The sequence below is a fragment of the Amycolatopsis sp. NBRC 101858 genome, from assembly GCF_030269325.1.
Classification (GTDB): domain Bacteria; phylum Actinomycetota; class Actinomycetes; order Mycobacteriales; family Pseudonocardiaceae; genus Amycolatopsis; species Amycolatopsis ponsaeliensis.
In genome coordinates, this window is record NZ_BSTD01000002.1 from 1,584,080 (window position 1) to 1,641,750 (window position 57,671).

Genomic DNA, 57,671 nt, shown 5'->3' on the forward strand with positions numbered 1-57,671 from the left:
GCGCGTCCCGAAGTCGATCTTCCCGCTGAGCACTCCGCGCTTGAGGTCGATGGTGTAACCGGTCAGGTAGAGGCACTTTCCACCCGCCCGCAGCAGCAGGCCGCCCACGTGCTCGATCGTCCCGTCGTTCGGGTTGCCGACGATCGTGAAGCCGAAGACGGTCTTGCCGCCGGGATGGCTGACCTTGGCGAAGACCGGCGAGACCTTGACCCCGAGCGACGTAAGCGCTTTCGCCGCGGCGGCGTCCAGCGTGAGGTCGGTCCGGCCCTTGCCGAAGTGGTACCAGCTGTGGTGCGAGACGGTGTGGGACGACGCCGTCACCGGCTGAGCCGCCTGGGCCGGTGCCGCGGCGACCCCGGCCATGGCGGCCGCGGCGACGATGGACACCCCGAGCATGCGAAGGCGCATGATGACTCCGTTCTCGTTGCTTCCTGGACACGAGGGATACGTGAGGAGCAACCCGAACGGATGCAGCCAGTGCCGGCCGAATTCCTCGGGCCCGCGGCCCGAGTGGTTCGCCCGGTCAGGTGCCGAGTTTTCCTTGCAGCATGCTGACGCCGTGCTCCTGCTGGCCGAGCTCCTGCACGGAGACGTCGACGACCGGATAGCTGCTCAAGGCGAGGTTCGGGGGCACCGAGACGTCGGCTTCGGTGCCCGCGGTCACCCCGAGGGGAATCATCGTCTCGGCGCCGTCGTACAGCCAGATTTCGTACAGCCCGGCCGGCGCGGGCATGCCGGTCAGCTGGACCTTGAGCCGCAGCGAGCCCGTGCCCGTGTCGACGATGCGGACGCGACCCGTCGCGCCGGCCGGAGCGGACGCTTGACGAGCCAGCTGGGCCTCCGCGACCACCCGCTCGCTCTCGCCACCGGAGTTGACGATGATCAAGGTGCCGGCCACGCCGACCGCCGCGGCAGCGGCCGCGACGAGCGCATAGCGTGCCCCTCGGGAAACCCGACGGCCGCTCGCCGCTTCGCCGTCTGGGCGCCGTAGCGGCAGAACGCGCCCGCCGTCTTCGTCCGACGGTGGGCGAGTCGCCTGACCGGTCTCGGCGGCGATCCGTTCCCAGACCGCTTCCCGCACCGGCGGAAGCGACGTTTCCGTGATCGCCTCACGGCCGAGCCCGGCGACGGCTCGCAACGACTCGATCTCTTCCCGGCAGTCGGCGCAGCGGTCGAGGTGGGCGGTGTCGGCCGGTTCGGGGCGTTGTTCGTCAAGGGCGAGCAGCACGAGCCGATCGGGATCCGGGTGCGACATCGTTCACCTCCTCCGGGGTGCGGTCGAGCTGGGAGCGCAGGTTCTGCATCCCGCGGCGGAGGTGGCTCTTCACCGTGCCCAGCGGCAGTCCGGTTTGCTCGGCTATCTGAGTGTGGGTCAGATCAGCGTAGAAGGCCAACTGGAGGACTTCTCGTTGCGGGTCGGGCAGCCGGGTCAGCCCGTCGACGACGACCAGCCGGTCGAGCACGCGCTCCGGCGATTCGGCCATGACCTCCTCCGCCGGTGCGGCGGCGGCGACCGCGTCGCTGTCCCGCTGCTGGCGGCCACGCGCCCGCAGCAGGTCGACGATGCGACGCCGCGCAATCCCCAGCAACCAGGCCAGCAGCCCCGCCTTCTCCGGGTCGTACGTGTGCCGGCCGCTCCACGCGGAGACGAAGGTCGCCTGCACGACGTCGTCGACATCGGCGGGATCGCGCAAGCTGGCCCTGGCCAGCCGCTGCACCGCGGGTCCGTGCCGATCGAACACCGCGCGCAGTGTCTCCGGCTCGCCGGCGGCGAACCGCCAGGCGAGATCGTCGGCTGTGCCGCTCGTCACGGCATCTTCGGACACGGACGACACCCTAACCGCACGCGACGGAGAGGCGACACCTTCGGCCATCAGCATCGTCGGTTCCTCGGTCGGTCGGCGCGGGCAGGCGGCAGGACTGCCGACGGAGGAGGTACGTCCACCCGGCGCGTCGCGGATGCGCGTCGGGCAAGGGCGCACGAAAGGAAGATTCACGCCGCTGCATCCGGCCGGGCGGTTCCGGACGAATCGACAAGCACCTGGAACGTCGGCCTCGAAGGAGCAGTTGATGAAATCCCCTCTGCGTTCACTCGCCCTGGTGGCTTCGGCCGGGCTTCTGGCCGCGCTGTCGGTCGCTCTCCCCGGGGTGGCGACGGCGGCGGACGAGTCGATGGTGTCGGTGGTGCACGGCATTCCCGGCCAGCCGGTCGACGTCTACGTCAACGGGAAGAAGACACTCGACAACTTCCAGCCGGCCGACGTCGCCGGACCGCTGAGCCTGGCCGCCGGCACGTATGACGTCGCGCTGACCAAACCGGGCGAGGCGGCGACCAGCGCGATCCTGGAGAACAAGAGCCTCGCGGTGCCGGGCGGCAAGAACCTCAGCCTGGTCGCGCACCTCGACGCCGGGGGCAAGCCCGCGCTGACCGCGTTCGGCAACGACACCGCGATGATCGCCGCGGGCCAGGCCCGGCTCGTGGTCCGGCACACGGCCGCCGCCCCCGCGGTGGACGTCCGGGCCGGGGGCAAGCCGGTGTTCCCCGGCCTGACCAACCCGAAGGAAGCCATGGCCGATCTGCCGGCGGGAACGGTGAGCGCCGACGTGACGCTCGCCGGGACCGGCACCGTGGTGCTCGGCCCGAAGGACCTGGACCTCGCGGCGGGGACCTCGACCATCGTCTACGCGATCGGGTCGGCCGACGCCAAGACGCTCGCGCTCACCGCGCAGACGATCAAGGATCTGGGTGGCGCGCCCTCGTCGATGCCCACCGGCACCGGCGGGCTGGCCGCCGACGACACCGGCGCCTGGTGGTCGGCGCTGTCCGTGACCGGTGTCGTGCTGGTGCTCCTCGGCGTCTTCCTGCTGTTCCGGCGGCGCGCGGAGAACCTGTCCCGGTGACCCGGGATCGACGCAGCGGTGCGGCCCGGCGGTTCGCCGGGACGCACCGCCCCGCGGCCGTCGCACTCATCACCGCGGGCGTCCTGGCGATCGCGGCCGGAACCCTGCCGGGCACCGGGACGGACCCGTCCGGCGCCCCGGCGCCGATCGTCACGCGGCTGGAGGAACCCGCGAAGCCCGCGGTGCCGGCACGATCGGCCACCGAGCGACCTGCCGTCCGGCCGGTGCGCCTGACCATCCCCCGGATCGGCGTCACGGCGAAGGTCGCCCCGGCCGGCGTCGACCGGACCGGCGCCTTTTCGGTCCCGCCGAGCGTCGACACCGTGGGCTGGTACCGGTTCGGGCCGGCGCTGGACAGCCCGGCCGGCTCGCTCGTCATCGGTGGTCACGTCGACAGCGCCGCCGCCGGGCCCGGCGCGTTCTTCCGGTTGCGTGAACTCGACCCGGGATCGGCGCTGGCACTCACCGGCGAGGACGGCGCGACCCGTTCCTACGTCGTGGTGGCCCGCGAGCAGATACCCAAGGACAAGATCGACCTGCAGCCGTACTTCGCCACCACCGGCAGCCCTCGCGTCACGCTGTTCACCTGCGGCGGATCCTTCGACCGCACGGCCAGGAGCTACCGGGACAACATCGTGGTCACAGCCGTACCCGCATGATGCCGACAGTCCGCGTGACTCAGCCGGCGCCGTTCCGCCAGTAGTCCACCGCACCCTGGAGCACCGTGCGGAAGAGGTGGAAGTTCACCGGCTTGTACACGTAACTGTCCGCGCCGAGGGCGTAGCAGCGCTCGATGTCGGCCGAGGTGGTCGATGACGTGAAAACGATGATCTTCAACGCCGCCAGGTCCGCATTCGCCCTCAGGTCGGCCAGGACCTGGTAACCGTCGCGGCCCGGGAGGTTCAGGTCCAGCAACAGCAGCGCGGGCCGGTCGCGGCCGGCGTCGGTGAGGCGGGCGATCGCCGCGTCGCCGTCCGGGGCGAACTCCAGCTCGAGCTCCGGGTGGGATCGGGTCAGGGCGCGCTGGATGGCTTCGCGGTCTTCGGCGCTGTCCTCGACCACCAGCACGAGCCGGCCGTGGGCGCTCACGCGGCCGCTCCGGTGTGCCGGATCGCCAGGACCGCGGCGTCGTCGCCGACCTGATAGCGGCCCCCGCCGGTGACGAGGGCTTCGAGCAGGTCCGGCAGCGGCAGGCCGGGCAACCGGGCCAGGGTCGGCGCGAGATCCGTTTCGAAGAACCGGCCGGCCTCGTCGCGGGCCTCGGTGAGCCCGTCGGTGTAGAGCACCAGCGTGTCGCCCGGCTCGAGCCGGGCGGTCCCCTCCCGCAACCGCAGGTCCGGCAGGACGCCGACCAGCCGCCCCGAACACGGCGGCTGCCGCACGGCACCGTCGCGCCGCAGCACCAGCGGCGGCGGATGGCCCGCCGTGAGCAGGGACAGCCGGACGCCCGCCGGCTCCGCGGGTTCGAAGGTCGCCGTCGCGAGCGTGAGGAACCGGCCCGGGTCGTTGCGCAGCAGCTTCGCGTTGAGGCCCAGCATGGCGTGCTCGGCCGAGCTGCCCTCCTCCAGCGCCGTCTCCAGGGTGTGCCGGGCCAAGCCGGTCAGCGCGGCCGCCTGCGCCCCACGGCCGCAGACGTCGCCGATCAGCGCGGTGACGCGGCCGTCGGGCCGCGGGACCAGGCCGTAGAAGTCACCGCCGACCTCCAGGCTGTGGTCGGCGACGGTGTAGGTCGCGGCGACGTCCAGGCCGGGCACCGTCGGCAGCACCGCGGGCAGCAGGTGCTGCTGCAGGGACAGCACGTCCCGGCGCCGCCGGTCGTAGAGCGTCGCGTTGTCGATCGCCAGCGCCGCGCGGCCGGCCAGGTTCTGCAGGAAGGACCGGTCCGGCCGGCGGTGCGAACCCTCGCGGTGGAAGAAGGTCAGCAGGCCGACGTCCCGGCCGTGCGCCCGCAGCACACTGATCGTCAGCAGCGGCAGCCGGATCTCCTCGGCCAGCCCCGAGGCCCGTGGCAGCTCGTCCCAGGCGACCGGGTCCGCGCCGCGCACGACCTCCTCGCCCGCCCAGCGGCCGGCCCGCACGGCGTCGGCCAGCGTCCGCTCGCGGTGGGCGTCGACGTGGGCGACCGCGATCGGCACCATCCTCCCGTCCCGGTGGACGTGGAGCACGGCGCCGTCGGCGAGGCCGGGAACGGCCATCCGCACCACCGCGCGCAGGGTGTCGTCGATGTCGAGCGACGCACCCATCTGCAGCGAGGCCTCGGCGAGGATCGCGTCCTGGGCCTGGCGGTCATCCAGTTCGCGCAGCTGACTGGCGTGGTGGTCGGTGGCCACGATCACGTCCAGCACCTGGTGCATGGCGGCGAGCACGGACCGGTCCACCGGCAACGCCGCGGACGTCCCCAGCCCGAGCACGCCCCGCTCCCCCTCGGCGATCGCGAAGTCGAGCACCAGGACCCCGCTCGCTCCGGCCGTGCGCAGCCGCTCGGCCAGTGCGGGAGCGGCCACCGCCACCTCGGCCAGCGGGACCTCGGTGACCGTGCGCTCCTCGCCCGCCGGCCGGGCGGCGACCCAGGTCAGCACCTCATCGCCCAGTCCGGCCGGCTGGGTGCGCAGCCCTTCGTGATCGGCCCAGCGGGTCACCGTCACGGTCCCGTCGGCCGCCAGCCGGGCCCCGAGCACGGCCCGGGCCCCGCGCAGGGTGAGCAGGCCCGAGTAGAGCTCGTCCGACAGCCCCTTGGTGTTCACCGCCTCGAACGCGGCCCGCCACAACGCGTGCAACCGTGCCGTCCACGAGTCATCCGGGGTGGTGGACACGGTGGCGGCTCCGATCGTTCGAGGTACCGCGGCTGCGGCGGTGCCCACTGTAGGGTTCGGCCTCGGTCGCGGACGCACGCCACGACCCGAACGAGGAGCGAAATGGGCGACACGGCGGCGTACGAACCGGCCGAACGCGAACGAGCGGCCGAAGCGGCCGCCGGGCCGGCGTTCGACTTCTCCGTGTGCGTGACCGAGCCGATCCACCGGCTCGGCGGCATCCAGTCCTACGGCGCCCTGCTGGCCGTGGCCGATGACGGGCGCGTCGAAGTCGCCAGCTCGACCACCACCCGGCTGCTCGGCCGGCCACCCGAGGACCTCATCGGCACGCCGATCACCGACCTGCTCGGCGCCGAGGGCCTCGCCGCGGTCCGGCAGACCCTCGAAGCCCCGACCGGCGACCGGGGCCTGCTCGCCCTGCGCATCCCCGAGGACGGCCCGGAGTTCGACGTCACCGTCTACCGCGCCGACGGCCGCCTCGTCCTGGAGCTGGAACCCGCGACCGCGCAGCGGCCGTTCCGGTTCTCGCAGTTCTACCCCTCCGTGCGAGCCGCGCTGACCCGGCTGCAGCACGGGCGCACCGTGGTGGACGTCTGCGCCGCCGCGGTGGCCGAGATCCGAGCGCTCACCGGCTACGACCGCGTCGTCGCCTACCGCTTCGAAGGCCGCTCCGGCCCCGGCGAGGTGATCGCCGAGGCGATCTCGGACGGCCTCGAGCCGTGGGTCGGGCTGTGGTTCCCGGCCACCGACATCCCGCCCCAGGCGCGCCGGCTCTACGAGCGCAACTGGATCCGCGTGATCAACGACGTCGACGACGACACTTCCGCTCTCCACCCGCACACCCTCCCCGGTGGCAGCGAGCCGCTGGACCTGTCCGACTCGACCCTGCGCACCGTGTCGTCGTTCCACCTGGAGTACCTGCGCAACATCGGCGTGGCGTCCTCGATGTCGGTGTCACTGCTGCAGGAAGGCGCCCTGTGGGGGTTGATCGCCTGCCACGGGCTCACGCCCCGCCGGCTCGACCCGGAAGTCCGCGCGGCGTGCGAATTCTTCGGCGTCACGCTCTCCCTGCAGCTGGCCGCGCTCCAGGAGGCCGAGACGGCCCAGGCCCGCCACAACGCGCGGACCGCGCTGTCCCGGCTCGTGGCGGCCCTCGAAACAGACCCCGCGCAGTCCTTGCCGGACCACGGCGAGCTGCTCGCCGAGCTGGTCCGCTCCGACGCCGTCGCCCTGCGCCTCGGCGGCCAGGACACCACCCCGTACGGCGACACCGACCCCGCGGCACTCGCGGCCCTGTGGCCGGTGTTGCCGGCGCTCGCCGCGGGCGAGGTCTGGGCGAGTGACTGCCTGAGCGAACACTCCCCCGCGCTCGCCCCGCACGCCGATGCCCTCAGCGGGGCGCTGGTGCTCGGCCTCGGCGGCGGCGACCTCATCACCTGGATCCGGCGGGAACGGCGCGCCGACCGGACCTGGGCTGCCGACCCGGCCCAGCCGGTTCAGCTGGGCCCGCACGGCGAACGGCTCACCCCGCGCGGCTCGTCCGCCGTCTACCGGGCCGTGGTGCGCGGGCACAGCCTGCCGTGGGCGGCTGCCGACGAAACCGTCGCGGCGGACCTCGGCCGAGCCGTGTCGACCATCGCCTTGCGGCAGGCGACCCACCTCGCCGGGCTGAACACCCAGCTGCGGCGGGCGAACCAGGATCTCGACACCTTCGCCCACGCCGCCGCTCACGAGATGAAGGAACCGTTGCGCGGCATCGCCTCCACCGTCGCCTTCATCGGCGAAGACGCCGGCGAAACCCTCGACGCGACCACCTTGCGCCGCCTGGAGACCGTGGAAGGTCTCGCCAACCGCATGGACGAGCTCGTCAACTCCCTGCTGCACTTCGCCCTGCTCGGCCAGTCGGACCTGCATCGCGAACCGGTCGACCTGCGTGCCGCGACCGGCCGCGCCCTCGACATCGCCGGCCCCCGGCTGGCCGAAAACGGCGTCCGGGCAACACTTCCCGCCGAGGGCGTCACCGTCTCGGCGGATCGGGCCCGCCTCGAGGAGATCCTCGTCAACCTGCTCGTGAACGCGGCGAAGTACGCGCGGTCCGAGGAGCCGCGCACCGTCGAGGTCGGTCTGCGCGCCGCCGGACCCGACCACGCGGCGGCGGTGTTCGTCCGCGACAACGGCATCGGCATCCCCGAGGTGCACCAGCAGGACGTTCTGAGGCTGTTCCGCCGGCTGCACGCCCGCGACGCGTACGGCGGCGGCCACGGCGCGGGACTCGCGATCGTGGACCGCATCATCCAGCGCCACGGCGGCCACCTCCGGATCGAATCCGAGCCGGGAGCGGGGACGACGGTGTGGTTCACCCTCGAACCCGACCCCCAGGGCTGAGCAGATCTCCGACCTGGCCGAAGCCCCGGCCCGTACGAACCACCTTTCCGATGGACGATCACCGCGAGCCCAGGTCTCGTCGGATACGCCATCTCTGTGGGGCGCGGATCTTGTTCTTGAAGCTCGGCTGCGCCCGCTCGAAGATCGTCTCGACGTCGCCGACACGGTCCTCACCCGGCCGGCCTCGCTCTCCGACCGCCTCTGATCAGAGCAACGCGCCGCCGGAAACTTCGATGCGTTCGGCCGTGATCCAGCGCATCTCTTCGGACGCCAGCGCCGCGATGGCATCGCCGATCTCCTCCGGGTGCCCCACCCGACCGAGCGCCGTCCGCTCGGCGAGGGTGCCGCGGAGGTCGGAGTTGTCGCGCATGGCACCGCCGTTGAAGTCCGTCGCGCTGGGGCCCGGCGCCACCGCGTTGACGCGGATACCCCGCGGTCCCAACTCGGCAGCCAGGCTCCGCGAAAGCGCCTCGACCGCGGCCTTCGACGCGGAATACACGGACGTGCCGGGGCTGACGTGGCGCGTCAACGACGTCGAGACGTTGATGACCCGGCCGCCGTCGGCGAGGTGGGGCGCGAGGGCCTGGATGAGGAAGAACGTGCCACGGAAGTTGGTCCCCACCAAGGCGTCGAACTCCTCCGGGGTGACGTCGGCCAAGGTGCCGAAGAGCCCGATGCCGGCGTTGTTGACCAGCACGTCGAGGGTGTCGGCGCCCCAACGGGCTCGTAACGCGTCGACGAGCCCGGTGGTGAACGCGGCGAACGAGGCGATGTCCCCGATGTCCAGCCGGACGGCGATGGCGTCGCCGCCGGCGTCCTGGATCTGCCGCACGGTCCCGGCCCCGGCCTCGGCGCCACCACGGCAGGCCACGACGACGTTCAGGCCGCGCTTCGCCAACGCGAGCGCGGTGCTGCACCCGAGGCCTCGGTTCGCGCCCGTCACGAGGGCGATTCGCTGTCCCATCAGCCGGTTCCTTCCACGAAGTCGATGCGGACGAGCGGGCTGCCGGCCAGCCACGCCGCCAGGGGTTCGACGGGCTGGGGGATACCCGCGGGATTCGACGGCTGGTCGAGGTCGGCGATGATCTCGGTGAACACCGCCTCACGCTCCCCCGCGTCCTGGACCGGGGTGCCGATCGCGGCGAGGTCCGCGTGGACGCCGTGCTTGAGGTGGAACGTGAACGCCGGGTTCTTGACGATGTTCGCGTACCAGCTGCGCTTTGCCGGCGCCGTGCTCAGGTAGACACGCCCGCCGGCCCGGTAAAACCACACCTCGATGCGGCGCGGCAGCCCGGTCCGCGCGCCGATCGTGGTGATGTCGACAGTCCGCTCGCGCGCCGAGGACGCCGGCGTGATCGCCAGCGCCCGTTCGATCTCGGGTTTCATGACCCTCCTGTAAGTAAGTGCTTATTTACTTATACACTGGAGGCACCTGCGAGCGCCATGGAGACGGAGACCACATGCCCCCGCGCGACGGCCGAGCGACCAAGGCCCGCATCCTCGAGGCCGCCGTCGCGGAGTTCGCCGAGCACGGACTGGCCGGGGGCCGCGTGGAGCGGATCGCGCGCGAAGCGGGCACGAACGTCCGGATGATCTACGCGTACTTCGGCAACAAGGACGGACTGTTCGACGCCGCCCTGACCAGCGCGATCCAGTCGATGGCCACCAAGGTTCCGCTCCGGCCGGACGACCTCGCCGGCTGGGCCGGCGCCCTGTTCGACTTCCACGGGCGCGAACCCGCGCCACTGCGAATCAACGTCTGGGCGCAACTGGAGCGACCCGAAGCTGCGTCCGAGCCGCTGGAGACCTACCTCGCGAAGACGACCGCGCTGACCGGCGCCACCGCCGCGGCCCCGCTCACCCCGGTGGACCTGCTCGTCTTCATCTACGCGATCACCCAGGCGTGGCAGCTGACCCCGGTCGGCCTGCTCGAAGCCGACGGCTCCGGCGCGCGCGATCCCCGGCGGATCGCAGCGCACCGGGAGGCCGTCGTGGCGGCGGTGACCCGGATCGTCAAGGCGTGATGGCCGCGTCGATGCAGGCCGGTGCAGTCCCACAGGACGTTCTTCGCGCCGCAGTTGCCCCCTCGCACCGAGTGCTCAGGACGTGGGAATCGCCGCTGGCGAGCACTTTCCCGCACGCAGGCCGAGCACGTCCGGGCGCCGGCTAGCGCTTCGTGAGCCGTCGGGTTTGCTCGCGCAGGACGTCCACCGTGCCGGCCACCCAGTCGGCGATCACGGCCTGCTCGGCCGGCGAGTAGCGGGCCGTCAGCTTCGCCATCGCCTCGTCGAGCCCGGCGAACACCTTCCCGAACGCGCCCGGCGCCGCCGTGATCACGAGCCGCCGCCGATCGGCCGGATCCGGCGCGCGGTGGGCCAGCCCGGCCCGTTCGAGCCGGTCGACCAGGCCGGTGACCGCGCCCGGCGTCAGGCCGATCTCCTTGGCCAGATCCGCCGACACCGACCCGGCACCCGCGATCACGGCCAAGGCGCGCTGATCCACCGCGGTCACGCCCAGGCGCGCCCCCACCGCCTCGTGGAACGCGACCACGGCGGTACTCAGCTCACGTCCGGCGTCTCGACCTTCCATGCCGTCACTCCGGCAACCTGGGACTCGTCCTGGGCCTGTCGTCGATCGCGTCGATCCAGCGGCTGATCGTCGTCACCCGGACCGAGCGGATCCCCCACGCGTCGCCCTCGCCTCCGAGGTCGCCGTCCTGGCCGCGCGGATCACCCTGATCGTCCTCATCTGGCGCATCGCCACGCGCGGGCAGACCCTCCGCTGGAGCGCCGGCCGCACCCTCGCGCGGAAGCACGGGCGCAGCCTGCTGTGGCAGGGCGCGTTCCTCTGCGCGGCCTACCTACCTGGCCATCCTGCTGTTCCTGAAGAACCCTACGGTCATCGCCCTCACGTTCCTCTGGTGGATCGGCGTGGTCCGGCAGGTCTTCCGCACGCGCCCCTCGGAGATGAGTGACGAGGGGCTTCTCCGGCAGGAGAGCCAAGGCGTCGGGTAACGCGTCGAAGCCGATCCGGTCGCTGAACACCGGCATCGGATCGACCGCGCCGAAGTAGATTCCCGCGCTGTGGCAGAGCCCGCCCGGCTCGGTCGTGTCCACCGCCCGCCGGTCCAGTTCTTCCACAGTGGACACGGCGTCGGCGCCGTAGCAGACCCGCTCCGCTCCGAGCGCACGAGCGAACGCGCAGGCGTACAAGCCGATACTGGTCCCGCCGACGACCAGCAGCGGAGCACCGGACGCGTGCCGCTGTCCGGAAAGGACACTCCGGTAGGCGTCGGTGAGGTTGTCCGAAGCGGACGCGATGGCGGCCGGGTCCACCCCGTCGGGCACCCGCACCGGGTTCGCCGATGCTCAGTCCGGGCGTCTCGGAACCGAGTGCGACCACTCTCCCGTTCGGTTCGACGACGAACGAAGGCTACAAGGGACTCAGCGGGCCAGCAGGTCCCGGATCGCCGCCGCGATCTCGTCGGGAGCCTCTTCGGCCATGAAGTGTCCTGCCCGGGTCAGCCGGTGATCGAGATCCGGCGCCCACGCCTTCCACACGCCGGCGGCGTCGTAGCCCAGCTGCGCGCCCCAGTCCTGCTGGACGACGGTCACCGGCATGGCCAGCTGCGACCCGGCGTCCAGGTCCGCCTGGTCGTGCGCGACGTCGATGCCCGCCGAAGCGCGGTAGTCCGCGACGATCGACGGCACCGCGGCGGCGCTCGCCCGCAGGTACTCGGCACGCACCTCCGCCGGGATCGCCGCCGGATCGCCGGCCCAGGCGTCGAGGAACGAGCCGAAGAACGCGTCCGCGCTGGCGGCGATCATCGTCTCCGGCAGGCCGGGCGGCTGGGCCATGAGGAAGAGGTGGTACCCGACCGCCGCCGGGACGCCGTGCAGGACGTTCCACATGTCGAGCGTCGGGACGACGTCGAGGATGCCCAGGTGCGTGATGGTCTCCGGGTGGTCCAGCCCCGCCCGAAAGGCGACCAGCGCGCCCCGGTCGTGCCCCGCGAGGGCGAAGCGCTCGTGACCGAGCTCCGCCGCGAGGTGCACCACGTCGGCGGCCATCGTGCGCTTGGCGTACACCTCCTCCGAGGTGGCCGCCGGCTTGCCGCTGGCGCCGTAACCCCGCAGGTCGGGACAGATCACGGTGTGCTCGCTCGCGAGCCGCTCGGCGACGTGCCGCCACATCAGGTGCGTCTGGGGGAAGCCGTGCAGCAGCACGACCGGGCTGCCGCTGCCGCCGACCGCGGCGGCCAGCTCCACACCGTCCGCGCCGGGCAGGCGGAGGTGGTCGAAACCGGGAATGGTGAGCGTCATCGAAGGCCGCCTTTCTCGTCGAGGATCTGACTCGGTCAGCCTGCGCGGCGGCGATCAGCAACCGATCAGCGCGGAGGGGCGCGCCCGCTCACCGGCACCGATGATGGGGGCATGCGAATCGACGTGCTCGGGACCGTGCGGGCGCTGCGCGACGACGGAAGCCCCCTCGAGCTGGGCGGCCCCCGCCATCGCGAGGTGCTGGCCCGGCTCGTCGCCGCCGAAGGCCGGCTGGTGACCACCGACACCCTCGTCGACGACCTGTGGGCCGACCCGCCGGCCCGCGCCGTGGGCGCGCTGCGCACCTTCGTCGCCGCGCTGCGCCGCGCCCTCGAGCCCGACCGGCCACCCCGCACGCCACCGCGCACGATCGTCACCGAAGGTCCCGGCTACGTCCTGCGCCTGCCGCGCGAGGACGTCGACGTCCACCGGTTCGAAGACGCCCTGACGCGCGCCCGGAACGACCCCGCCGCCGTGTCCGACCTCGGCGCGGCGCTGACGGCGTGGCGCGGACCGGCCTACGCCGACGTGCCCGGGTCCGCATGGGCGCTGCGCGAACGGAACCGGCTGGAAGAGCTGAGGCTGACGGGAGTGGAGCTGCGCGCCGGCATCCTCCTCGACGCCGGGGACGGGGCCGATCTCGTGGCCGAGCTCGGTGCCCACGTCGCCGAACACCCGTGGCGCGAACCGGCCTGGGGGCTGCTCGCCCGGGCCCTGCACCGCGCCGGGCGCCAGGCCGACGCGCTGGCCACCCTCCGCCGCGCCCGCACGATGCTCGTCGACCGGCTCGGGCTCGACCCGGGACCCGGCCTGCGGCAGGTGGAAACGGAGATCCTCACCGGCGCCACGCCCGCGTGGACCGGCGCAGGAGCACGGCTCGGCCCGCGCACCACCGTGGATCTGGCCCGCACCCTCGCGCTGGCCGGCGGTGACGCGCTCGTCCACTCTCGACGCGATCGCCTCGCCGCGATCCAGGCCGCGGAACGCACCGGGGACCTCCGGCTCACCGCCCGCGTCATCGGCGCCTACGACGTACCGGCCATCTGGAGCCGGGCCGACGACCCCGGGCAGTCGCGGGCCGTCGTGGCGGCCGCCGAGCGCACGCTGAGCGCGCTCGGCCCGGACGGACCCGCAGACCTGAGAGCCCGGCTCCTCGCGACGGTCGCCGTCGAGAGCCGCAGCGCCGGCCTGGCCGAAGCCGAGCTGAAGCACGCACGGCAGGCAGCGCGCGAGGCCGAGGCGCTGGCCCGTGACCTGGCTGATCCCGCCCTGCTGGCGTTCGCGCTCAACGGGGTGTTCCTGCAGTCCTTCCCGCGCCCCGGGCTCGCGGCCGCCCGGGACCGGATCGGCGCCGAGATCCTCGACCTGGCGACCCGGCACGACCTCCCGAACTTCGCCGTGTTGGCCCGGCTCATCCGGTTGCAGTCCGCTTCCGCCCTCGGCCACCTCGACACCGCGGCCGCACACGCGGCGGCCGCCGAACAACTCGCCGTCACCACCGAGGCACCGCTCGTCTCCGTCCTCACCGCCTGGTTCCGGGCTCGGGCAACGGCCGCCCGCAGCACCGAACCCGGCGGCCCGGCCGTCGCGACGGCCGCGGCCCAGTACCGCGCCGCCGAGGACGCCCTCCGGACAGCGGGTATGCCGGGCCTGCACCGTGGCCTGTTCCCCCTCGCCCTCCTGGGGCTTCGCCTGCTCCACGGCCGTTCCGCACCCACCGACCCACACCTCGACTGGGGTCCGTACCACCCCTGGGCGCAGCCGCACGTGCTACTCGCCGAAGCCCGGGTCGAGGAGGCACGCACCGCCCTCGCGAGAGCACCCGAACCGCCCCACGACCACATGCAGGAAGCAATGTGGTGCCTCACGGCCCACGCAGCAGTCCGCCTCGACGACCGCGAAACCGCCGCCCGCGCCGCGGCGGCCCTGCGCGACGCCGGCGAGGAAGAGGCCGGCGCCGGCAGCGGGATGCTGACCTTGGGCCCGGTGCGGCAATACCTGGCGTCGCTGAACCACAACACCGTCGGCACCTGAGAGCGGCAGGCGCGCCATCCTGGCACCGAACCCTGCATTGCCAGCGAGCTACGGGCCACGTTATGACCACCGCCGACGCTCACCCCCTGGCCGCCGCGCACGCCCTCGACGCGGCCACCAACCTGGAGCGGGCCGCCTTCACCCGGCTCCTCGCCGAATGCCCGGTCTGCGCCGGCGAAGTCGCCGAACTCCGGGCAACAGCGGCACGTCTCGCCCTGGCCAAGCCCGCGACCCCGATAACCCGCTCCCCGAGGTCCACGTCGTCCACGACCACACCTTGCCCTCGGTCACCGACGCCCCCTCAACACACGTCAGCAAGTCAGAGTCCGACCACGCACCGGTCGTCGCCACCTTCTCCGGATAGATGCCGACGGCAAGAGACACCCATACATGCAACTTACTTCGGCCTGCCCTCCGACACTCAGCAGCCCGTGCCGCATGGGGCCGAACACCACCCCCGCGCAACGGCACGATCTGTTTGCTCGAAATCGGCCCCGGCGCGGCCACGGGTGCGCCGAACCGTTCTCCCAATTCGCTCCAGACACGCTCGTCCGGCCATTGTGCGACGGTGCCAGTGAGCGGGCACTGCAGGCAAAAGCGGCTCATGTTCGGGCCGCGGGTGATCTCGCAGCGGAGGACGTCGGCGGGAATGGCGGTCCCGCAGACTACTAAGCGAAGCCAATCAAGATTTGTGCAGGATTCCCTGACCGACCCTGCCTTCCGTGTCCAGGAATTCGTAATAAACTTGCCCGTCCGGTTGCATCGAAAGGGTGACGGTGACGGTGTCCTCGCAGTGCGACCGGCCGGACTGGATGGATTCCGTCGACCGGATCACCTCGGCCCACGCCGTCTGCAACCGCCACACGCCACCGCAGTCCAGCGTGTCGTACCGCACCCGGGCGATCTGCTCCCCCGGTCGCCCTCCGGCGAGCTCGATCTCGACCGGATACTTCGTCGACGGCCCGCCTCGCTGGAAGACGATTCCGGTCCACGTCGCCAGGAAAGGATCCGGCACGGACTGACGCGATTCTCCCGCTTCGTAAGGCGTAGGGGTGATCCCGGAGCCATCCATCGGCGGGACAACACGTGTTCGCGGCCCGGCCGTCGCCGACGAAGTGGCGGTACCGGCGGCAACTTCCCCACCTTTGAAGAAATCGGCGATCGTCGCCACATTCGCCAGACCTGCGATCACCGTGCCCGCCGCGGCCACCAATCCGACGATCTTCTTGCGTGATGCACTTTGCTTTTCTGCCACGGGGCAGGTGTCGACGAGCGGCCGGGATCCGTTACTCGCCCGTGACGCCGTCCGACGTGCTCAGCCGCGGAAGAAGGGCTGCACCGAGAACGGCCCGACCCCACGAAATCCGGCAGGTCGTGGTGGTCGAACCGGCCGGCGTCCACGTGCCAGCGCACGAGACGGGTCCGGGCCCACAGGGCCGACGGGATCGCCATGCTCAGCTCGCAGTCTTCGGGCAGCGGGCTCCCCCTCGCGAAGGCGGACATGCCGGACCGGGACCGCCCGCACCGTGAGCCACTCCGGGCACCTGACACGCCCGACCTCCATCCGAAGACTTGGCGGCCGTAGCCGGGGCGCCGCCCGGAAGACCAGGCCATAAATGGGCGCGAACTCAGACGTCGGAACAAGGTATCGAGCTCGACCCAGGGCTCGTACGGACCTGCAGAGAACGAGCAGCTCCGCGGCACCGGCCCGGTCTATGCTCTGCCGGTGGCGATCGACTCCCCCGCACTGAAGGCCCGCCTGGCACGGCCCAGGGACTGGGTTCCACAGTGGTCCACGCCCGCCGCTCTGCGCGCGGTCCGCGCCACCCTCGTGGTGCCCGCGCTGTTCGCGTTCAGCATCAAGGTGCTCGGCGACCTGCAGGTGGCCACGTTCGCCGCGTTCGGCGGGTTCGCCACGCTGGTCCTGGCATCGTTCGGCGGCGACCGGGCGGACAAGCTGCGAGCCCACTTCGGGCTCGCCGTCACCGGCAGCGTCCTGCTGGTCGTCGGTACCGCCGCCAGTGCGTCGCTGCCGCTGGCGGCCGTGGTGACGCTGATCGTCACCTTCCTGGTGCTCTTCGGCGGCGTCGCGGGACCGAACGCGGCCTCCGGCGGCACCGCCGCCCTGCTCGCCTACGTTCTCCCGGCCGCCTCACCCGGCACGATGAGCATGGTGCCCGCCCGCCTCGGCGGCTGGTGGCTGGCGTCGGTGGTGGGCACGGCCGCCGTCCTGCTGCTGTCCCCACGGTCCCCCGCCACGGCCCTGCGCGACGCGACGGCCCGCGCCGCCGCCGCGATGGCCGACTACCTCGACGCGGCCCTGCGCGGCGACCCCGACGTGAGCACCGCGCGCGAGACGGCCATCGAAGCCAAACACCGCCTGATCGACGAGTTCACCGCGACGCCCTACCGCCCCACCGGCCTGGCCACCGCCGACCAAGCCCTCAACAGCCTGGTCGGGTTGCTCGAGTGGTGCGGTTCGGTCATCGCCGACGCCTTGCACGAGTACCCGGACCTCAGCGGGGCACCCGAGGTCGAGCGCAAACTACTGGCCGACGCCGCCGCCGGCCTGCGAACGGTCGACCGGTTGCTCTCCGGCGAACCGGCCACACCCGATCCGGCGGAACTCGAACGGAGCATCCAGCGGAGCGTGGAATGGCTCCGCGACCTGAGCTCCGACGATCCGCGCTACGCCGACGCGGTGCACCTGTCCTTCCACGCCCGCACCACGGCCTTCGCCGTCGGCACCGCGATCGTGGAGGCGCTCGCCGCGACTCCCGGCCGGGCACGCGTCATCCGGCCCGGCGGCCTCTCCTTGGCCTCACTGACCCGGGTCGCGTCCCCTCAGGCCAGCATCCGGTCCGTCTGGTTCGTCAACAGCCTCCGCGGTGCCGCGGCATTGACCGCGGCGGTGGTCGTCGCCGGGGTGAGCGGCGTCGAGCACGGGTTCTGGGTCGTGCTCGGGACGCTGTCGGTACTGCGCGGCAACGCGGCAGCGACCGGGTCGACCGCCGTGCGCGCCTTGGCAGGGACCGCACTGGGTGTCGTCATCGGCGCGCTGCTGTTGCTGGTCATCGGCACCAGCGCGCCCGCGCTGTGGATCGCCCTCCCGGTCGCGGTGCTGGTCGCCGCCTACGCACCGGGTGCCCTGCCCTTCACCGCCGGCCAGGCGGCCTTCACCTTGACGGTGTCGGTGCTGTTCAACCTGCTCGCCCCGGCCGGGTGGCAGATCGGGGTCGTGCGGATCGAAGACGTCGCGATCGGCTGCGCGGTGAGCCTCGTAGTGGGCGCGCTGTTCTGGCCCCGCGGCGCCGGAGCCGTGGTCGCCGACGACCTCGCCGACGCGTTCCGCACCGGTGGCGCGTACCTGGCCGCAGCCGCGAACTGGGCGCTGGGCCTGCGCCACGACCCGCCCGCTCCGGATGCGGCGACCGCAGCCGGCGCCCGGCTCGACGACGCGCTCCGCGGATTCCTCAGCGAACAGGGCACCAAGCACGTGCCCAAGCCCGACCTGTGGCGGCTGGTCATGGGGACGCTCCGGGCCCGGCTGACCGCGCACTCCCTGGCCGGCCTGCCCAACCCCCACGTCGACGCGGACCCGTTCCGGCGGATGCTCGGCGAACAGGCGGGCCAGCTCGCCGCCTGGTACGACCACCTGGCCTCCCGCCTGGACCGCACCGACCACGGCGACGTGCCCATGCTCGCCCCACCCGAGTTCGCCGACCCCCTCCAGACCCACGGCACCTCGGTCCGCGACCTCGCCTGCGCGCTTTGGGTTCACGAGCACATCAAGCACATCACGCCCCGGCTCGCCGAACTCGTCGAACCGGCCGGCGTGGTGGCGGCCCAACGCCACCGGCCCTGGTGGCGTTAGCCCACCGCGACCGGGATCAGTCTCGGGCAGCCTGTCCAGCGACGGCTGGGTATCCGACGATAGCGGCGTTCGCTGCTGCCAGGCCGAGTGAGAGGTTCGGTAACCCCGGCACGGAAACGCCCGGGTGATCTCGCCCCCGTTTCCGACCCGCCGGCTCGCCGAGTGAACCCTCAGCCGACCGCGCAGACCGTTCACCGTCGATTCGCCGACGTGCAGATCCAGGTCCGGCCGCCCATCGTCGATCTCCAAACGGCACGCGGACTCCGGGTTCGGACGACGGTCACGAACCGGCCGCACCGGATCCAAACCTGAAATCGACGAGAGCTACCCCACGCATCCGCCTCGTGACGTTTCCCGGCCGGCCGGGTCCATCAGGTGTCCAGGCAAGCGGGACCCGCCCGTACTGCCAAACCCGAAGGAGCCCTCATGACGAACCCGGCCACCACCACCAGCACCGCGAAGACCTCGGCCCGCTCGGACACCACGGTGATCGAGCGCGAAAGCGGCGCGTTGTCCTCCACGCACGGCACCACGACCATCTCCGACGTCGTCGTGCAGAAGGTCGCCGGGCTCGCCACCCGCGAGGTCGCCGGTGTGCACGCCCTCGGCGGCGGGGCGGCCCGCGCGTTCAACGCGCTGCGTGAGCGGATCCCCGGCGCGACCGCCTCCTCCGGCCAGGGCGTGGCCGTCGAGGTCGGCGAGCGCCAGGCCGCGATCGACCTGCAGATCCTCGTCGACTACGGCGTCTCCATCACCGACCTCGCCCGCGCGGTGCGGCGCAACGTCATCACCGCCGTCGAGACCATGACCGGGCTCGAGGTCGTCGAGGTCAACATCGGCGTCTCCGACGTCCACCTCCCCGGTGACGACGTGGCCGCCGACACCACCGAAACCGGCCGCGTCCTGTGACCGCCGGCGTCGAGCCCGACGCCGCCGCCCTCGCCACGCAGGTGACCGCGCTCCCGCAGGTCGCCGGCCTGCACAGCGGCCGTTTCGGGGAGATCGCCACGCTCCTGCCCGGCCGCCGCGTCCCCGGCGTCCGGATCCGGCCCACCGAGATCACCATCGGCGTCACCGGCCGCTACCCGGCCACCGCCGCCGAGATCGGCGCCGCGGTCCGCGGCGCCCTCGGACCGGCCGACCGGCCGGTGCACATCCACATCGGCGACGTCGCCGCACCCGCGACCACCGTCGTGGCCACCATCATCGAGGAGATCCCGTGAACCACACTCAAGCAGGCCTGCTGACCGGCCTCGTCCTGGGCCTCGCCGCCGCGTTCGGCGGCTTCGGGGCCTTCCTGCTCGTCCTCGTCCTCGGCGGGCTCGGCCTGCTCGCCGGCCGGTTCCTCGACGGCAAGCTGGACATCTCCGCGCTGTCCGGCCGCGATCGGGGCTGACCGCCATGAGCACCGCGACCCTCGCGCGCACCGCGTCGGCCGATCCCGGCGACCGCGGCGCCCTGACCATCACCGGCGACGCCGTCGAACGCATCGCCACGCACGCGGTCACCGAGATCACCGGCGTCGGCGGCTCCGCCTCCCGCGTCCTGGGCGTGGCCGTGGGTGCGGAGAACCTCGACCGCAGTGCGAAGGTCACCGCCGCGGTCACCGGCGACACCGCCGCCCTGACCGTGCGGCTGTCGATCGGCTACCCCCAGTCGGTCCGCGCGACCACCGAAGCGACCCGCGACCACCTCGTGACCCGCGTCGGGGAACTCACCGGTCTCACCGTCGAGCGAGTCGACATCACGGTGACCGCGCTGCACACCGAGACCACGACGGCTCGGAGGGTCCGGTGAAACGCCGGCCCCGCCGCAGCACGCCGGCCGTGCTCACCGCGCTGGTGCTGCTCGCCGCCTGCGTCCTCGCCGCGGTCGAGGCGATCCAGCTGATCCTCGGCCGGACACCGCTGATCGGCTACGAGCGGGTCGCCGGGTGGCTGCACAGCATGCGCTGGAACGACGTCGTCCCGGCCGTGGCCGGCGCCGCCGCCGCATTGGCCGGGCTGGTCCTGCTCGCGGCGGCGGTGCTGCCGGGCAAGCTCGTCGTCCTTCCCCTGCGGGGTGAGATCGACTCAGGCGCTTCCCGGCGCAGCTACCGCTCGACGTTGCGCGCCGCTGCGTCCGATGTGGACGGTGTCTCCGCGGCGGCACTGAAGGTCAAGCGGCGCAAAGTGATCGCCCGGATCCGCACAGCGCGAACGAATGTCGAGGGGCTGCCCGAGGCCGTGCGCTCGGCGCTCGAACAGCGGCTCGCCCAGATCGCCCCGGCCACCACGCCCGCGGTCAAGGTCCGGGTCAAGTCCACCAGGAGCACGTCATGAGCCTCAACCGTCCGGCCCGGCTGAATCGGGCGTTGCTGGCGTTGTTCGGCCTTGTCCTGCTGGCCGCCGGCGGGTTCGCCGTCACCGCGCACTTCGGGCAGCTGTCGCTGGTGGCCGCGGACTCCGCGCTCGCGCCCGGCACCGCTCCCCCGCCGGCGTGGGTCTGGTACGTCGTCGCCGCGGGCGCGATCATCCTCGGCCTGCTCCTGCTGCGCTGGCTGGCCGCGCAGCTGACCCGGAAACCGAAAACCCACACCTGGCGCTTCGAGACCGACCCCGGCAGCGGGCGCACCGAGCTGGCCGCCGGCGTCGCCGTCGCGCCGTTCCTCACCGAGGTCGAGACCTACCCGGGCGTCCACTCCGCACACGCGACCCTCGCCGGCACCCGCGACGACCCGGCGCTGGCCCTGGTACTCGCCGTCGAACAGGACGGCGACCCGACCGCCATCCGCGAGCGCCTCGAAACCCACGGCCTGCCGCGGCTGCGCCAAGCCCTGGACCTCGACACCGTGCCGGCAACCATCGAGTTCCGCTTCACCACCAAAGCCGGTGCTCGGGCTCGCTGACGACCGGCCGTCTTATAGTGACGGCCGATCCGAGGGCGCACCCCGAACGCGCTCGAGTACGCCGGGAGTGTGATGGCCGAGGACGAGGACACGGCGCTGACGGCCGGGCACCCGGCATTGACCGAGCCGGGCCGGCTGGCCGCGCTGGCCGAGACGGGGCTGGGCACTGAGCCCGACGACGCACTCGACGCGCTGGCCGACCACACCCGCCGGCGCGTCGGCGCCCCGGTGGCGTTGGTGTCCTTGGTCTCCGACCGGCACCAGGTCTTCCCCGGCCTGGCCGGACTCGGCCGGCCGTGGGCACAGACCCGCTGCACACCGATCTCGGCGTCGCTGTGCCGCCAGCAGGTCGTCACCGGCGCCCCGTCGATCATCGAAGACGCCGCCGCCGACCCGCGATCCCGCGACAACCCCTCGGTCGCCGACATCGGCATCGGCGCCTACGCCGGATTCCCGTTGACTGACGCCGAAGGCCGCGTCCTGGGCAGCCTGTGCGTCATCGACCACCAGCCCCGCCGATGGCGCGAGGACGAACTGACCGTTTTGGCCGACCTCGCGCACACCGGCTCGCTGGAACTGCGGCTGCGCATCGCCACGCGCGACGCCGAGCGGGAACGCTCACGCACCGATACTGCCGAGGCCATGCTGCGCGAGGCGTTCACCCGCTCCCAGCTGCTGCTGACCGCGTCGCAGGCGCTCGCCCACGCCGACGACATTTCGCAGCTGCGGGGGATCGTGACGGAGTTGGTCTCGGGCGACTTGAAACCCGCCTACGTCGGGCTCACCCTCACCGAGGGCACCGGCGGCCTGCACCGGATAGACGACCCGCGGCAAGCGCTCGGCCCCGAATCCGGCGATGCGCTTTCCCGTCTCGAAGACCCCACCCCGATCGCGCTCACCGCACGCGAAGAGAGCCTCCAGCTCTACGCCACCCCCGCGGCGATCGCCGCCTCGTTCCCCGAGGCCGCGCAACGCCAGTACACCGAGCTGGGCCTGCACGCCATCGCCTGCGCACCGCTGCCCGGCCCGGACGGCGTCGCCGGGGTCCTGCTGTTCGGGTGGGACACCCCGCACGAGGTCGACGTCCTCGAGCGAGCCGTGATCACCACGCTGGCCGGCTACGTCGGGCAGGCCCTCGAACGCGCCCGCTTCCTGGAGAACCGCGTGAGCGTCGCCCGTGAGCTGCAGGAGGCGATGCTCACCCAGCTGCCGCAGGTCACCGGGTTGCGGCTCGCGGCGCGGTACCTGCCCGCCGGCCAGTGGGAACAGGTCGGCGGCGACTGGTACGACGTCGTCGACCTCAGCTCGGTCTCCGGGACCATCGCCCTGGTCGTCGGCGACATCACCGGCCACGACATCCACGCCGCGACGCTGATGGGACAGATCCGCAGCATGGGCAGGCAAGCGAACTGGGAACGCCCGGACGGGCCACCTTCCGCGGTCCTCGCCGCGGTCGAGCAAGCCAGTGTCGCGACCGGGATCGGCGCGACGGGAACCGTGCTGCAAGCCGACCTCCGTCCCGATGCCGGCGACAACTGGTCGATGCGCTGGGCTTGCGCCGGGCACCTCCCGCCGATCCTGCGTCACCGCGACGGCACGACCACGGTCCTGACCGGCGGAGACCTGATGTTCGGCTACCCCGAGCTCCGCAAGCACCCGCTCGCCGACCACCGGGCGTCGCTGCGACCGGGTGACACCGTCGTGCTCTACACCGACGGCCTGGTCGAACGCCGCCACGTCGACCTGGACATCGGCATCCAGCGCCTGCGAGACACCATCGCCGCGCTGGACCCCGCCGATCCGGGCCGGTTCATCGCCGAGATCGTGCGCCGCACGCTGGGCGACGGGAACCCGCACGACGACGACGTCGTCGTGCTGGCGGCGCACGTGCCCGCCCCCGATCGGCGGTGACCCGGCGCGCGCAGTAGCGTCACGGGCATGTGGTGACACGCCCTTGCCGGGGAGATCGCCATCCCGCGCCTCTCGCGGACCGCGCACCGCCGGTCGCCACCTCCCCGGCCCGGAACGAGGTCCCCATGACCATCCCGGCGCCCCTCGGCATGATCGACCGGCAGGACGGCGCGGTCGTCCTGGCCTTCACCGGCGAACTCGACCTCGCGACCACACCCGACGCCCGCGCCATCGCGCTGCAGGCCCACGAGGAAGCTGCTGCCGCGACCCGCAAACTGCTCGTGATCGACCTGCGCACGGTCACGTTCCTCGCCTCGGTCGGCCTGGAGCTGCTGGCCGACCATCGCGCCCGGTCCACTCGCACCGGGGTCACGATCGCCCTCGTCGCCACCACCCGGACCGTCACCCGCGTACTCGACATCACCGGCGTGGATGCCCTGTTCACGATCTACGCCGACATCGAGACCGCCCTCGCCGACGCGAGGACGTCTTGAAGTCCAGGCTCAGGTGAGCGCGACGCGAACGACGGCTGGGGCCGTCGGTTGCGGGGAACCTGCGGCGGGCTCGGCCGTGATGCCGATGCGGTCGACGTCGGCCGGCAGCGGTGTGGTGATCGTACCGGAGCCGGCGTGCAGCAGCCCGGCGGACTGCGCGCCCCGCGGTCCGATCAGCCACACCTGGTAGGCGTGGCCGCCGTCGAGGGCGGGCAACGCCTGCGCGGTGACGGCCGCTTCGCCCCGCAGCCGCGAGAAGTTCACCACCGCGGAACCGCCGTCGGTTCCGCTCGCGCGGACCGAGAGCGCGTCCGGCGCGGGGGCCGCGACCTGCGTAACCGGTGTGGGGTTCGACTGGAGCGCGCCGATGCCGATCCCGCCGGCGAGCAGCGCTGCGGCAGCGGCCACACCGCTCACCGCAATGACCACTCGCTTGCGCCACGGCCGCCCCTGCGGCGCGCCGGTCCCGACGGCCGGCTGGAGTTGCCTCGTCGCGGCGATCCCGGTGAGGACCCGGCTGCGCAGTCGCGCGCTGGGCTCGACGGTCATCGCCAACCCGAGCCGCGCCGCCGTTTCCCGCAGTTCCACGACCTCGCGAGCGCACGTCGGGCACTCGGCCAGGTGCCGGCCGAAGGCGGCGCGTTCGACGTCGGTGACCGCGTCGAGGGCGTACGCACCGGTGAGGGTGTGGGCTTCGGCGGTGGTCATCGGGTCGCTCCCAACGCGTCCCGCAGGCGGATCATGCCGTCGCGCATGCGGGTTTTGACGGTGCCGATCGCGACGCCGAGCTTTTCGGCGACCTCGCGGCAGGTGAGTCCTTGGTAGTAGGCGAGCAGAACGGATTCCCGCTGCAGTTCGGTGAGCGTGCCCAGCGCCTGGCGGACCAGGTGGTGTTCCTCCGAGGACAGTGCGGCTTCTTGCACGTCGTCATAGGGGCGGCGCAGGTCGAGCAGGTCGACCCGGTCCTCGCGGTCGCGGGCCGACTGCTCGGAGCGCACCCGGTCGATCGCGCGGCGGTGCGCGATGGTCAGCGCCCAGGTCGTGACCTTGGCGCGGGCCGGGTCGAACTGGGCGGCCTTGCGCCAGATCTCGAGCAGGACCTCCTGCGTGACTTCTTCGGCCTGGGATCGGGAGCGCAAGACCTGCAGCACTGTGCCGAAGACCGCGCCGGCGAGCTGGTCGTAGAGCGCGGCGAAAGCCTGCTCGTCTCCGAGTGCGACCCGCCCGATGAGCTGCTCGGACGTCGGCGCCGTGGGCAAGGCATCGTCAGGTGGCGGTCGTAGGGCGGTTACGGTGGCATGCGCGGCGGCCATGGCGGATCCTTCCCGGCCGGAGCCGAGCCCGTGCTCGGCAGTGAGAAAAAGACTGCGTCGCGGGCGAGTGGTTGCCGGTAATTCGTTGGCCGAACCGCTGCGTATTGGTGTGAATATCTTGGTGACAGTCGTCACCCGTTCGCGTGGCGTCGGGTGTCGGTGTGCTCACAAACCCATACGGAGTCCGCGCAGCGCCGAATACGGACCATGGCCGCGACAAAACTGAGTGCCCCGCTCGACAACCCCGCTCCGCCACAACGGACCCGGTTGCGGTTTTTCGCGGCCGCGTTCACCGGGATCCTCGCCCTCGCCGCCGCGCTCGCCGCGGGTCACCTGGTCGCCGGGTTCATCAGCATCAACGCCTCCCCCTACCTCGCGGTGGGCAACGGCGCCATCGACCTCACCCCGATCGAGCTGAAGGACTTCGCCGTCCGCACGTTCGGCACCTACGACAAGCTGGTGCTGCTGGGCAGCATGGCCGTGGTCATGGTGGGGGTCGCCGCGCTCGCGGGTGTCCTTTCGCGACGGTCACCGGTGCCGGGCACCGCGCTCATCGCCGTGTTCGGGCTGGTCGGCGCGTTCGCCGTGTACCAGCGGCCGGACCTGACGGCTGTCGCGCTGCTGGCCCCGATCGCCAGCCTGCTCGTGGGCGTCGCGGTTTTCCTTCTCCTGCACCGGATCGCGCCGCGAGTGTGGCGTGACCCGGAATCGGACGAGAAGACCGGCACCTCGCGGCGACGGTTCCTGATCGGTGGCGCGGGCGTCGTCGTCGGGGCCGGCGCCGTCGGCCTGGGCGGGCAGCTGATCAGCTCGTCGCGCGACGCCACGGCGTCCCGCGAGGCGGTCGGCAAGCTGATCCCGGCGCGCACCGCGCCGATGATCCCGGCCGACGCCGACTTCTCGAAGCTCGGCACCCCGCCCTTCCTGACCCCGAACGACAAGTTCTACCGCGTGGACACGGCGTTGTCGGTGCCGCAAGTGCGGACCGAGGACTGGAGCCTGCGGCTGCACGGCATGGTCGACCGCGAAATCCGCTTCAGCTACAACGACATCCGCAACCGCCCGCTGGTCGAGCGCACCGTCACGATGACGTGCGTGTCCAACGAGGTCGGCGGCGACTACGTGTCGACGTCGAACTTCATCGGTGTCGACCTGGCCGACCTGCTCGCCGAAGCCGGTGTGAAACCCGGTGCCGAGCAGCTGTTCTGCACCAGCGTGGACGGCTGGACCTCCGGGACGCCGGTCGCGGCCGCGCAGGACCGCGCCCGCGGCGCGATGCTCGCGATCGGGATGAACGGCGAACCGCTGCCGCTGGAACACGGGTTCCCGGCGCGGCTGGTCACGCCCGGTCTCTTCGGGTACGTCTCGGCGACCAAGTGGGTCGTCGACATCGAGGTCACCACCTGGGCCGCGCGCCAGGCGTACTGGCTCAAGCGCGGGTGGAGCCGGGAGGCACCGATCAAGACGGAATCGCGGTTCGACTCGCACCGCGGCTTCGCCAGTGTCCCCAAGGGAAAGACGCGCGTCGCGGGCGTGGCCTGGGCCCAGCACACCGGGATCGAGAAGGTCGAAGTCCGCGTCGACCAGGGACCGTGGCAAACGACCACGCTCTCGCAGGAGGTCAACCTCAACACCTGGCGGATGTGGTGGACCGAGGTCGACCTGCCGGCCGGGGTACACCAGGTGTTCTGCCGCGCCACCGACAAGTCCGGCTACACCCAGACCGACATGCGCGCCGGCACCGTCCCGGATGGTGCGACCGGCTGGCACAACGTCACGTTCACCGCAGCCTGAGAATTTCTTCCCGGACGACCAATCCGGTTCTTCCCGGGCACCGAATACCCATCAACAGAGGCGGATACCGAAACCGGTCGTCTCAGCCGCGTAATCAATTGGAGTGATTTTTCGTGCGTAACCTTCGTATTGCCGGTATCGGCCTGACCGCGGCCGCCGCCCTCACCCTCACCGCGTGTGGCAGCAGCGACACCGGTTCGTCCGCCTCCAGCAGCGCGCCGGCCCCGTCTTCGTCGATGGCCGCGCCGTCCTCCAGCGCCGCCGCGGGCGATGGCATGACCACCAACGCCGACGTCTTCGGCCCGGCCTGTTCCCAGCTGCCGCAGGGCTCCGCGCCCGGCTCGCTCGACTCCATGGGACCGCAGCCGGTCGCCTCGGCCGCGTCGACGAACCCGCTGCTGACCAAACTGGTCGCCGCGGTCAAGGCCACCAACCTCGTCGACACCCTCAACAGCCAGCAGGCCATCACGGTGTTCGCCCCGGCCGACCCGGCCTTCGCCGCCCTCGGTGACGCGAAGTTCGCCGAGCTGGCGGGCAAGCCGGCCGAGCTGTCCCCGATCCTGCAGTACCACGTCGTCGGCAAGCGTTACGACGCCAAGGGTCTCGCTTCCGCGGGCACGCTGGAGTCGCTCAACACCGCCGGTGGCCCGCTGAAGATCGAGGGCACCGGTGACAACATGACCGTCAACGGCGCGAAGATCCTGTGCGGCAACATCCCCACCAAGAACGCCACCGTCTTCGTGATCGACAAGGTGCTGACCCCGGGCACCAACAAGTAAGACTGTTTCCGGCCGCCGCAGCTTCGTGGACCACGGAGCTGCGGCGGCCGTGTTCTGTCCGTCGTGGTCAGCCGGTGATCATGGTGGTTTCGACCTGGCGGCGGGTTGCAGGAGATTCGCCGCCGGGGGACGCCCTTAGCGGCGGCGTTCCGCCGGTCGTCGTCATGGTTGGTTCACTCCAGAGCCGTGACGGCGGCCGGCCCCTCAACCGGCCCGGCTGGCAAGCGGTGGCTGCGGGCGCCCGGTGACGACCTGGCCCGCGTAGGTGAGACCGGCGCCGAACCCCGGGGACGGATTCTGCCGGCAGTGCGGTACAACCCTGAACCGCCGGGACAACACGACCCGCGAGCGGCCCAGCAGATCCAGCAGGTCATCCACGCCCACGACGGTGTGGCAGGGCTCGGTCACGTCGCGTCCGGGTCGACCGGTGCCCGTTCCCCGGGCCTTGGCGGCGTGGCGGCCGGGGAGCCCGCCGCGATCTTCTCGCCGGCTGCCGCCGGCGGAGAGTCGTCGAGCAGGTAGCGCCCGAGCGCGGCTTTGGGGGCGAAGCTGCGCAACGACCGCAGATCCTCGAGCGGTTTACGCAGCTGAGTGAACTCCGGGCCGAGCTCGTTCTGCAGCCGTTCCTGGGCGCCCGCGGCGAAGGTGCGTGCCTTGCGCAGCGTCTGGGCGAGCCAGCGTGCGGACTCCGGAAGCCGTTCCGGGCCGACGATGAACAGGCCGGCGACCAGCAGGATCACCAGATGTTCCAGGCTGAGACCGAACACGTGCGTCCTCCTCGCAGCCGCCACCACGACGCCGCGGTGTCGACTGCCAGCGTAGAGGCGAGCCGGCCGTACTGGCGTGAACCAGAGGGCAAGGAACGGCCCCGTGCGGCTCCGCCAGAGCGCGCCACCTCACCGGCGGCCGGGCCCACTCCTAGGTACCTGGAATGGGGGGTTGCCTTGTTCCGTGGGGAGATCGGCGGTCCTGCTGTGTCGGACGAGCGGCGGGCACGGCCGCCTCGCCGGGCACGGCGAAGGTCCGGTCGAACTGCCAGAATGCCTGCGTCGGCGGCGCCGGGGCCGCCCGGACCCGGCCGGCCCGGCGCAGTGGCCGCGTCGCCGGATCGGGATTCGACCGCGGCGACGGCGCCTTCTGTTCCTTCGTCGGAACGCCCGCGTAGCGCAGCCGGGGCAGCAGCCGCTCCTGCTTCATGATCACGCTGTGCGGGGCGACGTACGCGTGTTCACCGATCTCGGCGCCGTACAACGGAACCGTGCCGTGCCCGAGCGTCGAGTGGGCGCCGACGTGGACGTGGTCGATCTTGAGCACGCGGTCCTCGAACGTGTGAGCCTGGAACATCGCGCTGACGGTCGCGCCGTCGCCGAAGTGCAGCATGTCGGGGTCGACGATCTGGGCGAACCCCTCGCCGAGCACGACGCGCTTGCCGATGGTCATGCCGGTGCGGCGCAGGTACAGCGGCAGCAGCAAGGTCCCCTCGAGCGCGGACAGGACGCCTCCCGCGACGAAACCCCAGGCGACGTAGAGGAAGTCCCAACGGCTGCACCAGCACGACCACAGCGGGTGCACGCCCGGGCGCACGCGGCCGAGCAGGCCCCATTTCAGCGCCAGGACGATCAGGCACGGCAGGATCGCCGAAGCGAGCGTCACGACGGCGGCGCCGGGAAAGACGAAGGCGACAAGCGGCAGAGTCCCTGCCACGTAGGCGATCCCGGCGAACCACGCCGTCATGACCGCCAGCGGGACGACCGGGAGCGCGAACCGCAGCCATTCCCAGAACACCCGGGTGACCACCCGGGCGAACGACGGGTCGTGGGTCAGCCTGCGGTCGGTTTCCACCACTTCGCGGCGCGGGAGCAGCATCGGCGGGTGCCCGAACCACGACGTGCCGGACGTCATGATGCGGTCGTCGGCGACGGTGCAGACACCGATGAGGATGTCCGGTGGCAGCCGCTGCCCACCCGGGACGACGGCGTGGTTGCCGAGGAACGTGTCGTGGCCGAGCCGGACCGGGGCCAAGGCGACCGTACCCTGCTGGATGCGGGGACCGCCGAGGTAGATGCCGTCGGCGAAGAAGGTGTCCGGGCCGATCTCGACCAGTTCCGGGACGACGTCGATGATCGTGCTGATCTCGCACCCGCGGCCCACCTTCATCCCGGCCCAGCGCAGCCACACCGGCCAGAACATCCCCCCGGAAAGCCAGTTCCCGGCCGTGGTGACCAAGCCGGTCTTGAGCGTCACCCGGATGTAGGCGAGGCTCCACCGGCTGATCACGCCCTCCTCGACGCGCCCGAGCAGCCGCGCGCCGAACGCTTCGAGCCAGACCGACACCAGCAGCGACAGGCAGCTCGCCCCGGCCAGGACGAGCAGGAACGGCAGGTGCGCCCACGGCCGCGTGAGCGCGTCGAGCAGTGCCGGGTACGTGACGTCGAAGGCGAGCACGAGCGCGATCAGCACGACCGAGAACGGCACCGCGAACAGCCAGGCGAACACCGCGCGGGCCGCGACGATCGCGAGGCCGTGCGCGAACGGCGAGAGCATGCTGCCGGACACGACCGGCACCGGGGCCCGGGGCGCCGGGCCGGCGTCGTGCGCCGGGACGCCGTCCCAGCGCCGGCCGTCCGGAACGGCGGTACCCGACGGCAGCGACGACAACGCGGCGAGCCAGGCTCCGCGGCCGAGCCGGGTGTTGGGCGACATGCCGGCGCGGACGTCCACCGTGGCGCCGCCGGCGACGGTGACCCGGCCGACCGTGAGGTGGCCTTCCGCCAGCTGCACCAGCCCGAGCGAGGCGTCCTGGCCGACGGTGGCGTCGTCGCCGATGTCGAGCAGGTCCCAGCCGCCCTGCACGACGTCGACGCCGCGGTGGATGTGCACGCGCTTGCCGATCCGGGCCCCGAGCGAGCGCAGCGCCATGTTCTGGAACTCGGTGCCGGCGATCGTTCCCCACGGCACGAACCGCAGCAGGTGCCGCACGATCCACAGCCGCAGGTGGAACCCGCTCCAGACCGGCATCCGCGTGGGTTCGAACTTCCCGATGAGCAGCCGTTTCACCCGAACCGCGAAGAACACGGCCACCGGCGTCCAGCCGAACCCGGCCACGAGCGCCGCGATCGGCAGCAGGACGATCAGCGAGACCAGCCCGATCCGCTCGGCCAGCCACGGCAGCACGACGAACACGGCGAAGTAACCGATCGGGGCGGCGATCGCCAGCTCGGCCAGCAGCCAGGCGGCCTGCGCGGCGGTGACGAGGACCGCGCTGCGGGCGGGGGCCACCAGCGCGTCGATCTCGTCGTGGGTCACCGGCGCGGCCAGCTTCGCGAGCCCCGCCACCGTGCGCGCGCTGTAGACGTCCCGCACGGCGATGGCCTCGGTGAGCGGGTTGACGCGCAGCTTCGAGATGAGCATCGCCGCCTGCAGCGAGCTGCCGCCGAGGTCGTCGAAGAAGTCGTCGTCGACGCCGACGTCCGGGGTGCCGAAGACGTCGCGCAGGGCGTCGGCGATGAACTGCTCGACCGGGTTCCCGGTGGTCCGCGCGGCCGCGTGGCGCCGGGCGGTGGCGAGCACCGGCAGGTCGTCGCGGCGGAGCTTGCCGCCGGCGCTGCGCGGCAGCGTGGCGGCTTCCCCGAAGACCGCGGGCACCATGTACGCGGGCAGGACCTTGCCGAGGTGTTCCCGGAGCGCGGCGGAGTCCGGGATGTGGCCGGGCCGGTCGGGGACCAGGTGCGCGGCGATGACCTGGCCCGCGCCCTCCCCCTGGACCCGGCACGCCGCTTCGCGCACGCCCGGGAGCCGCGCCAGCGACGCCTCGATGGCCTCCAGCTCGATCCGGTAGCCGCGCAGCTTGACCTGGGAGTCGATGCGGCCGTGGTAGAAGAGCGTGCCGTCCGGTTCGGCGTGCACGAGGTCGCCGGTGCGGTAGAGCCTGCCCAGGCGCGGGTGCCGCGGGAACTTCTCCGCCGTCAGCTCCGGCCGGTTGTGGTAGCCGAGCGCCAGGCCGTCGCCGCCCATGCACAGCTCGCCCTTTTCGCCCGGTTTGACCGGCCGCAGCTGCTCGTCGAGCACCCAGGCGCGCATGCCGGGGACCGGTTTGCCGATGGCGACCGGCTTCCCGGGCTCAACGTCCGCACGCAGGCAGGTCACGGTGCACTCGGTGGGCCCGTAGCCGTTGACCATCCGGCGCCCGGGCGCCCAGCGCTCGGCGACGTCGTCGGGCAGGGCTTCCCCGCCGACGTACAGCAGGCGCAGGTCGGGCAGCTCCCGGCGCGGGTCCGCGCACGCGGCCGCCCGCAGCAGGGTCGGCGGCGGGCACAGGACCGTGATCCGCTCGTCCCGCAGCCAGGGCACGAGGTCGGGACCGAGCCGGGCCGTCTCGTCGTCCATGACGACGACGGTGGCTCCGCACGCCCAGGCCATCCAGGACTCCTCGACCGAGGAGTCGTAGGCCGGCGAGGAGCCCTGGGCCACGCGGTCCCCCGGGCCGAGGCCGAATTCGGCGACGTCCGAGCGGATCAGGTTGACCACGCCCTGGTGTCCGACGAGCACGCCCTTCGGCTTGCCCGTGGTGCCCGAGGTGTAGATGACGTAGGCCAGCCCGGCCGGCGCCGCGGGCGCGATGACCGGCCGCGCGGCGGGCTCGGCGGTGCCGTCGACGAGCTGGACGGCGCCGGAGTAGCCGGCGCGGGTGGCCCGCTCGCGCCCGGCGTGGTCGGTGATGAGCAGCGCGGGTGCGGCGTCGCCGAGGATGTGGCCGAGCTGCTCGTCGGGGAACGACGGATCGAGGCAGACGTAGGCCGAACCGGCCCGCAGCACACCGAGCTGCGCGAGGTAGAGGTCTTCGGTGGAGCGCGACAGCAGGATCGCGACGATCCCCGGCCGCCGGACGGCCCGGTGCACCGCGCGCGCGACGCCCGCGGACCGGCGGTGCAGGTCGCCGTAGGTGACGGTCCGCCGCGGGCGCCCGCCCGAGGGCGGCACGTCCACGGCGATCGCGTCCGGACGGCGCCGGGCCGACTGCTCGAAGAAGTGGTGCAGCCGGGCGGGTGGCAGCTCCCCGGTTTGCCGGGGACTCCGGGTCGTGGGCGGGGCGCCCTGCGCCTGGCTCACCGTCACACCCCGACGGGTTCGGCGATCCGGCCGTCCAGCACGGCCAGCAGGTACGGCGACAGCAGCGCCCGCAGGTCTTCGCGTCGCGGGGCCGCCAGGTGCCGGAAGCCCTGGATCACGCCGTCGCAGCGGTCGCTGCCGCAGAGGCACGTGAACGGCTCGGCCATGTCGTACTCGGTGCTGGCGTAGTGGAAGGTGATCTGCGACCACGCGGGGATCGGCCGCAGGCTGAGCACCGACCGCTCGCGGATCACCGCCGTGGGCTCGCAGGCGTGGTTCATGAACCGCCAGTAGTAGCGGTCCAGCACCTCCTCCAGCGGGCTGCCCGCGGGCATGTCGACGTGGCTGTCCTCGTCCAGCTGGACGGTGTAGCGCGTCGGCGACGCGGTGAGCTCACCCTCGAGGGTGAACAGCAGCGTCCGTGCCGGCACGGCCTGATTGGTGACCAGCCGGTATTCGCCCTCGCTGCGAACTACGGCGGCGCGGCGCTGCTCGGTGACCTCGGTCATCCGTGACCTCCCGGGGAGTCGATCGTCTACCCGGAGCCACGCGCGCCAGGCTCCCCGAGTTCACGACCGCCACCGGCAGGTTCTCAGGATCCTCTCAACGACCACCTGCTAGCAGCCGGGCCTGGCGCAACTACCTCGTGACACCGCAACGCCAACTTTCCTCTGGGCCGGACACTTGCCCAAGCGGTTCTGGCGGGCGGCAAGGGGCCATCACCCGCTCACCGTCCTGGGCTCATGACTTCGGACCGCAGAAGCCTGTCGCCGCAGTACGGAAATCGGGCTGTCCGGTCAGCAGCCCCGGCCGCGCGAACTCTCCGGTGACGACTCGCGCAGCCGTCCCCGAGGAAGCCGCCTCGGACCGCCGAGCCGTCCGGATGACCGAACCACGCGCCCAACCACGGTGCTTGCCAGGAGCGCGGCCCCCACGAGTGATACGGCCCGCGCGGGGTGCGGGTCAACTCCGTCGGCCCCGGCTACGTCCGGTTCCCGGTTTCCCTGCGGGCGCCCTACCTCCACGGTCCGGTTTGCCACGCCGTGTGGTTCGAGGCTCGCGCGGGGCCGTCAGGAACGAAGGGCGCGCAGGCCGGTGCGGATTTCGCCGACCAGGATCTCGGGCTGCTCCAAGGCCGCGAAGTGACCGCCCTTGTCGGCCTCGCCGTAGTGGATCAAATTGCTGTAGGTGTCTTCGATCCAGCTTCGTGGCAGGCGGGGGATGTCCCTCGGGAAGACAGTCACCGCAACCGGAAGTGTCAGCTTCGGACCGGCGAAAGTGCGCGATCTGTTCTCCCAGTAGATGCGGGCGGACGACGCCGCGCTGTTGGTGAACCAGTAGAGGGATATCGCGTCGAGCATGTCGTCCGTGCCGAGGGCGTCTTCGGCGAGCCCGTGGTTGTCGGTCTTGGACTGGAACTTCTCGTAGATCCAGGCGGCCTGGCCGGCGGGAGAGTCCGCCAGTGCGAACCCGATCGTCTCCGGCTTCGTGCCCTGAAGGTGGTTCGACCCGCCGAGATCGCCGGTGTAGAGGGCGAGGCTCTCGACGGCGTGGCGCTGTTCGGGCGACAAGGTGTCGGGTATGCGTGCGGGAAAGGCGTAGTGGGTGTTCAGGTGAATTCCGAGAAGCCCCTCGGGTTGCAGGGCCCCGAGGGCAGTGGTGACGACGGCACCCCAATCGCCGCCTTGCGCGGCCCAGCGCGTGTAGCCGAGACGCTTCATCAGTTCCACCCACGCGTTCGCGATGCGCTCGACCGTCCACCCGGCCTCCGTGGGCTTCTGGGAGAACCCGAACCCGGGCAGTGACGGGACGACGACGTCGAACGCGTCGGCGGCGTCTCCGCCGAACGAAACCGGATCGGTCAGCGGGCCGATCAGCTTCAGGAACTCGACGATCGAGCCGGGCCATCCGTGCGTGAGGATCAGGGGCATCGCGTGGGGATGCGGGGACCTGACGTGGATGAAGTGGACGTCCAGCCCGTCGATCTCGGTCAGGAACTGGGGGAAGCGGTTGAGCTCGGACTCGAAGCGCCGCCAGTCGTAGCCGTCCTGCCAGTAGCCGACCAGGGATCTGGCGTTCTCCAGGCGGACCCCTTGTGACCAGTCGCCCACGGTTTCCGGGTCCGGCCATCGAGTTCCGGCCAGTCGCTGCTTCAGGTCGTCGATCTCCGAATCCGGGATCGAGACGGTGAACGGGCGGACGAGCGGCGTCGGAGCGGTCATCGGCTTCCTTTCGTTGCACACTGCTGTGCAACGTACTTCATTGCACACCAGTGTGCAATGATGGTGTCGTGCCTGCCGAGTCCTCCCGTGTGCGCTCGATGAACGAGACACGCGATCGCATCCTCGACGTCGCTCTCGACCTGCTGGGAGAGAACCCCGACGCCGGAATGGGTGACATCGCCGCCGCGGCCGGCGTCGTCCGCCGCACGGTCTACGGCCATTTCCCGTCGCGGCTCGACCTGGTCCGGACTCTGATGGAACGGGCCGTCATCGAGATGACGGGCGTGCTCACCGAAGTCGACGCCTCCGGCGGGGAAGCGGACGCGATGTGGGTCGAGTTCATCGCCCGCGTCTGGCCGGTGGCGCACCGGTACCGAGTGCTGCTGGCGCTGCGCCGTGGCGAGTACGGCGAGGCGATCCACGGCCTGCTCGGGCCGGTCGACGAGCTCCTCGCCGACCTCGTGAAACGGGGCCAGGACGGCGCCGTGTTCGCGCGGCACCTGCCGGCGGGCCTGCTGAGCCAGCTCGCCTACGGCGTCGTGTTCGCCATCGCCGACAGCGAGCTGCCGGACGGCCCCCGGGGTGCCCGAGCGGCGGCGGTCGCGAGCCTGCTGCTGCTGGGGGTTCCCGAGAAGCGCGCGATCACGCTCGCAGGCGGCCCGCAGCACTCGAGCGGCATCGCGGACTGACCTGCCCGGACAGGACATCGTCCCCGTTGCGACCGGACCTTTACCCCGAGTCGCACTCCGGCACGCTCGCGGCTTGACCGAAAACGAAGGCACGATCACGCCTGATCGGCCTGGTCGTTCTGAAGCGCTAAGCCGGCTAGCCGGAGCAAACACCCCTGCTTCCACGCCGTGGGTTTCCAAGATCCGTGCGGTGGGCACTTTCGATCCGCGCCGGGCTTCAGCAGCGAGGCCCTCCGGGAGGTCACTGTGCCGTCATCCGTGTTGACCGCTACTCACGATGAAGCGGCCGACGCGCCGCTGGTCGCGTTCGAACGCTTCGTGCGAATGCACCACGTCACCGTGTTCCGGCTGGCGTCGTGCCTGCTCGGCGATCCCGCAGGAGCCGAAGAGGTCACCGAAGAGGTGTTCGTCGGGCTCTGGCATGGGCAACGCAGGCCGCCCAGCACCGCAGATCTGTTCGTCCGCACGGTCGATCACTGCCTCGACAAGGCGGCGCCGACGGCTCTGTTCACCGCGCTGCGCCGGTTCGGCGGACCCGAACGAACCGGTTGGCTGCTGGCAGACGTCCTGCACTTCCCCGCTGCGCGGACGGCGGAGCTGCTCGAACGGTCCGAGACCGAATTCACGCCCCGGCTCGAGGCGACCCGCTTGGCCCTGACCCACTGGCTGGCGCCATGACCGGTCGAGAACACGGTCCGGCCGCCGACCGCCGGTGCGGCCACGACCCGGTCAGTTCGTGGGACGACCGCGGCGCGGCTGGTGACTGCACAGGCTGCACGACACTCCGGACCGAGGTCGAGAAGCTCCGGCGCTGCCTGGACCGGATCGCCGTCTGGCCCACCCGGCCGGCTGCCGACCTGGCGGACCGGATCATCGCCAGGATTCGGTCGGTGCCGTGAGAAGAGGCCGGGCCGTCATAGGCATCGCGGCCGCACCCACTCCCCCGCGAGCGACGCCCAAACAGCCCACCGGCCAGGCCCCGCGGAACCCGACCTTTCGGGGCCCCGGACCGCGCCGGGCGCCAGGTCCGGCTCGAGCAGTCCCAGGATCGCAGCCCCGATCCCGGCCGAGCAGCTGCGACACGTCGAGCTTGCCGTCGAAGTAGCCGCCGGCCAGCAAGCCGATCGCGCCCTGGCTCTACCGGCGGCGGGGAATCACTGCACCCGGCCGGTGTCGGCGCTCTCGCCTTCGTCCTCACCCGGCAGCCGCAAATCGCCGACGGCGATGTTGACCTCGACGACCTCCAGCCCGGTCATCCGCTCCACGCCGGTGATCACGGTGCGCCGCACCGACCGCGCCACATCGGCGATCGACACGCCGTACTCGACCACGATCTGCAGATCCACCGCTGCCTGCTTCTCCCCCACCTCGACCGAGACGCCCTGGCCCGCGGAAGCCGTCGCGCCCGGGATGCGCTCGCGGATCGCGGAGAAAGCGCGGGAGACACCACCACCGAGTGCGTGCACTCCGGCAACTTCACGGGTGGCCAGCCCGGCGATCTTCTGCACCACGGTGTCCGCGATCGTCGTCGACCCTTGAGCCGTGACCAGCGCACCGGTCGTCTTGTCCTTCGACGCCGTGGCGGCCGGAGCCTTCGAAGTCGTCTCAGCCATGGTGTTCCCTCCAATGTCGATTCGAACGCGTGTACCGGGAGGACCCGTGGCGCTCGGCATCATCACGATCACTTTCGTGTGAACACGCTCACGCTGCCGGGGCAATGACGAACCGTTCGCCGGGGTGTCTTGATGAACAGGACCGTCCACGAAGGACGGTGACCGAGCCGAGAGGAGCGACAGCATGTCGTTGGGTGACAAGATCGGGAACAAGGCCGACGACCTCGGCGGCAAGGCCAAGGAGGCTGCGGGCAAGGTGACCGGCGACGACGAGCTGCGCGCCGAGGGCCAGTCCGATCAGGCCAAGGCCGGTCTCAAGGACGCCGTCGAGAACGTCAAGGACGCGGTCGGCGACGTCGCCGACAAGGTGAAGAACGTGCTGAAGAAGGACTGACCGGCCCCAGACCGGTGGCCGGCGCGCGAGGGGTCGCGCCGGCCACCGCCGCCAGGATCGGAGGTGGCCGATGTCCGTGCTCGACCGGCCGCGCTCCCCGTCCGGGGTCTCGTGGCTGCGGGTGTCGCGGCGCTCGCGGTGTTCATCGCGCTGCTGATATCGGCTGCCGCGAACAGCGGCTGGGCCGCGACGTTCGACCAGGATCTCCACACGTGGTTGCTCGCCCCCCGCACGGCGACGCTGACCCTGCTCGCGCGGACGGCCACGGTCACGGCGACCCCGGCGGTGGCGACAGTTCTGGTGCTCGCGATCGCCGCGGGGATCGGCACCGGCACCGTTTCGGCGCGGCTGCGCCGTGCGAGCCTCGTCGGTGCGATCATGGCGCCGGCCCTGCTGGCCCGGTACGGCCTGTCGCAGCTCGTGGCCCGTCAGCGTCCCCCTCGCGAGGACTGGGCGTGGCACGCCTCGGGACAGTCGTTCCCCTCGGGACACACGACCGCAGCCGCCCTCGCCGCCGGACGCGTCGGCTGGCTGGCCATCCACCGTGTCACCAGTGGAACCAGCCGGATCGACGTCACTCTCGCCGCTGGGTCATCGGCGAACTCACCACCTACGACGAGCAGCACCACCGTCTGAGGGAGACCCTGCCGGTCTTCCTGACCACCGGCGCCAGTGCCGCGTCCGCAGGGCGGAAGAGCTGCTCCCCGGCCCGGAAGTCATGATCCACACCGTCTTTGCGCGCCAAGCACTTCTGTCAGCCCGAGCTGCATCAGTTTGGCGTGTGCGGAGGCCGACGCCACGACACACAGCGACTGCCCTAGGTCGAAGCACCTTCGAGCGAGCACCATGAGCGGTACGACAGCTTCCATCGTCAGATAAGTGACGGCCGAGAGGTCGACGACCACAGCCGAGCCGGCGGGTGCCACGAACGCCGGAGCGAGCATCTCGCAGGTTGCCGAGGCGTCCTCGAGCTCCTCCGAAACACAGACCGTGACGGTTTCGACGTTCGAACGCCGGATCAGTTCGCCGGCTCCGGGCCGGCCGTCTGGTGCCGCCACAGTCTGCTCTCCTCGAAGGCGTGGACACGTCACTCCGATCGGAGTGACGCTCACCGAGGATTCGGTGAGCTCCGCTCGCCGGATTGCCCAGCCGCACGACTCGACGCTCGCCCAGGGCTTGGTTCACGCCGTTCCGGTCCTCAAGGGACACACAGGAGAAGCGGGCGCAGTCCTATCGCACGATCCGGGAATCCAGCGCGCAGCGGATGATCCACCGGGCCACCGCGTCCTGTCGTGACATCAGCGGTCCGAGTCCGCCTCGACCGGCATCCCGATCATCTTGCGAACGAGCTCCTGCGCGTCGGCATACGCGTCGCCCGCCCCGGCCCGGTACTCGAGCGACCGATTGCGATCGGCCAAGCCGGCCCCGTCACGCGCATGCTGCTCGGCGCCGGCCAGGGCAGCCAGCAGGCGAACGGGGTCGAGCGTCGGGGCTTGTGCGCCGTCATCGGACATGAACGGTGTCACCTACATCTCGTGGCGGGACCAGTACGTTGTCCGGCTACCCGGCAAGAGGCTCGATGACGCCCAGCTGGGCGAAACAATCCGAAAATGACCCGGACGAGTGAGACCCCAGCAGGGCGGTGTCGTCGGGTAGGAACATTTCGGGCTGGATGTCGAGCTGCGCGTCAGCGATAGCGTCGGCCTGGGCCTACTCGAAGCCGCCCACGACCACCACGCCCGGCGCGACGAACCGCTCGGCCGCGGCGGCTTCGCGGTGCTGACCCGGCAGGCAGCCGCGCTACGCCTCCTGCACGTGCTGGGCCTGGCACGAAAACTCACCGTGGTCACCACGATGGGGCAGGCGCGGGCGTGACGTAACCGGTTGGCGTTGCCCGCCCCAGCGGGTCCCGGAGCGAGAGCGCCGTCGAGGGTGTCCGTCCGGGCATCGGCGCCGCGCCGGCCTCGCCCGCCCCACCCCGCGCGGGTGATCTTCGGGAAATGCCGGTACACCTCGCCGGCACCGGGTAGTCCCTCGGCAGCGGCCGGCCCGGCCGTCGAGCGAAGGGGGCTTGCCCGATGACCGATGTGAGCCGATTGCCTGCCGTTGTCGCGGAAAACTGGGACTGGCAGATGCGCGGAGCGTGCCGCGGCATGGACGCCGCGGTCTTCTTCCACTTCGACAACGAACGCGGCCTCGTCCGCCGGCACCGGGAAGAGTCGGCCAAGGAGATCTGCTCGCGCTGCCCCGTCCGGGCGGAATGCCTCGAGCACGCCGTCTCGACCGAAGAGACCTACGGCATCTGGGGCGGTCTCGGCGAGGACGCGTTGCGCCGGCTGATCGCCGCCAAGCGACGCTCTCCCGGACCGGAGTGATCGCGTTCGTGGACCACCGTGCCTGCGTGGTGCGTAGAGTACGCGTGTGGGCGTTCCCGCCGCCGAGACGATCCGGACCGTACTGCGGGCGATCTGTGTCGACGGCGCCCCGAACCGGGTGGGGATCGCCGGCCGGTCGGGTGCGGCCCGGTCGACCGTCGCGTCGACCGTCGAATTCCTGATCGCCCAAGGCGTGCTGGTCGAGCAGGAAGTGCACGACGGCAGCCGGGGACGCCCGGCGCGGGAACTCGCCCTCGGCCCCCGGTCACCGCTGGCCGGGATCGTCGCGTTCACCCCAGGGGCGACGACCGTGGCGATCTCCGACCTGCACGGCACCATCCGAGCCCGGCGAGACGCTCGCAACGCCCTGTCGGTCGGCCCCGAAGCCGCCGTGGACGCCGCAGCACTGGTGCTCGACGAGCTGATGGAGCAGCAGCCGGCGCAAAGCCGGGTCGAGCTGGTCGTCGCCTCGATCGGCGCACAGGTGAACGTGCCGCGCGCATTACCAGGACGATGAGCCAAGTCCACCCGATCACATGAAGACGAGACTGCCGGAGGGCAAGGCCGCGACGCGCGACTCCATGGGGTTGATCGAGTGTCCGACACGACCCCACGCTCAGGTTCGCCACCTACCTGCAACTCCCCTGAACCGGCCGCGCACCAACCCGCGGGGGTCGGTGTTTCTCACTCCGGCGACGGATTCAGCCCAGGTGTCGCGGCGGTGGTTTCGCGGGTCATCGTCCCCACCGTGCCGTGTGGAAGGGGCGTCCCGCGGCCCAGGACGTCGAGGGCCAGGCCGCTCAAGGCGATGCGGTTGGGCAAGCCCGTCTTGGCGATCAGGTTGCCCACGTGGCGCTCCACCGTGCGGGGTGACAGGTGCAGGTGGGCCGCGATCTCCTGGTTGTTCAGCCGGCCGGCCAGCAGCCCGAGCACTTCGTACTCCCGGGCGGTCACCCCCGCCGAGCGCAGCCGCTGCGGGATGTCGTCGGTGCCCCGCCGGTGCTGGGGTACGCGGATGCCTTCGCGTCGCAGCAGAGCGCGGCACGCCCGGGCCACCGCCGGCACCCTTCTTCGGTGGAAGAACCGCTCGGCGGCGCGCAGCCAGGCGACCGGGTCGCCCCAGCCGTCGTCCAGGGCGGCCTCGCCCACCAGGCGCAGGGCGAGGTGACGGCTGGTCGCGTACGGCTCGGCGACCCGGAGCGCGTCGACCATCACCCGCTCGGCGCGCCGGCGTTCCCCCTGCCGCCCCAGCAGGACGGCCCGGGCGAACAGGGCGAACTGCCGGTCCCAGCGCAGCCCCGCCGCCGGGTCGGCGTGCCCGGCCTGCCACTCGGACCGGCCCACCGTCCCGTCCAGCACCCCGAGAAAGAGGTGCAGCCCGTGCCGGCCGGACAGGTGATCGACGTCCTGGTGCCGCACGGCCACCGCGAGGTCCTCGCGGGCCCGGGCGGGGTTTTCCTCCAGCAGCGCGAGGAATGCGCCCGCCAGGCCGTGGACGCGGGGCGCGTGCAGCGTGAGGTCCCCGCGGTGCTCCTCGAACGAGGCCAGCGCCTCGGTCAGGCCCGCCCGGTCACCGCGGTGCCCGGCGAGCACCACCCGCAGGAGCAGGGCGTAGCGCATGGTCTCCGACTGGCGGAACCGCACGGTCGCGGCCAGCGCCGTGTCGAGCAGTTCGCGGGCCTCGGCCAGGTCGCCGCGCAGGATCGCGTGCAGGGCCAAGCTCGCCTCGGCCTGGTAGCGGGCGGTCACCGAGCCCACCTGGCTCGCCTGGTCGCGAGCGCGGTGCAGGCGCGTGAGGTCGCCGGTGCGCAGCGCGTCGTCGTTGCCCAGGCGGACCAGCGCGTGCAGCTCCCACCGGGGCAACCGGTGGAGCACGGCCAGCGAATGCGCGTGGTCCAGGCAGGCGGTGGCCTCGGCGACATCGCGCTGGCGGGCGATCGCGGCGAGCAGCAGCCAGGCCTGGCAGGCGACCACCGGCAGCGGCACGGACTCGGCGACCGTCGCCGCCTGCCGGGCCAGCTCTTCGGCTTTTGCGCGCCGGGCGGGATCCGGCCGGTCATAAGCGATGTGCGCGGCCACGACGTCGATCGGAGCGTGGTCGGCCGCCGCCGCGTCCGGGCCGAGCAGCGCCCTGGCCGTGTCGACCTCGGCCGACGCCTCGTCCACCCGCCCGGCGACCTCGAGGGCCCACGCCAGCCGGGTGTGCAGCGCGGCCCGCCGAGCCGGGGCCGGCCCGTCGAGCTGGTCGAGCGTCGCCATCGCCGACAGCGCCCGGTCCACCAGGCCGTCTTCGGCCAGGGCCAGGAGCAGCTGCCCCAACGTCTCCGCGCGCGTCGCCGGCTCGCCCGCGAGCAGTTCCCACGCCTGGCCGAGCAGGTCGACCGCCGAGGTCGTCGCGCCCCGGTCCAGCGCGCGGCGGCCGGCTTCGGCGAACAGGCGTCCGGCGGCGGGCCGCTGGTCGGCGGCCAGGCGCAGGGTGGCGGCGAGCTCGCACCACTCCCCCGGCAGTCCGGACTGCATCGCCTCCACCGCGTCGGCCGCCCGGGCCGCCCACCGGACGCGATCGTCGTCACCGAGCTGGGCCAGGACGGCCGCGCGGCCCAGCGGGTGGCCGAACGCGAACCAGCCCGGCTCGCTGTCCGGTTCGACGAGCGGTCCGGCCAGGTCGTCGTGGAGCAGGCCGAGCACGAAGTCGTCGGTCTGGCCGGTGACGCGGGCGAGCACGGCGACCGGGAAGCGGGGGCCGAACACCGCCGCGGCGGACAGCACCGCACGCGTTCCCTCGCCCGTCCCCGCGATGCGGGCGGCCAGCGGGCGGGTCAGCGCGGGCGGCAGCACGGCGTCGGGGAGATCCGCGGCCACCCAGGCCTCGCCATCCCGGGACAGCACCTCCTCCTGCACCAGCGCGGTCACGACTTCTTCGGCCAGGAAAGGGTTTCCGGCGCTGCCCGCCCACACCAGATCCAGCGCGGCGGAGGGCACCGCCGCCGCGTCCGTGCCGAGGTACGCGGCCACGAGCGGCCTCAAGTCGGTCCGGGAAAGGCGGCTCAGCTCGATCAGCAGGCCACGGCCGCGCTGCGCGGCTTCGCGCGTCATCGTGAGCGCCGCGCCGGCGGTGTCACGCACCCCGCAGAGCAGCACCGCCGGCTGCCGGTCGAGGTTGTCGATCAGGTATTCCAGGGTCGCCAGCGTCGCGGTGTCGGCGTCGTGGAGGTCGTCGAGCGCGAGCAGGCAGCCGCGGCCCGCCCCGGCGACGGCGATCAGCCGCAGCACGGCCTCGCCGAGCAGGACCGGCGACTCGGCCACGGCCCCGGCGGGCGGAGAGCTCCACGCGGGCACCAGGGTGCCCAGCGCCGGTGCGTAAGAGCCGAGCTCGGCCGGGTCGACCGGTTCCGTGCGCAGCAGGTGCAGGATCGCTTCGGTCAGCGGACGGAACGACACCGCAGGCCCGATCGCGCTGGCCCGGCCGCGCAGCACCGCCATGCCCGCCGCGGTCGCGCGGTCGACGCCCGCGTCGATCAGCCGGGACTTCCCGATCCCGCTCTCGCCGACGACGAAAACGGCGCCACCACGGCCTTCCCGGGCGGCTGCCAGCGCTTCGTCCACCGCTCGTGACTCTTCGCCGCGCCCCACCACGACGGGTGAGCGGTACTCCATCGGACCATCTTCGGCGGTCCACCCGCGAACTCTGCGGACACTTCTGACGGCATCCGATCGGCGTAGCGGCGCGAAAAACGGGCGTACGGACCGTACCGGACCACCCGCGTGCCGTCATGCGGGCCGAACCCGCACTTTTCGGCGACGCGGCCCCGCCCGCGGGCCACCCGCACCGCGACCGGGTCACCGACCGGCGGGATTTTCCCCGGCCGGCGTCGCGTTCGGCGTGTGGACGCGGCACCGCGGGAACCTGGGTGGCCGTGACCGAAGCGCGACCGTCCGTCACCGGCCGAGGCTGGAAGGACCGAACCGGACCGAGGAGGACCCATGGGCGAACCCGTGCTCGTCAGCGTCGTCGCGCAGGACCCGATGCTCGAAGCCGGCGTGACGGTGGCCATGCACGGCTGTCCCGACGTCGCCGTCTCCCCACCGGGGGTGCCGCCCGCGGTCACCGTCGTCATCGTCGACGAACTGGGCGAGCGGGAACTGGACCTGGTGCGGGCCACCCGCACCGCCGAGCACCGCCCCGAGGTGGTGCTCGTGAGCACCGACCTGACGCCCGGTCAAGCCCTGCACGCCATCGCCACCGGCGCCCGCGGCCTGCTGCGGCGCCGGGAGACCGACCCCGACCGGCTCGCCCGCACGGTGCTGGCCGCCGCGGCCGGGGATGCCGCGCTGCCCCCGGACCTGCTCGACCACCTGCTCGACCACACCGCCGCCGACGGCTCCCCCGCCGACGGACTCGGGCTCGACGACCGGGAGCGGGAGGTCTTCCGGCTGGTCGCCGAGGGCCGGGAGACCGCCGAGATCGCCCGCGAGCTGAGCTACTCCCAGCGCACAGTCGCCGGGGTCGTGCACGACGTCACCAACCGGTTCCGGCTGCGCAACCGGGCGCACGCGGTGGCCTACGTGCTGCGGGCGGGGCTGCTGTGACGCGGCCCCGCGACGAAGTGCCCGTCCGGGTCACCGCGTCCGACGACGTCCTGCGCGAGAACGTCCACGCGGCACTGGGCCGCGCGGGGGTGCCGGTGCGGGAATCCGCCGACAGCGTCCTGCTGGCGGCGGGCCCCACCGTGGACGACGCGCTCGCGGATTGCCCGGCCGGTGAGCGGGCCGGCATCGTGGTCGTCGCCGACCGGCTGCCGGAGGACGGGGTGCGGCGGGCCGTGCGGGCCGGGATCGCGGTGCTCGTCCACTCCGCCAAGGCGACGCCGGTCCGGCTGGCGGCCGCGGTGCGCTCGGCCCACGATGGCGACGGACGGCTGCCGCACGAGGCGCTCGTCCGCCTGCTGGGTACCGACCGGCGCGCCCGGCGCAAACCGCCGCGGCTGACCGCCCGCCAGCTGACCATGCTCCGGCTGATGTCCGACGGCCTGGACAACATCGCCATCGCCCGGACGCTCTCCTGCTCGACGCACACCGTGAAGAACGTGATCTACGAGCTGATGAGCAGGCTGCAGGTGCGCAACCGGGCTCACGCGGTGGCCGCCGGCGTGCGCGCCGGGCTGATCTGACCGCCGGGCATGGGTAGAACGCGCAGAACTGCCCGCACCCGGCGGGTGCCGCCGCTTCCCTGGTGACGTCCCGCGCGAGCGACGGAGACTCGAAGCCCGGGACAACAGCGCGGGAGGCCGAAGTGCACGACGAGGTCAACGACGACGGCACCCTGGTGTCGTACGCGCAGCGGCGGCTCTGGTTCGCCCAGCAGCTCGACCCGGGCTCGGCGGACTACCTGCTGCCGCTGGCGGTGCGGCTGTCCGGTGAGCTGGACACCGACGCGCTGGAGCGGGCACTGACCGGGATCGCCGACCGGCACGAGGTGCTGCGCACCCGGTTCGCCGCCGTCGACGGCGAACCCCGGCCCCGGGTCGATCCCCCGGGCCGGACGCGGGTGCACCGCACCCGAGCACGTGACGCGGCCGAGCTGTTCGACCGCGAACTGAGCCGGCCGATGGACCTCGCCGCCGCCCCGCCGGTGCGGATGACGCTGGCACGCCTCGACTCCGGCGACCACCTGTTGCTCGTCGTGGTGCACCACATCGCCGTGGACGGGCGGTCGTGGGACGTGCTGCTCGACGAGCTGGCGGCCGGCTACCGCGGCGAGCCGGTCCCGGTCCCGGCGACGCGGTACGCCGAGTTCGCCCGGAAGCAGCGCGAGCGGCTGGCCGGCCCCCGGCTGCACCGCCTCCTCGAGCACTGGCGCACCCGGCTGGCCGGCCTCGCTCCGCTGGACTTGCCCACCGACCGGCCGCGCCCGGCGTTCTGGGACGGCGCCGGCGATGTCGTGCGCTTCACCGTGCCCGCCGAGCTCGTCTCGCGAGCCGACGAGCTGGCGAAAACCCACCGCGTCACCCGGTACATGCTGCTGCTGGCGGTGTACCAGGCGCTGCTCGCGCACTACTGCGAACGCGCCGACATCGCCGTCTGCACCACGCTTTCCGACCGCACCCGCCCCGAGCTGGCCGGGTTGATCGGGCCGTTCGTCAACACCGTCGTGCAGCGCACCGACCTGAGCGGCGGCCCCTCGTTCGCCGAGCTGCTGGGCCGGGTCCGGGAGACGGTGCTGAGCGGGCTCTCCGCGGCCGAAGCGCCGTTCGAGCAGGTGGTCGGCGCGGTCAGCACCGAGCGGGACCTCTCCCGTCACCCGCTGGCGCAAGCCTCCTTCACGCTGGTCAACACCGCGCTCGCGCCGATCCGGCTGCCGGGCCTGACCGCCGAGCTGGTGCCGCCGCCGCTGGTCGGTGCGCCGATGGATGTCTTCCTCGACCTCAACCTGCGGTCCGACGGCGGGCTGGCCGCGCGGCTCCAGTACGCGACGACGCTCTTCGACGCGGCGACCATGCGGCGGTTCAGCGAGGGCTACCGGACGCTGCTGGCCGCGGTGCTCGCCGCGCCCACGACCCCGGTGGCCGACATCGCGGCCGGGCTGGGACCGCTGCGGGCCACCGAGGAGGTCCCGGATTCCGTTGCGGTGGCCGGGGATCCGAGCGCGACGGCGGTCGTCGACGACGGTCGCGCGGTCACCTACGGCGAGCTCGACGCGATGGTGGCCGGGCTCGCCGGCGCCCTGAGTGCCCGCGGCGTCGGTCGCGGCGACGCGGTGGCCGTGAGCGTCGGACGCGGCGTGTGGTCGGTGGCCGCGATGCTCGCGATCTGGCGGGCCGGTGGGGTGTACGTCCCGCTGGATCCCGCGCTGCCACCGGACCGGCAGCGGTTCATGGTGTCCGAAGTGGACATCACCCACGTGATCGCGGACGTCGGTACCGACCTGGGCATCCCGGTGGTGCCGGTGACCGAGACCGGGCCTGCCGCACCCGCCGTCCGGGTACACCCGAACGACCTCGCCTACGTCATCTTCACCTCGGGTTCGTCCGGGCGGCCCAAGGCCGTCGGCGTGGAACACCGCGCCCTCGCCGCGCACGTCACCGCGACCCGGCGGCACTTCGGGTTCACCGCCGCCGACCGGGTGCTGGCCTTCTCCTCGTTCTCCTTCGACGCCTCGCTCGACCAGGTGCTGCCCGCGCTGGGCTCGGGCGCGACCGTGGTCGTCCGGCCGGACGTGCAGTGGCTGCCGTCGCGGCTGCCGGCGATCGTGCGGGACCACGGGCTGACCGTGCTCAACCTGCCGCCGACGTACTGGTCGGAACTGGCGTTCGCGCTCACCGGCGACACCGCGCCGGCGCTGCGCTCGCTGCGGCTGCTGATCCTGGGCGGGGAGACGGTTCCGCCCGCCGCGCTGACCGCGTGGCGGGCGCACGCACCCTGGGTTCGGGTCGGCAATGCCTATGGCCCCACCGAAACCGTCGTCACCGCGACCGTCCATGACGTGACTGAAGTGTCTACAGTGGACGACAACGTCCCGATCGGGCGGGCACTCGGCGGGCGTCGCACCTACGTCGTGGACGAGCAGGACCGGCTCGCGCCCACCGGCGAGCTGCTCATCGGCGGCCCGGAACTGGCGCGCGGCTACCTCGGCCGGCCCGCGCTGACCGCGGAACGCTTCGTGCCCGACGCCTTCGGCGGCACCGGCGGCCGGCTCTACCGCACCGGCGACCTGGTGCGCCGCCGCCCGGACGGTGAGCTGGAGTTCCTGGGCCGGGTGGACGACCAGGTCAAGGTGCGCGGCTTCCGGATCGAACTCGGCGAAGTCGACGCGGCGCTGGCCCGCTGCGCCGGCGTCCGGGCGGCGGCCGCCGCGGTGCGCCAGGACGCGCAGGGCGGCCGGACGCTGGTCGGGTACGTCGTCGGCGAGGCCGGCGGGGTGCGTGCCGAATGCGCGCGATGGCTGCCGGCTCACGCCGTCCCCACCGAGATCGTGCCGCTGGACGCCTTGCCGGTGAACGCCGCTGGCAAGCTCGACCGGGCCGCGCTGCCCGAAGCCCACCAGCACCGGCTCGAACCGGGCGCCGGATTCACCGCGCCCCGCGACGACACCGAGCGCGCGATCGCCGCGATCTGGAGCGAGGTGCTCGGCGTCGAGCCGATCAGCCTCGACGACTCCTTCTTCGACCTGGGCGGGCATTCGCTGCTGGCCACGATGGCCGTGTCGCGGGTCGCCGAGCGGCTCGACCGCGACGTCGAGCTGCGGACGCTCTTCGAGAACCCGCGCCTGCGCGACTTCGGCCCGAAGGTCGCCGCCGCCCGGGTCGCCGGCGGCGCGGGGATCGTGCCGGTGGACCGGCGCGGGCCGCTGCCGATGTCGTTCGCGCAGGAACGGCTGTGGTTCCTCGACCGGATGTCCGAGCTCGGCGCGGACTACGCGCTCTGGTTCTCCTGGCGGGTCACCGGTCCGCTCGACCGCGCGGCCTGGCAGGGTGCGCTCGACGACGTCGTGACCCGGCACGAGGTCCTGCGGACCGCGCTCGTCGAGCGGGACGGGCGCCCGGTGCAGCTGGTGTGCGAAGACGTCACGGTGCCCCTGCGGTGGACCGAGGCCGCGGACCTCGACGCGGTGCGGGCCGAGGCCACCGCGTTCGCCACCGCCCGGTTCGACCTGGCCGAGCCGCCGCTGCTGCGCGCCGGGGTGTGGGCGCTGGGCCCCGAAGACCACGTCGTCGTGCTGGCCTTCCACCACGTCGCCACCGACGGCTGGTCGACGGGCCTCGTGTTCGCCGAGCTGGCCGAGGCCTACGCCGGGCACCACGTCGAGCCACCGGCGGTGCAGTACGGCGACTACGCCGTGTGGCAACGCGAACACGACACCAGCGCACAGCTGGAGTACTGGCGTGCCACCCTGGCCGGACTGTCCCCTTTGGACTTGCCGGGCGACCGGCCCCGCCCGGCGGTGCGCTCCGGCCGGGGCGCGGCCGTGCGGGTTTCATGGCCGGTTCCGGCTGGGCTCGACGAGCTGGCCGCGCGCTGCGGCGCGACCCGGTTCATGGTGCTGCTGGCCGTCTTCCAGGTCGTGCTCGGCCGCTGGTCCGGCCGGACGGACGTCGCCGTGGGCACCCCGGTGGCCGGCCGGGGCCGGAGCGAGCTGGAGCGGCTGGTCGGGTTCTTCGTCAACACCGTCGTGCTGCGCGGTGACCTCGCCGGCGACCCGACGTTCGCCGGTTTCCTGGACCGCGTCCGCGACGGCGTGCTGAGCGCGTTCGACCACCAGGACGTGCCGTTCGAGCACCTGGTGCGAGAACTGCGGCCCGAACGCGACCTGTCCCGCAACCCGCTGTTCGAGGTCATGTTCGACCTCGCCGAGTCGGCGGCGAGCCCGGCACCCGCCGTCGACGGGCTCGGCTTCGCGCCCTTCACGCTGCCGTGGCAGTCGGCGAAGTTCGACCTGACCGCGAACGCCGTGCTCCACCCCGAGCGGATCGACCTGGACCTCGAGTACAGCACCGACCTCTTCGACGAGGCGACCGTGCACCGGTTCGCCGGCTGGATGCACCGGACCCTCGTCGCGGTGACCGCGGACCCGGACGTCCGGCTCGGGGACGTCGACCTGCTTTCTCCCGGGCACCGCGAGGAGCTGCTGACGTGGGCCGGAACCGGGTGCACCCCACCAGATCCTTTCCTCGTCGGCGGCGCGCCGGACGACGTCGCGCTGGTGTGCGGGGACGACGTCCTGCGCTACCGGGAGCTGGACGAGCGGGTCGGCGGTCTGGCCGCGGCGCTCGTCGAGGACGGCGTCCGGCCCGGCACCGCGGTCGGCGTGCGGCCGGCCCGGGGCGTGGCCGCCGTGGTGGCGATGCTGGCCGTCTGGCGGGCCGGCGGCGTCTACGTGCCCCTGGACCCGCGGTTCCCCGCGCGGCGGCTGGACTTCATGGTCGCCGAAGCCGGCGTCGAACGGATCATCGACGGCACCGAGCGCCCGGCGGAGCCGATCGGCCCCCGGACACCCGACCCGCGCGAAGCCGCCTACGTCATCTTCACCTCGGGCTCGTCCGGACGGCCGAAGGCGGTCGCGGTGCCGCACGGCGCGCTCGCGGCGCACGTCGCCGCCGCCCGGGAGTGCTTCGGGATCACGGCGAAAGACCGCGTGCTGTCCTTCGCGTCCTTCTCGTTCGACGCCTCCTTCGAGCAGATCCTGCCCGCCCTGAGCGCCGGCGCCCGCGTGGTGCTGCGCCCGGACGAGGTGTGGACGCCGGCCGAACTGGCCGAGCGGGTGCGCGCCGAGGGCGTGACCGTCCTGGAGCTGACGCCGTCCTACCTGGCGGAAGTGACCGCCGGTGCCGACATCCTGAGCGGACTGCGGCTGCTGGTCACCGGCGGCGAGGTGCTGCCCGCCGCGACGCTGGAGCGCTGGTTCGACCGGCACGCGGGCGTACCGGTCGTGAACACCTACGGCCCCACCGAGTCCGTCATCTCCACCACCGCGCAGCGGATCACCGGTCCGGGCACCGGCCGGGTCCCGATCGGCCGGCCGCTGGGCGGCCGCCGGGTGTACGTGACCGACGCCCGCGGTGCGCTCGTCCCGGCCGGGGTGCCCGGCGAGCTGCTGGTGGGCGGGGACGAACTGGCCCACGGCTACCTCGGCCGGCCGGGCGCCACCGCGGAGCGGTTCGTGCCGGACGCCTTCGGCGGCACCGGCGGCCGGCTCTACCGCACCGGCGACCTGGTGCGGTGGCGGCCGGACGCGACCCTGGAGTTCCTCGGCCGCGTCGACGACCAGGTCCAGATCCGGGGGTTCCGAGTCGAGCCGGGTGAGGTCGAGGCCGTGCTGCGGGAGCACCCCGCGGTCACCGACGCCGCGGTCGTGGTGCGCGACGTCCGGGGCGAGCCTGCGCTGGTCGCGTACGTCGCCGGTGCCGGGGACCTGCGCGAGTGGTGCGCGAACCGGCTGCCGGGCTACCTGGTGCCCGCGGTGTTCACGGCGCTGGAGACGCTGCCGCGGACCGTGCCGGGCAAGCTCGACGTCGCCGCGCTGCCGGATCCGGACGTGCCGGTGGTGGCGGAGTTCGAGGCCCCGGAGACCCCGACCGAGACGGTCACCGCGCAGATCTGGGCCGAGGTGCTCGGGGTCGCCCGCGTCGGACGGCACGAAGACTTCTTCGCCCTCGGCGGGCATTCGCTGCGCGCGGTCGCGGTAGCCGCCCGGCTGCGGGCCGCGTTCGGCTGCCCGGTGCCGGTGCGCGACCTGTTCGAGCACCCGACCGTCGCGCGGCTCGCGGCGCGGGTGGAAGACCGGCTCGTCGCGGAGATCGCCGCGATGAGCGACGACGAGATCGACCTGTCCCTGACGGTGGATCACCGGAACTGACGCTTCAGGAAGGACACGGCATGACCACCTCGGAGACCCGGAGCCGGGCGAACCTGTCGGCGGCCGCGCAGCGCCTGCTCGCCCAGCGCCTGCGCGGCGCCGCGACCGCGGCGACGGGCATCCCCCGCCGGGACCCGGGCGGCGACCGGGCTCCGCTGTCGGCCACCCAGCAGCGGCTCTACTTCCTGGACCAGCTCGAGCCCGGCAGCACGGAGTACCTGATGCCCGCCGCGTGGCGGCTGCGCGGCCCGCTCGACGTGCCCGCCCTCGCCGCGGCGGTGGACGAGCTCGTCGCCCGGCACGAGCAGCTGCGGGTGATCTTCCCGGACGAGAAAGGGGTGCCTGCGCAGAAGGTACTGCCCGCCCGCGAAAGCTGCCTGCGGGTGTGCGACGGCGACGCGGACACCGTGCACGAGCTGGCCACCACCCCGTTCGACCTCGCCACCGAGCCCGCGTTCCGGGCCACGCTGGTGCGCGTCGCCGCCGAGGAGCACGTACTCGTCCTGGCCATGCACCACATCGTCACCGACGGCTGGTCCGCCGACGTCCTCCTGCGCGACCTGCGCGAGCTGTACCGGGCACGGCTGGCCGGAGAGAACGCGCGGCTGCCGCGGCGGTCGATCGACTACCTCGACTACGCCGTCTGGCAACGGGAATCCGCCGACTCCGAGGCCGCGAAGGCCGACCTCGACCACTGGCGCCGGGCGCTGGCCGGGCTCAGCCCGCTGGAGCTGCCCACCGACCACCCGCGGCCCGCCGTCCGCTCGCACGCGGGCGCGGTGCACCGGGTCGAACTGTCCGAGGCGCTCTCGTCGGCCGTCGCCGAAGCGGGGCGAAAAGCCGACACCACCCCGTTCATGACGGTGCTCGCCGCCCTGCAGGCGACGCTGGCGTTCCACAGTGGACAGGACGACTTCGCCGTCGGCACCATCGTCGCGAACCGGGAGCGGCCGGAAACCGAGGACCTGGTCGGCTTCTTCGTCAACACGCTGGTCATGCGCGCGGAGTTCGGCGACGACCCGACGAGCGCGGCGCTGCTCGCGCGGACCCGCGAGCAGGTGCTCGACGCGCTGAGCCACCAGGCCGTGCCGTTCGAACGGCTCGTCGACGACCTGGTCCCCGAGCGCGACCTGTCCCGCACTCCCCTGTGCTCGGTGCTGTTCTCGCACACCGGCGCGGGCTCGGCCGGGTTCACGCTGGGCGAGGCCACCGGCGAACCCTTCCCGGTCCACCTCACCGAGGCGAAGTTCGACCTCGCGCTGGAAACCGCCGAGCACGACGGCAGGCTCCGGCTGGCGTGGCTCTACCGGACCGACCTGTTCACCGCCGAGACGATCGCCCGGCTGAGCGACCACCTGGTCGCCGTGCTGCACGCGTTCGCCGAGCGACCGGACGCCCGGCTCGGCGAGCTGGACCTGCTCACCGAGACCGAACGCAGGTGGCTGCTCGGGCCGGAAGGTCCGGGACAGCACGGGAACAGCGGGCCGGCCGCCCGGCCGGTGCTCGACCGGTTCGCCGAGCAGGTCCGCCTGCGGCCGGACGCGGTCGCCGTCAGCGGCGGCGGCGCCGGGCTGACCTACGCCGAACTCGACGCCCGTGCCGACGCCCTCGCCCGGCGGCTGCGCGCGGCCGGGATCGGCCCCCTGGTCGGGATCAGCCTGGCGCGGTCGGTGGACCTGGCCGTGGCCGTGCTCGGCGTGTGGCGGGCCGGGGCGGCCTACCTGCCCCTGGACCCGGCGCACCCGCGCGGCCGGCTGGAGTTCGTCGTCGGCGACGCCGGCATCACGGCCGCGGTCACCGACGAAGCGGGCCGGGCCGCGCTGGCCGGGCTGCCGGTCGAGCCGATCCCCCTGGACGGCCCCGCGGTGGCCGGGACGCTGCCCGGGCCCCGGACCGGTGACGCACCCGCGTACGTCATGTACACCTCGGGCTCGACCGGGCAGCCCAAGGGCGTCGAGGTCACCCACGGCAACGTGGCCTGGCTGTTCGACGCGGCCGACCGCTGCTTCGACTTCGGCGAAAACGACGTGTGGGCCCTGGTCCACTCGGCGACGTTCGACCTGTCGGTGTGGGAGCTGTGGGGTGCGCTGACCGTCGGCGGGCGCACGGTCGTGCTGACCGAGGACGAGACCCGCGACCCGGCCGCGGTCCACGCCGTCCTGCGCGACGAAGGCGTGACCGTGCTGACCCAGACCAACGCCGCGTTCAGCGGTCTACGGGCGCACCTCGAGCGCGAAGGCGCCGGCTTCGGCGAACTGGCGCTGCGCACGGTCGTGTTCGCCGGAGACGCATTCGACGCCCGTGAATACCGGGACTGGTTCGGCAGCGGGGAAAAGCGGCCCGCGCTGGTGAACATGTACGGCATCACCGAGACCACCGTGCACGTCACCCACCGGCTGATCACCGCCGCCGACCCGACCGCCGCCACGACGTCCCCGGTCGGGCGGCCCATGTACAACTCCCGCGGCTACGTCCTGGACGCGCGGGGCCGGCTCGTGCCGCCCGGCACGGTGGGCGAGCTGTACGTCGCCGGGGACGGCGTCGCGCTCGGCTACCGCAACCGCGCGGAGCTGACCGCGCAGCGGTTCACCACCGACCGGTTCGCCGGCGACGGCGCCCGCATGTACCGCAGCGGCGACCTCGTGCGGGTGCTGCCCGACGGGCAGCTGAACTACGTCGGCCGGGCCGATCACCAGGTCAAGATCCGCGGCTACCGCGTCGAGCCGGGCGAGGTGGAGAGCGCGCTGCGGGACTGCCCCGGGATCGCCGACGCCGCCGTCGTCGCCCAGGATTCCCGGCTGATCGGGCACGTGGTGACCGACGGCGTTCTCGACGTCCCCGCGGTGCGCACGGCGCTGCGCACCAAGCTGCCGGAGTACATGGTCCCCGCGCTGTTCGTGGCCCACCCCGCGCTGCCGGTCACCGCGAACGGCAAGGTCGACCGGGCCGCGCTGCTGGCCGTGCGGGCCGGGGCCGTCGCGACGCCGGCCGAGCACGTCGCGCCGCGGACGGCGACCGAGGCGGCGCTGGCCGCGGTGTGGGCCGAGGTGCTCGGGATCGACCGGGCCGGGCTCGCGGACAACTTCTTCGACCTCGGCGGCGATTCGATCCTCGCGCTGCGCGTGATCGGGCTGGCCCGCGCGGCCGGGCTCGGGCTGTCCGTGGCCGACCTGTTCCGCGCGCGGACCCTGGGCGAGCTGGCCGCGCTGGCCACCGAGGCACCGGGTGACGAACCCGCGCCGGTGGAGCCGTTCGCACTGCTCGACCCGGCCGACCGCGCGAAGCTGCCCGAAGGCCTGGCTGACGCCTACCCGCTGACCATGCTGCAGGCCGGGATGCTGCACGAAATGCTGGCCCAGCCCCGGATCGGGGCCTACCACAACGTCACCGACCTGAAGATCACCGTCGCCGACCCGTTCGACCGGGCGGCGTTCCAGGCCGGGATGGACCACCTCGTGCGCACCCACGAAAGCCTGCGCACGTCGATCGACCTGGTGTCCTACCGCGAACCGCTGCAGCTCGTGCACCCCGGCGCGAAGCTGACGGTCGGCTACAGCGATCTGCGCGGGCTCGACCCGGCCGGGCAGCGAGCGGCCCGGCGGCGCTACGCCGACACCGAGTTCGCCAACCGCTTCGACCTGACCCGCGCCCCGCTGATCCGCGTGCACCTGCACCAGCTCACCGAGCACGACCTGCGGATCGTCATCACCGACTGCCACGTCGCCATCGACGGCTGGAGCCTGACGTCGATGATCGCCGACCTGGTCGCCCTGCACGGGCGGATCGCGCGCGGCGAGGCCCTGACCGAGCCGGAACCCGCGCCGCGCTACGCCGAGTACGTCGCGGCCGAACGGGCCGCCACGTCGTCGGAGGAGTCGCTGGCCTTCTGGCGCCGGACGCTCGCCGACCTCGCCCCGGTGCGGTTCACCCGCCGCGGCGCCGCCGACGGCGCGGTGCTGTACGAGGTGCGCCGCTCGTTCGCCGGGCTGGCCGAGGACATCGGCGCCCTGGCGACCCGGGCGGGCGTGCCCCGGCGCACGGTGCTGCTGGCGGCGTTCCACCACACGATGGGCCTGTTCGCCGAACGCGACGGGCAGACGCGCGGGCACGCGGTCGGGCTGACCACCAACGGCCGGCCGGAACGCGCGGGTGCGGACCGGATGCGCGGCCTGTTCGTCAACACGATCCCCTTCGGCATCACCGGCGAACCGGCGACCTGGCTGGAGCTGATCCGCACGGTGTTCGCCGCCGAACAGGACCTGATGCCGCACCGGCTGGTGCCGCTGGCCCGGATCGCGCGCCTGCGCCCGGGCGCGCCGAACCTGCTCGACACCGTGTTCAACTACGTCAACTTCCACCAGCTCGCGCCGGAGAACTGGGAGGAGGCCGAGGAGTTCGCCCGGACGATGTTCCCGTTGTACGCCAACATGAGCGTGGACGGGTTCAGCGTCGACGTCGACCCCGAGTACCTCGACCCGGCCACGGCCGACCAGCTCGCGGACCTGATCCGCGAGCTGGTCGAGCGGATGGTCGCCGACCCCGGCGGTCCGGTCACGCGGCCCGCGCTCGCCGGCGCCGCCCGGGAACGCGCGCTCGGGCCGTGGGCCCACGGCCCGGTCGCCGGCAACCCGCCGGCGCTGTTCCCCGAGATCGTCCACGAGCACGCGGTCCGCACCCCGGACGCGGTGGCCGTGGCCCACGACGGCACCGAAGTCACCTACGCCGAGCTGGATGCGCGGTCCGACGCGCTGGCCGGGCGGCTCGCCGCGCTCGGCGTGGGGCCGGAGGTCGTCGTCGGGATCTGCACGCGGCGCGGGCCCGACCAGATCCGCGCGGCGCTGGCCGTGCTCAAGGCGGGCGGCGCGTTCCTGCCCCTGGACCCGACCTACCCGGCCGAGCGGCTGGCGTTCATGGCGGCCGACAGCGGGATGCGGACGCTGCTCACCCAGTCCGACGTGGACGGAACGGTTCCCTTCACCGGCACCACTTTGTTCCTGGACGAGCCCGACGAGGGCCCGGTCGGCACCTGCGCACGCCCGGCGTCGGACCACCCCGCGTACGTGCTCTACACGTCCGGCTCGACCGGCGTCCCCAAGGGCGTGGTCGTGCCGCACCGCGGCCTGGTCAACCTCGTCCACGCCCAGCGCGAAGTGTTCGCCACCGGCCCGGACGAGCGGATCCTACAGCTCGCGTCGTTCAATTTCGACGTGTCGATCCACGAGATCGTGCTGGCCCTGGCCAACGGCGCCCGCCTCTGCACGGCCCCGGCCGAAGCACTGCGGGCCGGGCCGGACCTCGCCCGCACCATCCGCGACCTCGGCATCACCACCGCGACCATCGTGCCGACCGCGCTGACCACCCTCGCCGGCGAAGAGCTGCCCGGCGTCCGCACCCTGCTGACCGGCGGCGAGGCACCCACCGAGCAGCTCGTCGAGGCGTGGTCGCCCGGCCGTCGCTTCTACAACTGCTTCGGCCCCACGGAAGCCACGGTCTGGACGCACATCGCCCGGTGCGCGCCCGGCGACGGACGGCCGGTGATGGGCCTGCCGTTCCGCAACACCGAGTCCTACGTGCTCGACGAGCACTTCCAGCCGGTGCCGGTCGGCGTGCCGGGCGAGCTGTACCTCGGCGGCGCCGGCCTGGCGCGCGGCTACCTGGGCCGGCCCGGCCTGACCGCGGCGAGCTTCGTACCGCACCCGTACGGCGCGCCCGGCGAGCGGCTCTTCCGCACCGGCGACCTGGCCCGCCAGCGCGCGGACGGCGCCGTGGAATGGCTGGGCCGCCGCGACTCGCAGGTGAAGCTGCGCGGGTTCCGCATCGAGCTGGGCGAGATCGAACACGCCCTGCGCGCGCTGCCCGAAGTCCGCCAGGCCGTCGTGCTGCTGCGTGACGACCTGCCCGGCGAGCCCGCGCTGGTCGCCTACGCCGTCGGCGAGAACCTCGACGCCGAGTCGCTGCGCCGGGCGCTGCGCACCCGCGTGCCGGCGCACATGGTGCCCGCGTGGTTCGTCTTCCTCGATGCCCTGCCGCTCAACGGCAGTGCCAAGGTCGACCGCCGGGCGCTGCCGCTGCCCGCGGCCGATCGGCCGGACACCGGCACCGACTACGTCGCGCCGGAAACCCCGACCGAGCGGATCCTCGCCGATGTCTGGCGGGAGGTGCTCGGCGTGGCCGACGTCGGCGCGCACGACGACTTCTACCGCGTCGGCGGCAGCTCGCTGTCCACCGTCCGGGTCGCCGCGCTGGCGACCGCCCGGGGCGTCCCGCTGACCGTGCGGGACCTCGTCGAGCTGACCACGATCGCGCAGCTGGCCGCCCGGGTCGACGCGGCCGGGCCGGACCGGGAGGTCACCGCGCTGCGGTCGGAGGTCCGGCTGCGCGACGGCGAAGGCACGCCGCTGTACTGCGTGCA

At 72.7% G+C, this 57,671-nt stretch carries 47 protein-coding genes (2 of these 47 running past the window's edge); 27 read left to right on the top strand and 20 right to left on the bottom strand.

What is annotated here, in order from left to right:
- The 3 genes from QSK39_RS20315 to QSK39_RS20325 form a co-directional block, all read right to left on the bottom strand.
- Positions 1-408 carry the 5' portion of a hypothetical protein gene (locus QSK39_RS20315; RefSeq protein WP_285479329.1) on the bottom strand. Its footprint begins 153 nt before the window's first position, so only the first 408 of its 561 coding nucleotides appear in the window; its start codon is at positions 406-408; its stop codon lies beyond the left edge, outside the window.
- A 115-nt stretch (positions 409-523) separates the two neighbouring features.
- Complete coding sequence (locus tag QSK39_RS20320) at positions 524-1,255, bottom strand: anti-sigma factor (protein ID WP_285479330.1); 732 nt, start codon at positions 1,253-1,255, stop codon at positions 524-526.
- Positions 1,212-1,826: an RNA polymerase sigma factor gene (locus tag QSK39_RS20325; RefSeq protein WP_285479331.1), complete on the bottom strand. Its 615-nt coding sequence runs from the start codon at positions 1,824-1,826 to the stop codon at positions 1,212-1,214. The genes QSK39_RS20320 and QSK39_RS20325 overlap by 44 nt, the downstream gene beginning before the upstream one ends.
- Before the next feature lie 244 nt (positions 1,827-2,070).
- Between QSK39_RS20325 and QSK39_RS20330 the strand changes: the two genes are divergently transcribed.
- Complete coding sequence (locus QSK39_RS20330) at positions 2,071-2,901, top strand: DUF4397 domain-containing protein (protein ID WP_285479332.1); 831 nt, start codon at positions 2,071-2,073, stop codon at positions 2,899-2,901.
- Positions 2,898-3,560 (top strand): class F sortase, encoded by a 663-nt coding sequence (locus QSK39_RS20335; protein WP_285479333.1) that lies wholly within the window; start codon positions 2,898-2,900, stop codon positions 3,558-3,560. The genes QSK39_RS20330 and QSK39_RS20335 overlap by 4 nt, the downstream gene beginning before the upstream one ends.
- 19 nt (positions 3,561-3,579) lie before the next feature.
- Here the strand turns inward: QSK39_RS20335 and QSK39_RS20340 are convergent, their stop codons facing one another.
- Together QSK39_RS20340 and QSK39_RS20345 are read right to left on the bottom strand one after the other, a co-directional pair.
- Positions 3,580-3,990 carry a response regulator gene (locus QSK39_RS20340; RefSeq protein WP_285479334.1) on the bottom strand — a complete coding sequence of 137 codons (411 nt, stop codon included), beginning with the start codon at positions 3,988-3,990 and terminating at the stop codon, positions 3,580-3,582.
- Complete coding sequence (locus tag QSK39_RS20345) at positions 3,987-5,714, bottom strand: PP2C family protein-serine/threonine phosphatase (RefSeq protein ID WP_285479335.1); 1,728 nt, start codon at positions 5,712-5,714, stop codon at positions 3,987-3,989. Before QSK39_RS20345 ends, QSK39_RS20340 begins: the two co-directional genes overlap by 4 nt.
- A 102-nt stretch (positions 5,715-5,816) precedes the next feature.
- Here QSK39_RS20345 and QSK39_RS20350 point away from each other — a divergent pair, with 102 nt between their 5' ends.
- Positions 5,817-8,099 (top strand): ATP-binding protein, encoded by a 2,283-nt coding sequence (locus QSK39_RS20350; RefSeq protein ID WP_285479336.1) that lies wholly within the window; start codon positions 5,817-5,819, stop codon positions 8,097-8,099.
- Positions 8,100-8,304: 205 nt separating this feature from the next.
- On the opposite strand, the gene QSK39_RS20355 is transcribed toward QSK39_RS20350, so the two are convergent.
- Both QSK39_RS20355 and QSK39_RS20360 read right to left on the bottom strand, forming a co-directional pair.
- A complete protein-coding gene (locus QSK39_RS20355) occupies positions 8,305-9,063 on the bottom strand; it encodes an SDR family NAD(P)-dependent oxidoreductase (protein ID WP_285479337.1) in 759 nt (252 codons plus the stop codon).
- Positions 9,063-9,485 carry a nitroreductase/quinone reductase family protein gene (locus QSK39_RS20360; protein WP_285479338.1) on the bottom strand — a complete coding sequence of 141 codons (423 nt, stop codon included), beginning with the start codon at positions 9,483-9,485 and terminating at the stop codon, positions 9,063-9,065. The genes QSK39_RS20355 and QSK39_RS20360 overlap by 1 nt, the downstream gene beginning before the upstream one ends.
- A gap of 74 nt (positions 9,486-9,559) precedes the next feature.
- Between QSK39_RS20360 and QSK39_RS20365 the strand changes: the two genes are divergently transcribed.
- Positions 9,560-10,123: a TetR/AcrR family transcriptional regulator gene (locus QSK39_RS20365; RefSeq protein ID WP_285479339.1), complete on the top strand. Its 564-nt coding sequence runs from the start codon at positions 9,560-9,562 to the stop codon at positions 10,121-10,123.
- Positions 10,124-10,265: 142 nt separating this feature from the next.
- On the opposite strand, the gene QSK39_RS20370 is transcribed toward QSK39_RS20365, so the two are convergent.
- A complete protein-coding gene (locus QSK39_RS20370; RefSeq protein ID WP_285479340.1) occupies positions 10,266-10,688 on the bottom strand; it encodes a MarR family winged helix-turn-helix transcriptional regulator in 423 nt (140 codons plus the stop codon).
- An 854-nt stretch (positions 10,689-11,542) separates the two neighbouring features.
- On the bottom strand, positions 11,543-12,421 hold the full coding sequence (locus QSK39_RS20375) for an alpha/beta fold hydrolase (RefSeq protein ID WP_285479341.1): 879 nt from the start codon (positions 12,419-12,421) through the stop codon (positions 11,543-11,545).
- 111 nt (positions 12,422-12,532) lie between these two features.
- On the opposite strand from QSK39_RS20375, the gene QSK39_RS20380 reads away from it, so the two are divergent.
- Positions 12,533-14,452, top strand: a complete 1,920-nt coding sequence (locus QSK39_RS20380) for an AfsR/SARP family transcriptional regulator (RefSeq protein ID WP_285479342.1) — start codon at positions 12,533-12,535, stop codon at positions 14,450-14,452.
- 682 nt (positions 14,453-15,134) lie between these two features.
- On the opposite strand, the gene QSK39_RS20385 is transcribed toward QSK39_RS20380, so the two are convergent.
- Positions 15,135-15,707: a hypothetical protein gene (locus tag QSK39_RS20385; RefSeq protein WP_285479343.1), complete on the bottom strand. Its 573-nt coding sequence runs from the start codon at positions 15,705-15,707 to the stop codon at positions 15,135-15,137.
- Positions 15,708-16,178: 471 nt separating this feature from the next.
- Here QSK39_RS20385 and QSK39_RS20390 point away from each other — a divergent pair, with 471 nt between their 5' ends.
- The 9 genes from QSK39_RS20390 (at position 16,179) to QSK39_RS20430 (ending at position 23,618) form a co-directional block, all read left to right on the top strand.
- Positions 16,179-18,326 (top strand): FUSC family protein, encoded by a 2,148-nt coding sequence (locus tag QSK39_RS20390; protein ID WP_285479344.1) that lies wholly within the window; start codon positions 16,179-16,181, stop codon positions 18,324-18,326.
- Between the two features lie 426 nt (positions 18,327-18,752).
- Positions 18,753-19,235 (top strand): Asp23/Gls24 family envelope stress response protein, encoded by a 483-nt coding sequence (locus tag QSK39_RS20395; protein WP_285479345.1) that lies wholly within the window; start codon positions 18,753-18,755, stop codon positions 19,233-19,235.
- Complete coding sequence (locus tag QSK39_RS20400; RefSeq protein ID WP_285479346.1) at positions 19,232-19,549, top strand: hypothetical protein; 318 nt, start codon at positions 19,232-19,234, stop codon at positions 19,547-19,549. Before QSK39_RS20395 ends, QSK39_RS20400 begins: the two co-directional genes overlap by 4 nt.
- Complete coding sequence (locus QSK39_RS20405) at positions 19,546-19,722, top strand: hypothetical protein (protein ID WP_285479347.1); 177 nt, start codon at positions 19,546-19,548, stop codon at positions 19,720-19,722. The genes QSK39_RS20400 and QSK39_RS20405 overlap by 4 nt, the downstream gene beginning before the upstream one ends.
- Positions 19,723-19,727: 5 nt before the next feature.
- Positions 19,728-20,123, top strand: a complete 396-nt coding sequence (locus tag QSK39_RS20410) for an Asp23/Gls24 family envelope stress response protein (RefSeq protein WP_285479348.1) — start codon at positions 19,728-19,730, stop codon at positions 20,121-20,123.
- Positions 20,120-20,647 carry a DUF6286 domain-containing protein gene (locus QSK39_RS20415; protein WP_285479349.1) on the top strand — a complete coding sequence of 176 codons (528 nt, stop codon included), beginning with the start codon at positions 20,120-20,122 and terminating at the stop codon, positions 20,645-20,647. Before QSK39_RS20410 ends, QSK39_RS20415 begins: the two co-directional genes overlap by 4 nt.
- Positions 20,644-21,213 (top strand): alkaline shock response membrane anchor protein AmaP, encoded by a 570-nt coding sequence (locus tag QSK39_RS20420; RefSeq protein ID WP_285479350.1) that lies wholly within the window; start codon positions 20,644-20,646, stop codon positions 21,211-21,213. Before QSK39_RS20415 ends, QSK39_RS20420 begins: the two co-directional genes overlap by 4 nt.
- A gap of 72 nt (positions 21,214-21,285) precedes the next feature.
- Entirely contained in the window at positions 21,286-23,124 is a 1,839-nt protein-coding gene (locus QSK39_RS20425) for a GAF domain-containing SpoIIE family protein phosphatase (protein WP_285479351.1), read from the top strand.
- Positions 23,125-23,249: 125 nt separating this feature from the next.
- Positions 23,250-23,618, top strand: coding sequence for an STAS domain-containing protein (locus QSK39_RS20430; RefSeq protein WP_285479352.1), 369 nt, complete (start codon positions 23,250-23,252; stop codon positions 23,616-23,618).
- Positions 23,619-23,627: 9 nt separating this feature from the next.
- On the opposite strand, the gene QSK39_RS20435 is transcribed toward QSK39_RS20430, so the two are convergent.
- Together QSK39_RS20435 and sigK are read right to left on the bottom strand one after the other, a co-directional pair.
- Positions 23,628-24,326, bottom strand: coding sequence for an anti-sigma factor (locus QSK39_RS20435; protein ID WP_285479353.1), 699 nt, complete (start codon positions 24,324-24,326; stop codon positions 23,628-23,630).
- Positions 24,323-24,931, bottom strand: a complete 609-nt coding sequence (sigK, locus tag QSK39_RS20440) for an ECF RNA polymerase sigma factor SigK (protein ID WP_285479354.1) — start codon at positions 24,929-24,931, stop codon at positions 24,323-24,325. Before sigK ends, QSK39_RS20435 begins: the two co-directional genes overlap by 4 nt.
- Positions 24,932-25,138: 207 nt before the next feature.
- Here sigK and QSK39_RS20445 point away from each other — a divergent pair, with 207 nt between their 5' ends.
- Both QSK39_RS20445 and QSK39_RS20450 read left to right on the top strand, forming a co-directional pair.
- Positions 25,139-26,725 carry a molybdopterin-dependent oxidoreductase gene (locus QSK39_RS20445; RefSeq protein ID WP_285479355.1) on the top strand — a complete coding sequence of 529 codons (1,587 nt, stop codon included), beginning with the start codon at positions 25,139-25,141 and terminating at the stop codon, positions 26,723-26,725.
- A gap of 113 nt (positions 26,726-26,838) precedes the next feature.
- Entirely contained in the window at positions 26,839-27,504 is a 666-nt protein-coding gene (locus QSK39_RS20450; protein WP_285479356.1) for a fasciclin domain-containing protein, read from the top strand.
- Between the two features lie 404 nt (positions 27,505-27,908).
- Here QSK39_RS20450 and QSK39_RS20455 read toward each other — a convergent pair whose 3' ends face one another.
- The 4 genes from QSK39_RS20455 to QSK39_RS20470 form a co-directional block, all read right to left on the bottom strand.
- Positions 27,909-28,271, bottom strand: coding sequence for a twin-arginine translocase TatA/TatE family subunit (locus tag QSK39_RS20455; RefSeq protein WP_285479357.1), 363 nt, complete (start codon positions 28,269-28,271; stop codon positions 27,909-27,911).
- Positions 28,272-28,422: 151 nt separating this feature from the next.
- Positions 28,423-32,613: a non-ribosomal peptide synthetase gene (locus QSK39_RS20460; RefSeq protein WP_285479358.1), complete on the bottom strand. Its 4,191-nt coding sequence runs from the start codon at positions 32,611-32,613 to the stop codon at positions 28,423-28,425.
- Between the two features lie 2 nt (positions 32,614-32,615).
- Entirely contained in the window at positions 32,616-33,122 is a 507-nt protein-coding gene (locus QSK39_RS20465; protein ID WP_285479359.1) for an SET domain-containing protein, read from the bottom strand.
- 561 nt (positions 33,123-33,683) lie between these two features.
- Positions 33,684-34,835 (bottom strand): epoxide hydrolase family protein, encoded by a 1,152-nt coding sequence (locus QSK39_RS20470; RefSeq protein ID WP_285479937.1) that lies wholly within the window; start codon positions 34,833-34,835, stop codon positions 33,684-33,686.
- Positions 34,836-34,933: 98 nt separating this feature from the next.
- On the opposite strand from QSK39_RS20470, the gene QSK39_RS20475 reads away from it, so the two are divergent.
- From QSK39_RS20475 to QSK39_RS20485, 3 genes are all read left to right on the top strand, one after another.
- On the top strand, positions 34,934-35,524 hold the full coding sequence (locus QSK39_RS20475; protein WP_285479360.1) for a TetR/AcrR family transcriptional regulator: 591 nt from the start codon (positions 34,934-34,936) through the stop codon (positions 35,522-35,524).
- 261 nt (positions 35,525-35,785) lie between these two features.
- Positions 35,786-36,202, top strand: coding sequence for a sigma-70 family RNA polymerase sigma factor (locus QSK39_RS20480; protein ID WP_285479361.1), 417 nt, complete (start codon positions 35,786-35,788; stop codon positions 36,200-36,202).
- Positions 36,199-36,423 (top strand): hypothetical protein, encoded by a 225-nt coding sequence (locus tag QSK39_RS20485; protein WP_285479362.1) that lies wholly within the window; start codon positions 36,199-36,201, stop codon positions 36,421-36,423. The genes QSK39_RS20480 and QSK39_RS20485 overlap by 4 nt, the downstream gene beginning before the upstream one ends.
- Before the next feature lie 255 nt (positions 36,424-36,678).
- On the opposite strand, the gene QSK39_RS20490 is transcribed toward QSK39_RS20485, so the two are convergent.
- Positions 36,679-37,137, bottom strand: a complete 459-nt coding sequence (locus QSK39_RS20490; protein WP_285479363.1) for an Asp23/Gls24 family envelope stress response protein — start codon at positions 37,135-37,137, stop codon at positions 36,679-36,681.
- Between the two features lie 184 nt (positions 37,138-37,321).
- Between QSK39_RS20490 and QSK39_RS20495 the strand changes: the two genes are divergently transcribed.
- Both QSK39_RS20495 and QSK39_RS20500 read left to right on the top strand, forming a co-directional pair.
- The gene (locus QSK39_RS20495; RefSeq protein ID WP_176170774.1) at positions 37,322-37,531 is read left to right on the top strand and encodes a CsbD family protein; all 210 of its coding nucleotides are present in this window, start codon (positions 37,322-37,324) and stop codon (positions 37,529-37,531) included.
- 111 nt (positions 37,532-37,642) lie between these two features.
- The gene (locus QSK39_RS20500) at positions 37,643-38,167 is read left to right on the top strand and encodes a phosphatase PAP2 family protein (RefSeq protein ID WP_285479364.1); all 525 of its coding nucleotides are present in this window, start codon (positions 37,643-37,645) and stop codon (positions 38,165-38,167) included.
- Positions 38,168-38,247: 80 nt separating this feature from the next.
- Here QSK39_RS20500 and QSK39_RS20505 read toward each other — a convergent pair whose 3' ends face one another.
- Both QSK39_RS20505 and QSK39_RS20510 read right to left on the bottom strand, forming a co-directional pair.
- Positions 38,248-38,589, bottom strand: coding sequence for an anti-sigma factor antagonist (locus QSK39_RS20505; protein WP_285479365.1), 342 nt, complete (start codon positions 38,587-38,589; stop codon positions 38,248-38,250).
- Positions 38,590-38,829: 240 nt separating this feature from the next.
- Positions 38,830-39,057, bottom strand: coding sequence for a hypothetical protein (locus QSK39_RS20510; RefSeq protein ID WP_285479366.1), 228 nt, complete (start codon positions 39,055-39,057; stop codon positions 38,830-38,832).
- Between the two features lie 552 nt (positions 39,058-39,609).
- Here QSK39_RS20510 and QSK39_RS20515 point away from each other — a divergent pair.
- Together QSK39_RS20515 and QSK39_RS20520 are read left to right on the top strand one after the other, a co-directional pair.
- The gene (locus QSK39_RS20515; RefSeq protein ID WP_285479367.1) at positions 39,610-39,906 is read left to right on the top strand and encodes a WhiB family transcriptional regulator; all 297 of its coding nucleotides are present in this window, start codon (positions 39,610-39,612) and stop codon (positions 39,904-39,906) included.
- A 46-nt stretch (positions 39,907-39,952) separates the two neighbouring features.
- Positions 39,953-40,423 carry a hypothetical protein gene (locus tag QSK39_RS20520; RefSeq protein ID WP_285479368.1) on the top strand — a complete coding sequence of 157 codons (471 nt, stop codon included), beginning with the start codon at positions 39,953-39,955 and terminating at the stop codon, positions 40,421-40,423.
- A gap of 167 nt (positions 40,424-40,590) precedes the next feature.
- Here QSK39_RS20520 and QSK39_RS20525 read toward each other — a convergent pair whose 3' ends face one another.
- Positions 40,591-43,563 carry an ATP-binding protein gene (locus QSK39_RS20525; protein WP_285479369.1) on the bottom strand — a complete coding sequence of 991 codons (2,973 nt, stop codon included), beginning with the start codon at positions 43,561-43,563 and terminating at the stop codon, positions 40,591-40,593.
- Positions 43,564-43,890: 327 nt separating this feature from the next.
- Here QSK39_RS20525 and QSK39_RS20530 point away from each other — a divergent pair, with 327 nt between their 5' ends.
- The 4 genes from QSK39_RS20530 to QSK39_RS20545 form a co-directional block, all read left to right on the top strand.
- Positions 43,891-44,496 carry a helix-turn-helix transcriptional regulator gene (locus QSK39_RS20530; protein ID WP_285479370.1) on the top strand — a complete coding sequence of 202 codons (606 nt, stop codon included), beginning with the start codon at positions 43,891-43,893 and terminating at the stop codon, positions 44,494-44,496.
- Positions 44,493-45,077 (top strand): helix-turn-helix transcriptional regulator, encoded by a 585-nt coding sequence (locus QSK39_RS20535; RefSeq protein ID WP_285479371.1) that lies wholly within the window; start codon positions 44,493-44,495, stop codon positions 45,075-45,077. The genes QSK39_RS20530 and QSK39_RS20535 overlap by 4 nt, the downstream gene beginning before the upstream one ends.
- A gap of 122 nt (positions 45,078-45,199) precedes the next feature.
- Positions 45,200-51,259, top strand: a complete 6,060-nt coding sequence (locus QSK39_RS20540; protein WP_285479372.1) for a non-ribosomal peptide synthetase — start codon at positions 45,200-45,202, stop codon at positions 51,257-51,259.
- A 20-nt stretch (positions 51,260-51,279) separates the two neighbouring features.
- Positions 51,280-57,671 carry the 5' portion of a non-ribosomal peptide synthetase gene (locus QSK39_RS20545; RefSeq protein WP_285479373.1) on the top strand. The gene runs 757 nt beyond the window's last position, so only the first 6,392 of its 7,149 coding nucleotides appear in the window; its start codon is at positions 51,280-51,282; its stop codon lies off the right edge, out of view.

Coding starts and splice junctions, on each gene's coding strand:
- QSK39_RS20320 (WP_285479330.1), bottom strand. CDS start 1,255: ATGTCGCACCCGGATCCCGATCGGCTCGTGCTGCTCGCCCTTGACGAA.
- QSK39_RS20330 (WP_285479332.1), top strand. CDS start 2,071: ATGAAATCCCCTCTGCGTTCACTCGCCCTGGTGGCTTCGGCCGGGCTT.
- QSK39_RS20350 (WP_285479336.1), top strand. CDS start 5,817: ATGGGCGACACGGCGGCGTACGAACCGGCCGAACGCGAACGAGCGGCC.
- QSK39_RS20355 (WP_285479337.1), bottom strand. CDS start 9,063: ATGGGACAGCGAATCGCCCTCGTGACGGGCGCGAACCGAGGCCTCGGG.
- QSK39_RS20360 (WP_285479338.1), bottom strand. CDS start 9,485: ATGAAACCCGAGATCGAACGGGCGCTGGCGATCACGCCGGCGTCCTCG.
- QSK39_RS20365 (WP_285479339.1), top strand. CDS start 9,560: ATGCCCCCGCGCGACGGCCGAGCGACCAAGGCCCGCATCCTCGAGGCC.
- QSK39_RS20370 (WP_285479340.1), bottom strand. CDS start 10,688: ATGGAAGGTCGAGACGCCGGACGTGAGCTGAGTACCGCCGTGGTCGCG.
- QSK39_RS20375 (WP_285479341.1), bottom strand. CDS start 12,421: ATGACGCTCACCATTCCCGGTTTCGACCACCTCCGCCTGCCCGGCGCG.
- QSK39_RS20380 (WP_285479342.1), top strand. CDS start 12,533: ATGCGAATCGACGTGCTCGGGACCGTGCGGGCGCTGCGCGACGACGGA.
- QSK39_RS20395 (WP_285479345.1), top strand. CDS start 18,753: ATGACGAACCCGGCCACCACCACCAGCACCGCGAAGACCTCGGCCCGC.
- QSK39_RS20410 (WP_285479348.1), top strand. CDS start 19,728: ATGAGCACCGCGACCCTCGCGCGCACCGCGTCGGCCGATCCCGGCGAC.
- QSK39_RS20420 (WP_285479350.1), top strand. CDS start 20,644: ATGAGCCTCAACCGTCCGGCCCGGCTGAATCGGGCGTTGCTGGCGTTG.
- QSK39_RS20425 (WP_285479351.1), top strand. CDS start 21,286: ATGGCCGAGGACGAGGACACGGCGCTGACGGCCGGGCACCCGGCATTG.
- QSK39_RS20430 (WP_285479352.1), top strand. CDS start 23,250: ATGACCATCCCGGCGCCCCTCGGCATGATCGACCGGCAGGACGGCGCG.
- QSK39_RS20435 (WP_285479353.1), bottom strand. CDS start 24,326: ATGACCACCGCCGAAGCCCACACCCTCACCGGTGCGTACGCCCTCGAC.
- sigK (WP_285479354.1), bottom strand. CDS start 24,931: ATGGCCGCCGCGCATGCCACCGTAACCGCCCTACGACCGCCACCTGAC.
- QSK39_RS20445 (WP_285479355.1), top strand. CDS start 25,139: ATGGCCGCGACAAAACTGAGTGCCCCGCTCGACAACCCCGCTCCGCCA.
- QSK39_RS20465 (WP_285479359.1), bottom strand. CDS start 33,122: ATGACCGAGGTCACCGAGCAGCGCCGCGCCGCCGTAGTTCGCAGCGAG.
- QSK39_RS20470 (WP_285479937.1), bottom strand. CDS start 34,835: ATGACCGCTCCGACGCCGCTCGTCCGCCCGTTCACCGTCTCGATCCCG.
- QSK39_RS20475 (WP_285479360.1), top strand. CDS start 34,934: ATGAACGAGACACGCGATCGCATCCTCGACGTCGCTCTCGACCTGCTG.
- QSK39_RS20485 (WP_285479362.1), top strand. CDS start 36,199: ATGACCGGTCGAGAACACGGTCCGGCCGCCGACCGCCGGTGCGGCCAC.
- QSK39_RS20490 (WP_285479363.1), bottom strand. CDS start 37,137: ATGGCTGAGACGACTTCGAAGGCTCCGGCCGCCACGGCGTCGAAGGAC.
- QSK39_RS20495 (WP_176170774.1), top strand. CDS start 37,322: ATGTCGTTGGGTGACAAGATCGGGAACAAGGCCGACGACCTCGGCGGC.
- QSK39_RS20515 (WP_285479367.1), top strand. CDS start 39,610: ATGACCGATGTGAGCCGATTGCCTGCCGTTGTCGCGGAAAACTGGGAC.
- QSK39_RS20525 (WP_285479369.1), bottom strand. CDS start 43,563: ATGGAGTACCGCTCACCCGTCGTGGTGGGGCGCGGCGAAGAGTCACGA.
- QSK39_RS20530 (WP_285479370.1), top strand. CDS start 43,891: ATGGGCGAACCCGTGCTCGTCAGCGTCGTCGCGCAGGACCCGATGCTC.